We start from the raw sequence: 56,533 nt of genomic DNA on the forward strand, positions 1-56,533 counted from the left end.
CCGCGAGCACGGTCACCCGTCCGCACTCGCGCCCCGCGAGCGCCCCGGCGAAGATCAGCGCGCCCAGGAACCCGAGCCCCAGCCCGGCGGGCGCCACCGCCCCACCCCCGGCGAACGCGTGCCCCGCCGCCGACACGGCGACGCACACCACCGCGAACACAACGGCTCGCACCAGGCGTAACGGCCACTCGGTGAGGGACACGCCCGCCATGCTCTCAGCCCGCCGCCCCCTTGTGAAGGACACGCCGGCCCTCGGGCGGGCCGTCGAGGAGGGCCTGGACCAGCGGGCCGAGGTGGGCGACCAGGGCGTCGTGGGTGGCCGAGGCGACGCTGTCGAAGGCGACCGAGTACCGCGCCACGGCCAGGCCGAGCAACTGGCCGCTGATCAGCGCGGCCCGCAGCTCGGCGTCGGGCCCTTCGAGGTGGCCGACGAGCTGGTCGGCGAACTCCCGGTCGATGAACTCCCGCAGCAGGTCCGGCCGGCCGGCCGAGCGGACGACGGCGAGCAGCGGGTCAGGGTCGTCGGTGGCGTCCCAGACCTCCAGGAACCGGCGGACGAGCACCGGCCCGGCGCCGTCGGTGCCGGCCGCGAGCAGGGCGGCCAGCGGCTCACGCGGGCTGCCCGGGGCCGCCAGCACGGCCGCGAAGAGCTTGTCCTTGCCGCCGAAGAAGTAGTTGATCATCGACGGGTCCACCCCGGCGTCCGCCGCGATCGAGCGCACGGTGGTCTGCTCGTACCCCTCCTGGACGAACCGCGCCCGGGCGGCGGCCAAAATCCGGCGCCTGCTCTCCTCCCCCGAACGCCATCTGCCCGCCCGACCGCTCATGACCGCGATCCTACCCATTCTTCAACGGCATTGAAGTATTTGCCTGGCTCGGCTAGATTTCTTCAACACCATTGAAGAAAGGGCGCCATGGACGTGCTCATCGTGGGTGGCGGGCTCAGCGGCCTCGCCACGGCCGCGTTCCTGGCCGCGCGCGGCATCCCCGCCACGGTCGTGGAGCGGCGGCCGGAGATCCCCCGCGCGCCGCGCAACCACCTGCTCTCCGACACGACGATGCGGTTGCTGGACGCCGCCGGGCTCGGCGCGGCGGTCCGGGGCATCGCGCTCGGCCGTCCCGGCCGGATGTTCGCGGTGGACACCCTGGCCGACCGGGACAAGACCCTGATCCACACTCCCGCCGAGGGCGTCTCCTGCAACGAGCGCGCCCTGGAGGAACTCCTGCTGGCCGAGGCCCGGCGACGGGGCGCGGAGGTGCGGATGGGCGTCGAGGTGATGGACCCCGAGGCGGAGTACGTGATCGCCGCCGACGACGGCACGATCCGCAAATGCCTGGGCATCGGCGTTCACGGCCCCGGCCGGATCGGGTTGTCGCGGGTCATCCGATTCCGCGCCGACCTGGCCGACCTGGCCGGGCGGGACGGCTATCTGGTCCGGTCCGTGCGCGGCATCCTGCTGCCCGAGGAGCCGGGGACGCCGGGGACATGGTCGCTGACCGTGCCCGAGGCCGCCGACCCCGCCCGCCAGGTCGCCGCCGCGCTCGGCGCGGGCCGGGCGGCGGAACTGCTGGGCGTCACGACCATGGAGATCGCCGGGCGAGTCGCCGACCGGTTCGTATGCGACCGGGTGATCCTCATGGCCAAGTCCGCCTACACGGCCCCGCCCGTCCCCGGGCTGCACGGTGACTCCCGCGTCCAGGACGCCCACCACGTGGCCGAGACGCTGGCCACCGGGGCGCCGCTGGACACCTACGACCAGGAACGGCGGCCGGCCGCCGAGCGGGCGATGGCCCGCGCACTCAGCGAAAGGTTCTCACTGTGAAGGTTCTCATCGCAGGGGCCGGGCTCGGCGGGCTCTGCCTGGCGCAGGGGCTGCGGCGGGCGGGGTTCGAGGTGGTCGTCTTCGAGCGGGACGCCTCGCCGTACGCCCGCGGGCAGGGGCACCGCGTCCACATCGACGACCGCGGGGAGGACGCTCTGCGGGCGTGCCTGCCCGAGCCGCTGTTCGAGCTGTTCATGCGGACGCGCGGGCAGGCCAGCGAGCGCTTCATGCTGATCTCGGCGGCGGGTGAACGGCTGGCCGAGGTACCGGTGCCCGAGTTGCCCGGCGGCGGCGCGGTGATCAGGAACGGCCGGGCGGTCAGCCGCCTCACGCTGCGGGAGATCATGTCCGCCGGGGTGGAGATCCGGTACGGCAAGGGGTTCGAGCGCCACACCGGCGAGGACGGCCGGGTGCGGGCGCACTTCGCCGATGGCACGTCGGAGGCCGGCGACCTGCTGGTCGGCGCGGACGGGATCGGCTCGGCCGTACGGCGGAGCCTGCTCCCGCACGCCGAGGTGATCGACATGGGCCTGCGCTGGATCGGCGGCAAATCCCCGATCACCGCCGAGATCGCGTCCGCCATGCCCGAGGGCCTGGCCACCGCGTTCGCCGCGGTGACCGACATGGACCCGGCGATGCTCGTGGGCTACCTGCGGTTCGAGAGCGACCCACGGGCCACGGCCGCGAAGCTGGTCCCGGGCCTGCGCCTGAGCGACCCCGGCGACTACGTCATGTGGGCGATCACCATGGACAAGGACCGCCTGGCCGGGGCCGGCGCGGATCTGCCTGGTCCCGGGCCGCACGGGGAGGGGGAGTCGGTCACCAGGGGTCGCCTGACCGGGGCTTATGGCGACTTGTCCGGTCCCGAGCTGTATCGGGAGGCGCTGAAGCTGACCGCCGGGGCGCATCCCACCATGCGGGCGATCGTCGAGCGGGCGTGGCCCGAGCACACCTTCTATCTGACGATCGGCGCGTCCGCCCCGGTCGAGCCGTGGGAGCCGGGCAACGTGACGCTGCTCGGGGACGCCCTCCACGCGATGCCCCCGGCCAGGGGCTCCGGCGCGAACACGGCGCTGGCCGACGCCGCCTCGCTCACCCGCCACCTGGTCGCCGGCCTGCCGATCGGCGGCTACGAGAGCGACCTGCGCGAGCGCGGTTTCGCCGCGGTCCGCGCCTCGGCCGAGGCGATCGAATCGATCGCCAGGGGCATCGTCCCGCGCTAGGCCAACGCGTCCGCGGGGGCTCAGGAAAGGGAGGTTCGCTTTCGTATATTGCCGTTATTTCCAATGAGCAAGCGGAAACGCAATACCCGCAGCCGTCTCCGCGCTCGCATCCGGCCCACGGCCGCACAATTGCATTCATGGCCCTCCCGCCGGGGTCGTGTTCTCTGCGAGACTCGTCCCATGAGCGGTGACGCGCACCAGAGCGAGCTGGGCGAGTTCCTGAAGGCTCGCCGGGCCCGGCTCAGCCCGCGTACGGTCGGGCTGCCCGACACCGGGGCCCGGCGGCGGGTCAAGGGGTTGCGCCGGGAGGAGGTCGCGCTGCTCGCCTCGATCAGCACCGACTACTACACCCGCCTGGAGCAGGGCCGCAGGCCCGCGTCGGCGCCGGTGCTCGACGTGCTGGCCAGGGTCTTGCACCTGAACGACGACGAGCGCGCCTACCTGTTCGAGCTGGCCGGCCGGGACGCCGCCCGCCCGCGCCGGCAGGCCGCCCAGAAGGCGCGCCCGCAGTTGCGCCGACTGCTGTCCGAACTCACCACCACTCCGGCGGTCATCCTGGGCCGCCGGATGGACATTCTCGCGTGGAATCGGATGGCCGCCGCACTCTTCACCGATTTCGCCGAAATTCCAGAAAAGAAGCGAAATTATGTGTGGCTGCTCTTCGCGGACCCGTCGATCAGAGCTTTGCACGCCGACTGGGAACGCATGGCCCGCGACACGGTGGCGCTGCTCCGGATGGAGGCCGGCCGTAATCCGGCGGACCAGCGGATGGCGAGCCTTGTGGGCGAGTTGTCGGTCCGGTACGACGACTTCCGCCGCTGGTGGGGCGAGCACCAGGTGAGCCTGCGGAGCAAGTACGCCAAGGTGCTGTGCCACCCGGTGGCCGGCGAGCTGACCCTCGACTGGGACGCGCTGGCCTGTGCCGGCGACCCCGACCAGCAGCTCGTGGTGTGGACCGCCGAGCCCGGCACGCCCTCCCACGACGGCCTGCGCATCCTCGCCTCGTGGGCGGCGGGCACCGCGCGGCCGGGCACGTCGCACCGGGGTTCGTCCAGCGGGTGCTGACGCCCCGGCCGGGCGGCGGTGGAGTGATCAGCCGGCGATGGGCGCGGTGATCTCGGCGGCCTGGGCGTGGAAGTGGTCCAGCATCAGGCGGGCCGACGGCGTCAGCGGGCGGTGGGCGGGGAAGGTGACGCCGACCAGGCGGCGTACCGAGGCCAGTGGCACGGGCAGCAGCGCGAGGTGCGGGTCGGTGCGGGCGACCAGTTCCGGCAGGGCGGCGACCATGTCGGTGTCCCGGAGCAGCGTGCGCACGGTGAGGATCGAGGTGCACTCGACGCGGTTGTGCGGGAGTTCCAGCCCTTCGTTCCGGAACACCTGCTCCAGCTCGTGCCGCAGCGAGGTCTGTTCCAGCGGCAGTACCCACGGGTAGGTGAGCAGGTCGGGCAGCGTGAGCCCGGGGAGGGGCTGCGCCGGGTGGCCGGCCCGCGCCACCAGGCGGACCGGCTCGCTGTAGAGGGTGATCTGACGCAGGGCGGGCTGGTCCTCGATGGGGTTGAGCCGGCCGAGGATCATGTCGATCTCGCCGTCCAGCAGACGGGGTACCTGGGTGTCGAAGGTGGCCTCCTGCACGATCACGGTGATGCCCGGCCGGTCGGCCTTGAGCGCCGCGATGGCCCGGGGCAGCAGCACGTTCGACCCGGCGAGCAGGGTGCCGATGGTCACCGTGCCGACGTCGCCCCGGTTCAGCTCGTCGATGCGCTCCCCGGCCCGGCGCAGCTCGGCCAGCACGGTCCTGGCGTGCTCGATGAACGCCTCGCCGAACAGCGTGGGGGTCACCCCGCGCGGCCCCCGGGTGAACAGCGCGACCCCGAGGAACTGCTCCGCCTCGCGCAGCGCCCGCGTGACGGCGGGCTGGGCGAGGCGGAGGTGCTCGGCCGCGCGGAGCACGCTGCCCTGCTCGGCGATCACCACGACCAGCACGAGGTGGCGCAGCTTGAGCCGCCCGTTCAGCAGATCTACCGGACGCATGGGCGCCTCCTATCACAAAATGGTGATACATAACGCCAAAACCGATATTAGCGTGATATAGCCCGCATGGCGCATCATCTCATCTGTCCGCTGTTGGGCGGGCTGTTGTGGAAGGGGCAGTAATGCGGCGAACAGCTCCGGGACCAGACCCGGTGGCCATGTACGTGGCCGGGTCCTTCCGGTGGGCGGACGACACCTTCCCGCTGATCGACCCCGCCGACGGGGCCGTGATCGGGGCCGTCCCCGAAGCGCCCAGGGACCTCGTCGACGAAGCGGTCCGCGCGGCGCGCGGCGCGCTGTCGGGCCCGTGGGGGAGCATGTCCGCCCAGGACCGTGCGACTGCCCTGCGCCGCATCGCCGACGGCATCGCGGCCAGGTTCGGTGAGTTCGTGGACACCGAGGTACGCGAGACCGGCAAACCCCGCGCCCTGGCCGAGACCATGGACATCCCGCGCGCGATCGACAACTTCCGGGCGTACGCCGACCTGCTCTACGCGCGCCGCGACAGCGCATTTCACACGGCCTCGCCGCACGGCCAGGCGCTCAACTACACGGTCCGGCGTCCGCTCGGCGTCGTCGCGGTCATCTCGCCGTGGAACCTCCCGCTGCTCCTGCTGTCCTGGAAGGTCGCCCCCGCCCTGGCGGCGGGCAACGCCGTGGTGGCCAAGCCGTCGGAGGAGACCCCCGGCACCGCCGCGCTGCTCGCCGAGGTGATCCACGAGACCGGCCTTCCGGCGGGCGCGTTCAACCTGGTCCACGGGCATGGGGCGGGCGCGGCCGGCGAGTTCCTGACCGGCCACCCCGGGGTGGACGCCATCGCCTTCACCGGGGAGTCGGCCACCGGATCGGCCATCATGCGGGCCGCCGCCGACCACGTCACCCCCGTGTCGTTCGAGCTGGGCGGCAAGAACGCCGCGCTGGTCTTCGCCGACGCCGACTTCGAGGCCGCCGTGGAGGGGACCGCGCGGTCCGCCTTCACCCACTCCGGCCAGATCTGCCTGTGCACCGAGCGGGTCTACGTCGAGCGGCCGATCTTCGATCGGTTCGTGGCGTTGCTGGGCGAGCGCGCCCGCGAGCTGACCGGGTACGGGCCGATGATCTCGGCCGCGCACCGGGACAAGGTGCTGTCGTACTACCGGCTCGCCGTCGAGGAGGGCGCGACCGTGGTGGCGGGCGGCGGCGTACCGGACTTCGGGGACCGCCGCGACGAAGGGTTCCACGTGGAACCAACCGTACTGACCGGCCTGCCGCCCACGGCCAGGACCGTCCGGGAGGAGATCTTCGGACCGGTCTGCCACGTGGCCCCGTTCGACGCCGAGGACGAGGCGGTCCGGCTGGCCAACGACAGCGCGTACGGGCTGGCCGCCACCGTGTGGACGAGCGACCTGTCCCGGGCGCACCGGGTGGCGCCCCGCGTCGAAGCGGGCATCGTCTGGGTGAACTGCTGGAACCTGCGCGACCTGCGGACGCCGTTCGGCGGGGTCAAGGCGTCCGGGATCGGGCGGGAGGGCGGGGAGTACTCGCTGGACTTCTTCTCCGAGCCGGTCAACGTCTGCGTGCGGATCTGAGGGGCGGAGACATGATCGGACCAAAGGCGGTCGAGGCGGCGGCCGAACGCCTGCGCGCCGCGCCACGCAGCTCCTCGGCGTTATGGAGGTGACCTCGTGATGAGCCGTCCCGACGACGAGCACCCGGCCATCGTCGTGCCCGGCGCGGCCAAGCCGCGCGGCCGGTTCCCGCATGTACGGCGGGCGGGCGACCTGGTCTTCGTGTCCGGCACGAGCTCCCGCCGCCCGGACGGTACGTTCGCCGGCGCGTCCGCCGACGAGATGGGGGTCACCTCCCTCGACATCCGCGAGCAGACCAGGGCGGTCATCGAGAACATCCGCACCCTGCTGCGCGCCGCGGGCGGCGACCTCGGCGACATCGTCAGCGTCACCACCTACCTGGTCAGCATGAACGACTTCGGCGGCTACAACGCCGTCTACGCCGAGTACTTCGACGAGACCGGCCCCAGCCGCACCACGGTGGCGGTCCACCAGCTCCCGCACCCCCATCTGCTCATCGAGATCTCGTGCGTCGCCCACATCCCGCGACCCGGAAAGGACTCGTGACGATGACGCTGCCGCGCCTCGCCCACGGCATGCCGTTCAACTTCGAGCGCTGGATCGACGAGCACCGCGACCGGCTCAAGCCCCCGGTCGGCAACGTGCGGATCTGGCAGGACACCAACCTGATCCGCACCTGCCCCGAGTGCGGTACCGAGCACCCCGGGCGCGACCGGCCCGAGCCGCTGCGCCCCGCCGTCGCCCCCCACGCCTGACGCTGTACCGGCACCGGACCAAGGAGAAGCCCGTGACCGTCATCGACGTCCACGCCCACATCTTCCCGGCCATCACCCGGGAGGAAAGCCGGATCGTCAGCGCGGACGCCGGACCGTGGCTGCGCGTCCACGGCGACGGCGGCGGCATGATGATGAGCGGCGGGGACGAGTACCGTCCGGTCACCGCCGGGCTCTGGGAGCCGGAGCGGCGGCTGGCCGACATGGACGCGCTCGGCATCGACGTGCAGGCGGTCTCCTCGACTCCGTTGCTGTTCGGCTACAGCGCGGACCCCGCCCGCGCCGCCGACTGGTGCGACCTGGTCAACGAGCGGATTCTCGCGCACTGCGCCGCCGCCCCCGACCGGCTGCTGCCGCTGTGCCAGGTGCCGCTCCAGGACGTGGACCGCGCCGTGGACACGATGACCAGGGCGATCGCGGCCGGGCACCGCGGGGTACACCTCGGCAACCACGTCGGCGAGCGGTACCTCGACCGCCCGGAGCTGGTGGAGTTCCTGGCGCACTGCGGGAACGAGGGGGTGCCGGTCCTGGTCCACCCGTGGGACATGCTCGGCGCGGACCGGATGGGCCACCACATGCTGTCCTGGCTGGTCGGCATGCCCGCCGAGGCCCAGCTCAGCATCCTGGGGCTGATCCTGACCGGGGCCTTCGAGCGGCTGCCGGAGTCGTTGAAGCTGTGCTTCTGCCATGGCGGGGGCGGCTTCGCCTACCTGCTGGGCCGGGCCGAGAACGCCTGGCACAACCGGGACCTGGTACGCGCGCACTCGCCCCGGCCGCCGTCCGAGTACGTCTCGCGCTTCTACGTGGACTCGGCCGTGTTCGACCCGCGGGCACTGCGGCTGCTCGTGGAGGTCATGGGCGCCGACCGGGTGATGCTCGGCACCGACTACCCGTTCCCACTCGGTGAGCAGCAGCCGGGCGCGGCCGTACGCGGGTGCGCCGAACTGACCGAACCCGACCGCGCCCGGATCTTCGCCGGCAACGCGCTGGAGTTCTTCGAGCCGGGCTCGCCATGACTGCCCGCGGGCGGCGGCCACTCAAGGTGTCCGAAACCTGTGGATGCGGCCCTGCGCGAGATGCCGGAAAAAACTTCGTCTAGCGTGTCGATCCGTGGGAGCACCGTTCGACCTTGGGGTGAAAGGGTCGAAAGGGCGGCCCGGTGAGAACGAGGAGAGCCACGATGGCGAAGTACATGCTGATCATGCGCGGGACGGACGAGACCATGGAGGCGATGTCCAAGGTCTCCTTCGAGGAGATGCTGGAGACCATGGGCCGCTTCAACGACGAGCTGATCCGGGCCGGCGTGCTGGTCGCCGCCGAGGGCCTGGACGACCCGGCGCAGGGCGTGGTGGTCGACTTCAGCGGCGAGACGCCGGTGGTCACCGACGGCCCGTACGGGGAGACCAAGGAGTTGTTCGGCGGCTACTACATTCTCGACGTCGCCACCAAGGAGGAGGCCGTCGAGTGGGCCAAGCGGCTCCCGCCGATCCCCGGCACCAAGTGCGAGATCCGCCGGGTGCCGAGCATCGAGGAGTTCCCGCAGGACAACAAGTGGATCATCAATGAGCGGGCGTGGCGCGAGCGGACCGGCCAGCTCTGATGTCCACGGCCGAGAACGGCCTGCCGGGCACCGCGCCGGACCCTCAGCCGGGCCCTCAGCCGGACCCGCAGCGGGGCACTGAGTCGGCGCGGCGGGCCGTCGAGGCCGTGTGGCGGATCGAGTCGGCGCGGATCGTCGCCGCGCTGGCCCGCTACACCGGCGAACTGGAACTCGCCGAGGACGTCGCCCAGGAGGCACTGGCCGAGGCGCTGGTCACCTGGGCGCGTGAGGGGGCCCCGGCGAACCCGGTGGGCTGGCTGCTCACGACCGCGCGGCGGCGCGCCATCGACGGCTTCCGCCGCAGGTCGGGGCTGGACGCCCGGTACGCCATGCTGGCCGGCCGGCTCGCCGAGGGGGAGGCCGCCGCGGGCGCGGTGGACCCGCGGGAACGGCAGGGCGACCTGCCGTGGGACCCCGACCGGGTGGACGACGACATCCTCGCGCTGATCTTCATGGCCTGTCACCCGGTGCTGTCGCCGGAGGCCCGGGTGGCCCTGACGCTGCGCGCGGTGGGCGGCCTGTCCAGCGAGGAGATCGCGCGGGCGTTCCTGGTGCCGGTGCCGACCGTCCAGGCGCGGATCACCCGGGCCAAGAAGACGATCGCCGCGGCGGGCGTGCCGTTCGAGCAGCCGCCCGCCGCCGAACGCCGTGAACGGCTCGGCGGTGTGCTGAGCGTGCTCTATGTGATCTTCACCGAGGGCTCGACGGCGACCTCCGGCGACCGCCTGCTGCGCGCCGACCTCGCCTACGAGGCGATCCGGCTGGCCCGGATGCTGGCCGCGCTGCTGCCCGGCGAGCCGGAGGTGTACGGGCTGCTCGCGCTGTTCGAGCTGACCTCCGCGCGCTTCCCGGCGCGCACCGGCCCGGACGGCGAGGCCGTACTGCTGGAGGACCAGGACCGCCGGCTGTGGGACCGCTCGGCGATCCGGCGCGGGCAGGCCGCCCTGGCCAGGGCCGCCGCCGGCCGCGGCCTCGGGCCGTACGGTCTCCAGGCGGCCATCGCCTCCTGCCACGCGTCGGCGTCCTCGGTGGCCGAGACCGACTGGGAGCGGATCGTGCTGCTGTACGAGGCGCTCGGCCGGGTGGCCCCCTCGCCCGTCGTCGAACTCAACCGCGCGGTCGCCGTGGCCATGGCGAACGGGCCGGGCCTGGCGCTGTCCATCGTGGACGAACTGGCCGCCTCCGGCCGCCTCGCGGGCTCCCACCTGCTGCCGGGCGTGCGCGGCGAACTGCTCGCCCGGCTCGGCCGCGGCGCCGAGGCCCGCGCCGAACTGGAGTTCGCCGCCCGCCTGTGCGGCAACGCCCGGGAGCGTTCGGTACTCCTGCGCAAGGCCGCCGCCCTCGACTGATCTAGGGCAGCAGGACGAGCGCGACCGCGACCACGATGTCCACGACACCGCACCACTCGGCGAACGAGCGGGCCACCACCTTGTTGGCCCGCAGGTGCGCGAAGTCCCACACGCCGTGGAAGAACCAGCCCGCCGCCACCAGGTAGCGGCCCAGGTCCGGATCGACGGCCAGCCCGGCCAGCGCCAGCCCGCCGAAGAGGAGCATCCCGAGCGCCTGCGCCCGGAACGCGCGGTCCTTGCGCACCTGCCCGTCCACCCCGGCCCAGACCAGTACGACCAGCGCGATCCCGGTGAACACGGCGGCGGCCGGGATGTCCAGCAACTGAAGGCCGAAGATCACGACCGACCCGATCCCGAGGCCCGGCCAGGTCCACTCGCGCCGATGCAGCTTGGCCATCACCAGATAGAGCAGCGGCAGCAGCGGCAGGATCTGCCCGAACCCGGCCGCCCCCTGCCCCGGCCCGCCGCCGATCATCAACGCCGACGCCACCAGCGCCAGCCCGGTCGGCCACCGGCCCGCAAGCCACGCGGTCCAGCTCGTGCTCTGGGGGGTGATGCTCGCCATTGGAGGACTCCTTCTGTGCCGGTGGGTGTCTACCGGCAATCGTCGGGGAGCCGCCCGGGCGGGCGTAGTGCCGAAACCACAGCGACCGGCGTGCCGATGTCACCCGTCCGCATGACATCTGTCATTCGGCCCTGGTGAGCCAGGTGACCTGGGCGCCGTTGTCGAAGGACTCGTGGTGGGTGGGGGTGAACAGCGTGGGCTGAAACCCTCCGGCGAACATCGGGACGCCCGCGCCCGCCACCACCGGGTAGCGCTTCAGCACGATCTCGTCGATCTCCGGGAGCAGCGCCGCGGCCAGGTTGCCGCCGCCCGCGAGGTAGACGTCCATGCCGGTGTCCTCCGCCTTGAGCCGCCGGACCAGGCCGATCGGGTCGCCGGGCACGAGTTCCACCGCCGGGTCGTCGATGGTCAGCGTGCTGGACACGACGTACTGCCGCAGGTGGGCATAGGGGCTGGTGATGGAGACGTCCAGCGCGGGCTGGTACGTGCCGCGCCCCATCACCAGCGTGTCGAAGGCCCGGTTGGGCGCGTCCGTCAGGCCGACGTGTGCGCGAATGTGGGTGGGCACGACCTCCGGGTAACGGGCGTTGATCCAGGCGGCCATCTGGTCCGACACCGGGTAGAAGTCGATTTCGCCGCCGGGGCCCGCGATGTAGCCGTCGAGCGATACGCCCACGTAGTACACAAGCTTTCGCATACTGATTAACTCCTGATGCAGTACTATGGTTGAAGTGGTTTCACCGTAGTACTACACATGGAGTGGTGTCAACATGCGCACGAACCCCGAGCGGCGGCAGGCGCTGATCGACGCGGCCATCGAGGTGCTCGCCAGGGAGGGCGCGCGGGGGCTGACCTTCCGCGCCGTTGACGCCGAGGCCGCCGTGCCCACCGGCACCGCCTCCAACTACTTCGCCAGCCGCGACGAGCTGTTCATGCAGGTCGGGGGCCGCATCTACGAGCGGCTGCTACCGGATGAGGCGGTCCTGGCCAAGAGCCGGGAGGGCGTTCAGGACCGGGCCCGCTACGCCGAGCTGATGCACGAGCTGGTCGACCGGATCTCCGCCTTCGGCTCCGGCTACCTGGCGCTGCTGGAGCTGCGGCTGGAGTCCACCCGGCGGCCCGAGCTGCGCGCCGTGCTCACCAAGCGCATCCGCGAGGACATCGACGCCAACCTCGCCCACCACGCCGCCTCCGGCCTGCCGGGTGACTCGACCTCCGTGCTGCTCCTCTACCTCGCGCTGAACTGGCTCATCGTGGAACGGCTGACGCTCCCCGACATCTTCACCGACCAGCAGCTCCACGAGCTGGTGGACATCGCCGTGCGCAGGTCACTCGGCGAATGACCCGCGCGGGGTCACCCGAGGTGGTGCCACAGGGCGGGCGACCTCGGCGGGGTGCGGCCCGGCCTGGAGGTGTGGGCCTTGCGGCAGACGTACCACTCGGTGCCGTGAACGACCACATCGTCCACTTCGTAGCCGGTCCCCGGCCGCCAGGGCACCGGGGGCACCTCGACCGTCATCTCCGTCGCCCCCGACACCGGGCCGGTGGCGCGTACGTGTATCACCCCGATCACCGGCCGGACGTCCGGCCGCGCGGTGATGGTCATCTTGGCACTCGCCCCGGGCGTGATGTCGGCCGGATCGAAGGTGACCGTGATCCAGTCGGGGGCGGTCGCCGACAGCCGTACGACGATGGGCGGACCGCCGGCCGGCTCCGTGCGCACGGTCGCCGTGCCCGTCAGGTCCTGGCCGAGCGGCAGCCGGTCCGGTTCGACCCGCATCCGAAGCCACGGTGGCCGTTCGACGACCCGTAGTTCGGAGGTGACGGCCTTGGAGTAGACGCCCGCGCCGGCGGTGAACCGGATCTTGTAGGCCCCCAGGGGCAACGTGGACCAGGTATCGATCTTCACCGGGACGATGTCGTTTCCCCTGATCAGGTCGGGGTGGCCCACGCTGACTCCGGCCGGGGCCCCTTCGGACCGCAGCCACAGCGTCGGATCGGGCTCCTCGTCGCTCTCCGTGACGAGGTGTACGTAGACCGAGTCGCCGGGATGGGTCGTGACCACGTCCGGTATCACCCGCAGGTCGAACTCCGGCCCGCATTCCACGATCAGTTCGCCCGGCTGGGTGGGCACGCCCACCGCCTCCCAGGCGTCCCTGACCACGCCCGCCTCCTTGCATGAGCCGCCGAAGAGCCCGTACGCGACCTGTACCGTCGCCACCCGGGCCGCCCCCGGGCTCCAGCGGGCGGTCTTGAGCTGGAGCGCGGTCACGAAGATCGCCGCGGCCTTCTTGACGCCGATGCCCTGCACCCCGCCGCCCCGGCAGACAGGGCTCGGCGGGTTGCCGTTGGCCGGGCTGGAGCCCTCGGCGAGCAGGTAGAACCAATGGTTCTGCGGTCCCGCGCCGGTGTGGGCGTCCGTGGGCGGCGTCTCGGTGAAGCAGCCCGGGTGGTCGTCGATCCGCGCCGGGTCGTACATGTTGCGGATCGGCCCGGTACCGAACAGGTCCATCTCCTCGCCGACCAGGTAGTCGGGCTCGTCGAGCGCGGCCGGGTGCCCGACGTAGTGCTCCAGGATCGCGCCCAGGATGTCGCCGGTGGACTCGTCCAGCGCCGCGCCCCAGCCGGGGCCGCCCGAGCCGCCGGAGCCGGAGTACTGGTAGACGGCGTGGCCGTACTCGTGGCCGACCACGTCCAGCGGCGTGGTCTGCTTGGTCCCCGCCACGTTGCGGCCCATGTTCACCTCGGAGCCGGACCAGGTGGCGTTCGGCATGTTGTAGCCGACCTTGGCGGGGAAGCCGCGGCCCTGGCCGTCGATGCCGTTCCGGCCGGTCCACTCGCGCAGCATGTCCCACTGACGCTGGACGCCGAATAGCGTGTCCACGCACGCGGTCTCGTGATCGGTGCCCGAGCCGTCGCCCCACTCGTCGTCGGAGCCCCCGAACACCGCGCTCGCGGTGCCGCACTCGATGCCGGGGCGGGACGGGTCGCGCAGCGCGTACCCGGACTCGGTGGCGGTGGTGCCGATGTCCACCGGGTCGCCGTTGTAGTGGGAGTGGCCGACGGCCTGCTTGATCGCGTCCCGGTTCTCCAGGACCTTTCCGGTGGCCGCGTCCACGAAGACGTGCGGCTCGGCAGGGAGGCCCGCCGGCGAGCGGCCTTCGGCGACGACCTCCCAGGCCAGCCGGGGGGCGGACCCGGTGACGTGGACCAGCGGCCGGGCCGATCGGACGGTGGCGTTCCGGCCCGCCTCGGCGCGGGCGATGGCGCGCGCCTGCTCCTCGCTGATCGCGGGGGTGACCGGCACGTCGATCTCGGCCTGCTGGGCCGTGGTGGTGTGGTGCAGGGTACGGCCGTCCCGGCTGATCATGAAGTTGACCTCGCCGCCGTACACCGGCAGGCCCCGGTACGTGCGCGGGAACGACAGGAACTGAAGGCCGCCCGCGCCGAAGACGGTCCGGGGGGTGCCGAACCGGTCGCCAGGCGAGCGTTCGATCACGCCCTGCCCGCCGGTCAGCGTACGTGTCGCCAGGTCAAGGGCCCTGGCCTGGGCCTCCTTGTCGGGCGGGGCGTACGTCGGCACCTCGGGTGCCGCAGATGCGGCGGATGCGGCGGGTGCCCGTGCGGCGGCGCTCGGTGGGGACGTCAGGGCCGACGCCATCGCGGCGGCCACCAGGGCGCACACGATCGCCCCGCGCGTCGTGCGTTTCATGTGCGAGATGACTCCTCTCCCGAGGTCCCTCATCGAGAGTCGAAAGGAGCCTGGCCTGGCCGGGCTGCACTCAACGTGACAGCGGGCGGGCGGACTGCCCACCCTTCGCCTTTGCATAATCCGGTGTTATGTCGGGTTTCGGCGTTTGGTGTGGACGGTGAGGTCGTCGCCACGGCCGGGAAAGGCCATGATCAGCAGGCGCTGGCCCACGAGGTCGCCGTTCTCGCGGATCCAGGAGTAGTGGACGCGGATCCGGTACCGGCCCTTGCCGCGCGCGGCCAGGTCGGGCAGGGGCGTGCCGCCCATCGCGTCGGCGAAGCGGATCTCACCGCTCAGGTTGTGGAAACCGGCCTCCGCGACGTGCTCCCAGCCCCTGGTCTCCAGCGGCGGGCGGCGGATGTAGGTCTCGGTGGTGACGCACAGCGGGGGGTCGGCGTACGTATCGATGCTGAGCACCCCGGGGCCACCGCTCAGCACGCCGCTCTGCTGCGGCGGGTCGGTGAGCAGGGGGTCCTCTGTGATCTCCGGCTCGTACGCCACCAGACTGCCGTAGTCGGTGTACACGGGCTCGCGCTGCCGGATCGCCGCCACCGGCTCGATGCGCGGCCGGTGCCGGGGCGCCCGCGCGCACACCTGCCGCCCGGCCTCCAGCAGCGCCTGCACCTCGGCTTCCGCCGTGGCCAGCTCGGCCGCGGCGACCGCCCCCGCGCTCGGGCAGATCGGGGCGAGGGTGCCGCTCAACCGGCGTACCTTGAGGCCGTCGGCCCGTTCGACGCGGGCGAGTTCGGCGGGGTCGTTCCTGGTGAAGACCCCGCACAGGGCGCGGCCGTACCGCAGGGCGACGCGGTCCGCGGCCCCCTTGAGCGTCGGCAGCGGCTGCGACCGGAGCAGGTCGCACAGGTACGCCCGCTCGCCGCTGAGCGTGCGCGTCGGGTACCCGGCCGGGCAGGACTCCTGCGTGGTCACCGGCCCGGCGGCCAGGTCGCCCACCGGGAGGAAGCACACCGCCAGCGACGCGGCGGTCGCCGAGGCGAGGACGTGGAAGCGGGTCCGGTACGCCGGGCCGCCGCCGTACTTGAAGATCAGCAACAGTGCGGAGGCCACGAACGCGGCGCTGAACCACAGCGGTGAGATGCCGAAGAAGACGCCCCCCGCCGCGTCGGGGGCGTACAGCCCGTCGGGATGGATCTGCGCGCCCGGGTTCTGGAACTCCGTGGGCGAGAGGGGCCCCCACACCGCGTTCACCGGGTCCGGCACGGTGGTGAGTGCGCTGACGACCCCGGCCCCGGCGACGGCGAACAGGACGGCCGCCGTGACGCGTACCTGCCGTACGGTCCTGCGCGCCACCGTGACCAGCACCAGGACGGCCGGCGCACCGACCCCGGCGAGCACATCGGCGGCCAGCCAGAAGCCCGGCAACGGGGTCTGATAGGCGTTGGTCCTGAGGAAGGACTCGATCGCCCCTCTTGGGCCGATCCATGTGGGCACACCGTGGGCCAGGTTGACGGCGGCGGGGATCAGCGGCAGGACGACCGCGATGAGCGCGGGCGGCCACCAGCCGAGCGGTTTGCGGGGGAGCGGGGCGGGCGCGGGCTTCGCGGGCCGGGTGCCGCCTGCGAGTTCGTGCGCGGACCGCGTGTACCAGACCGCCAGGAGCACGCTCGCCAGCACGTAGGGGACGATGTCCAGCGCCATGAAACCCTCGCCGTCGAAGACGAACGGCAGGAGGGCGGGGACGGTCGGCAGCAGCAGATGACCCACCACCGCCGAGACGGCCCCGATCCACACGACGCCCCGGCTCCACCTGCCGTCGCGCGCCTGGGCGATCAGCACGAGGACCATCCAGATGACCCACGGCACGCCGTTGAGCCTGGCGAAATGGAAGATCTGGGTCAGGGTGGCGGCGTCGAGCGCGCGGGCGATCGTCGAACCGAGGAAGAGCACCATGGACAGCGCGCCGGCCACCAGCATGACGACCCGGAAAGCGGTCGTCGCGCGGCGCAGTACCAGGAAGAACAGCACCACCAGCGCGAACCTGCTGACGCGGTCGGCGACGCCCGGCCAGGACGGCCAGGAGGTGATCACGGTGCCCAGGGTGGATGCGGCCTGAAGGTAGAGCGCCCAGCGCAGCAGGCGTACGGTCCGGTCGAGCGTGGGCCGCGCGCCGGCGGCCCGGCCGCGCAGCAGGTACCACAGCGCCCAGCCCTCTGCGGCGGCGGCGAGGACCAGCAGCGGGATCTCCCACCAGGAAAGGGCCGCTTCCCGGGGGATCGGCACATGTGTCACGGCCATGAGAAGAAGCGCGGAATCGCCGCCGGTCAGCACGATGACACCGAGCACGGCGGTCACCATCACATAACCGAGAGCGAGCAGCGCCGCCAATCTCCCGAAACGGTATCGGCGCACGAATTCCCCTGGGTAGGCCGGTAAATCGCCTCACCCTAGCGGATTTGGCATGTTGATTCGCGGCCCTGGCGTTTGTTGCCGATCCGGCGTTTATTCGTGTCATGGAATCAAGCCATCAGCATTCGGCCAGGCGTACGTTCCTCACCGCGTCCGCCGCCGCCGCGTTGTCCACGCCCTTACTGGCCGCCCCCGCCCTCGCGTCGGACAGTGCGGGTGGCGTGGACGGGCCGGGGCATCCGGTACGGCCGCAGCGGCCCGAGCGGGAACTGCGCGCGCTGCTGCGCGAGATCGACCCCCGCCGGATCGAAGCCGACATACTCCGGATGGTCGCGTTCGGCACCCGGCACACGCTGTCCACCCAGACCGACCCGGTGCGCGGCATCGGCGCGGCCGTCGAATGGGTCCACGCCAGGTTGCGGGCGGTCGCGGCGACCTCCGGCGGCCGGATGACCGTCGAGAAGCAGTCGTTCGTGCAGCCGGTCTCCCCCCGGATACCCGCGCCGACGACCATCACCAACGTCATCGCCACACTGCGCGGCGACGCCTCGCCCGCCCGCCTGTACGTGGTCACCGGCCACCTCGACTCCCGGGTCACCGACGTCATGAACGCCACCGGCGACGCCCCCGGCGCGGACGACGACGCCTCCGGCGTGGCCGTGGTACTGGAACTCGCCCGTGTCTTCGCGGCCCGGCGCACCCGGGGGACGCTGGTGTTCGCCGTGGTCAGCGGCGAGGAGCAGGGCCTTTACGGGTCGGCGCACATGGCGGCGAAGCTGAAGGAGGCGGGCGCGGACGTACAGGCGATGTTCAGCAACGACATCGTGGGGGCCAGCTCGGGGTGGGACGGCACCCGGCCGGAACCGCACACGGTCCGCCTGTTCGTGGAGGGCGTGCCGACCACCGAGACCCCGCAGGAGGCGGCCCTCCGGCAGTCGGTCGGCGGCGAGAACGACGGCCATTCGCGGCAACTCGGCCGCTTCGTGAAGGACGTGGCGGAGAACGACGCGACCGGCATGAAGGTCCGGGTCATCTGGCGACGGGACCGGTACCTGCGCGGCAGCGACCACATCTCCTTCATCCGGCAGGGCTATCCGGCGGCGCGATTCACCGAGCCACGGGAGAACTACGCCCACGAGCACCAGGATGTACGCGTGGAGGACGGCGTACGGTACGGCGACCTGCCGGAGTTCGTGGATTTCGACTACACGGCCCGGGTCGCCAAGGTGAACGCCGCGACCCTCTGGTCCCTGTCCCAGGGGCCCGGCACCCCGAAGAACGTCGTGATCGACGCGGCCACCCTGACCAACGACACCACCCTCCACTGGGACCGCGACCCCGCCCCGGGCCTCGCGGGGTACGAGGTCGTCTGGCGAGAGACCACCGCCCCGGAATGGACCCACGCCATCGACGTCGGCGACACCACCACCGCCACCATCCCCCTGGCCAAGGACAACGTCCAGTTCGGCCTCCGCGCAGTGGACCGTGACGGACGACGCAGCCCGGTGGCCTTCCCCCGCGCCGCCACGACATAGCCGGCCGGCACCTGACCAGCACCCTGCGCCACACCGTTCCGCGGCGAGGGTGGTGATGTCCGAACGGCCTTGGGCGGTCACCGTGGTTCGGTGGTGGTCGCGGGGCGAGCCGTGACGCCGCGCGAAGCCCTTCGGCGGCGGGGCGGGAACGCAGGACGGTGGTATCCCCCTTAGAGGGCGAGGCGTCGTAGGTGACGTCAAGGTGACGTCGTGGCTGGCGGCGGGCTGGCCTCCCGGGATTGTTCGAGGTGGTCATGGGCAGGCGGTGTCACACCGATTCGAGTGATGTCTTGCGGTGACGTCAAAAATGCGTCATAGTGACGTCATGGACCTCACGCCCTATGTTGAGAACCTTCGCCGCGAGCTGGCGACCGCCGCCGAGGCCAGTGGGCCCGATGCTCGTGAGCTCGCCGAACGGCTTACCGCTCCGCTTGAGTCGGCCGTCCGGCTCACCCTGCTCGAAGCGCTGTCCGCCGCCGCCGGCGAGATCACCCGGGATCTCGCGCCGGGGTCGGTCGATCTGCGGCTGCGCGGGCGCGACCCCGACTTTCTGGTGACGCCACCGCGCGCCGAGCGGCCGGCCAGGGAGACGCCCGGGAGCAGCCTGCGCAGTGCGCTGGCCGGGGCGGTGGAGGTCGCGATGGGCGTCCGCGCGCCCGTCACCGACCCGGCGGACAACGACGAGGGCGGCACCTCGCGGATCACCCTGCGCGTCCCCGATCACCTCAAGGCGCGCATCGAGGAGGCGGCCGGCCGGGAGGGGCTTTCGGTCAACGCCTGGCTCGTCCGCGCCGTGTCCGCAGCACTCCAGCCCACCAGCGGCACCCGCCCCACCGGCCCGGCCGACAAGCCATCCGGCGGCCACTACACGGGCTGGGTGCGCTAGCCCTACCGGCCACAAGCAGTGGAGTTGGCCGCGCCCGGGGTCGGTCGCGCTGGCCGCTACCAGCCATAACGACCGCGCCAACCGTACCGCCTATCTGAACCGCGTCGGTCGTACCGGTCGCGTTAACGGCCTCGGCCGTAGGCCATGAGATCCGCGCCGACCACGTCAGTCGTTCCGTCTATCCCAGTGGTGTCGGTCGGTCGGGCCTGTTGCGTCAGCCGCGCTGGCCGAACCGCCCATATGAACCGCGTTGGCCGGGGCCGTCCATAACGGTCGGCGTTGGCCGTACCGCCGAACAAGAACTGCATGGGCCGCACCGGTGAGGTCCGCGCCATGCTGCTGTACCTGCCATAACGGCCGCGCCCGCCATGACAGTGGCGTCGGCTGTATCGACCGTGCCTCCATTCATGTCGAATGCCGGTGACTTTTCAATTCCGAAAGTAGGAGAATCCTATGTCCCCCGCGATCGTGGCCGAAGGACTGATGAAGAAGTTCGGCGGCGTCAAGGCCCTGGACGGGATGGAGCTGTCCGTCCCCGAGGGCACGGTGTTCGGCCTGCTCGGGCCGAACGGTGCAGGTAAGACCACCACCGTACGCATTCTCACCACACTGCTCGCGCCCGACGCCGGATACGCCACCGTGGCCGGTTTCGATGTCGTGCGGGACGCGCGTGAGTTGCGCGGGCGCATCGGGGCGTCCGGGCAGTACGCCGCCGTCGATGACCATCTCACCGCCGCCGAGAACCTGGAAATGGTCGGCCGCCTCTACCACCTGGGTATCAAGCGCAGCCGCCGGCGGGCGCGGGAGCTGCTGGAGCGCTTCGACCTGGTGGAGGCCGGGGACCGCCCGGTACAGGGCTTTTCCGGTGGGATGCGACGGCGGCTCGACCTGGCCGGGGCGCTGGTCGCCGACCCGCCCGTGCTGTTCCTGGACGAGCCCACCACCGGCCTGGACCCGCGGGCCCGGGCGAGCTTGTGGGAGGTCGTGGCCGAGCTGGTCGCGTCCGGTACGACGGTCCTGCTCACCACCCAGTACATGGAGGAGGCCGACCGGCTGGCCGACCGCATCGCGGTGGTCGATCACGGCCGGGTGATCGCGCTCGGCACCGCCGACCAGCTCAAGGAGCAGGTCGGCGGCGACCGGATCGAGCTGTCGCTGACCAGCGCGGCCGACCTGGAGATCAGCAGGCGGATCCTCGCGCCGCTGGCCGTCGGCGAGCCGCAGGTCGATCCGGCCGCCTTCCGGGTGACCGTCCCGGTCACCGGCGGCGCCGCCGCACTGACCACGGCGCTCGGCCACCTGGCCGCCGAGCGCGTCACCGTACGCGACGCCGGCCTGCGCCGCCCGACCCTCGACGACGTGTTCCTGACCCTGACCGGTCACGAGGCCGCCACCCCCGCGGGCACCACCAAGAAGATCAAGGAGAACGCGCGATGAGCACCCTTCAGATGGTGATCGCCGACAGTGTGACGATCACCAAGCGGAACGCGTTGAAGATCAGGCGGGCGCCCGACCTGCTGGGTGGCGTCGTGATGATGCCGATCGTGTTCGTGTTGCTGTTCACCTACGTCTTCGGCAGCATGATCAGCCTGCCCGGCATGTCGTACGGCGAGTACCTGCTCCCCGGGATCTTCGTCCTCACCATCGTGACCAGCGCGCAGATCACCGGCTACACGCTCACCCAGGACCTCCAGAAGGGCATCTTCGACCGCTTCCGCACCCTGCCGATGTCACCTTCCGCAGTGCTGACCGGCCAGACCCTCAGTGACCTGATCACCAATCTGACCAGCATCGTCACCATGGCCGTGGTCGGTCTGCTGGTCGGTTGGCGGATCAACGGCTCGCTCTGGGAGGCGATCGGCGGGTTCCTGCTGCTCCTGCTGTTCGCCTATGCCTTCTCGTGGGTGACCGCGACGGTCGCGCTCGCCCTGCGTACCCCCGAGGTCTTCAACAACGTCGCCACCCTCGTGTCGTTCCCGCTGGTCTTCCTGTCCAACGCGTTCGTGGACAGCGCCCGGCTGCCCGGCCCGCTGCGGCCGATCGCCGACTGGAACCCGGTTTCCACGATGGTCCAGGCCGCCCGTGAGCTGTTCGGCAACACCAGCGCCGCGCTGCCGGTGCCGGACGCCTGGCCGCTCCAGCACGCGGTGCCGGTGTCGGTGCTGTGGTCGGTACTGCTCCTGGTGGTCTTCGTGCCGCTGGCCACCCGGCTGTACAAGAAGTCCGTCAGCCGCTGAGTCAGTGGCCGGCGGCGTAGTGGCGGGCGAGCAGGTCGCCGCCCCAGTCGTAGCGCGGGTCGCGCCAGACGGAGTGGACATGGTTGGCGTCGTCCTGGGTGTTGTCGTACTCCAGCAGGAACGTCGGACCGGCCACGCGGTAGTAGTGCCCCTCGCCGCGCCGGTCCGACCCCGCCCAGGCGAACGTCACCTTGTCCAGGCCGGCGTCGAGGACGCGTCGCCAGCTCGCCTCGGCGTACCCGGCGGGGGCACGCTGGAAGTAGCGGCGGACCAGCCGTTCCAGCAGGTCCTTCGACGACGCGGGCAGGTCTCCGTACGCCACCCCCGGAGGGAAGCCCGAAAGGTCCACCACCGGATCGACGCGGGTGAGGATGTCGTCGGGCGCGGTCTCATCGACGATCGCCGTGCGCCGCTGGTCCGGCGCGAGGTCGGCGAGCAGCGCCCGGCCCAGTTCCTCCTCCTCGGCGAGCACCCGCAGCCCGCGCTGCGGCCCGGAGAGCACCATGGCCGGTTCGGAGCCGAGAAAGCTCGGGGTGACCGTACACTCGCCGCCCGCGACCGTGACGTGGATCGCCAGGTGATGCCCGTTGACCCGCCACATCCACGGGCCGTCGCCCGCAGGGTCGCCGAAGATCCGGAACCAGTAGCGGTCGCCGTCGATCTCCTCCACGCCGGTCACCAGCCTGCGCCTGATCCGCTCCAGCGCGATGATCGCGCGGGCGACCTCCGCCCCGGCCGCGCTGCACCCGGTCTCCAGCAGGGCCAGGGCCAGTTCCTCCTGCTCGGCGGTCATCTCGACCAGCGGCAGCCCGGGGCGCGGGCCCGGCAGGTAGCTCCACTCGGTACGCTCCCCCGAACCGAACCCCGCCCGCGCCGCCTCGGCCCGCTCGCCGTCGAGCGCGCCGAGAAACCGCAGCGCCGCTTCCCGCATGGCCGTTACGTCATCACCGCTCATCTGAATCCCCCATGAAAGGCTGAACGCACCCTAATCCCTCACGAGGTGGTCGCGGCCCGCCTGCGGCGTTCGGTGCGGCCGAAGCGTACGACGATGAAGCCGATGGCCAGGGCGGCGAGCGTCCAGACGACCGCCTGCCCGATGCCCCGGACCACGTCGTTCCTGCCGGGCGGGAGCACGGCCATCTGCACGGCCGCGCCGACCGGCACGATCAGCCGCGCGAGCAGCCCGGCCACTCCGGGCCGCCTGATGAACGTCCCGGCGAGGCCGAGTACCGGCCCCAAGAGGACACCGAGCACGAACCAGTACGAACCGCCGAACTCGTACCAGCGGTAAAAGTCTCCGCTACGGACGGCGTCCGTGAGGCCGTAGGCGGCCGTGGCCGCGACCAGGGTCAGCGGGCCGGCGATGGCGGCGTGGACCGCCTCCGCCGTACGGCCGAGCCCGCTCCGGCGGGTGAGCAGCCAGCCCGCCGCGACCGCGACCCCCGCCCAGGCCCAGCCGGAGTCGAACATCAGGCTGACGATCTCCGGGCCGGACCAGCCGGTCATGGAGTAGTCCCGGCTCTCGAAGTCGTGCAGGCTGATCGAGATGCCGTTCACGATGGACGTCGCCGCCCCGAACGCCGCCCCCAGCGCCAGCGCGCCCACCAGAATCCACACGCTCTGTAACGGGCCTGGACGGCCGTACTCCTGACTGTTTGTCATGGTTTCTTCCTACCGCAAAACCGATCGGTGCAATGTGGTCAGTGCAGCGGGGAGCAGCGGGTTGGTGTTGGCCGCGCGGTGCAGGGCCAGTACATCCCGGCGGGCTGAGGGCGAGTCCAGCCGGGTGGCCTGGACGCGCTCGTCCGGGACGTGGCCGAGGGCCGGGACGATCGCCACGCCCAGCGTCGCCGCGACCAGTTGCCGCACCACGTCGTAGTTGTCGCTGCGAAAGGCCACCGTGGGCGCGAATCCGGCCGCCGCACAGAGCCGGGTCAGCGACAGCGCGCCGCCGGTGCCCTCGCGGCTGGCGATCCAGCGTTCCCCGGCGAGCGCGGACAACTCCGGCGGTTCCGGATGCGCGTGGCCGGGGCGGAGCAGGAGCAGGTCCTCGCGGAGCAGGTGGTGCGCGGTGAGCCCGTCCGGCCACTGCCGGGGAGTGAGCGCGTACTCGTAGACGAGGGCCAGGTCCAGCGTGCCGTCCTGTACCAAAGGGAGGAGTTCGTCCGGCTCGCCCTCCTCCAGCAGGATCTCCGCCCGGGGGTAGCGCCCGGCGAACGCCGACAGCGTGGCCGGGATCAGCCGTACGCTCGCCGTCGCGAAGCTGCCCAGCCGCAGCCGCCCGGTCGCGCCGCCGGCCAGTTCGCGGGTCTGGCGGCCGAGGTCGGCGAGGTCGGCGAGGACGCGTTCGCTCAGTTCGGCCAGCCGGTACGCGGCGGCGGTGGCCCGCACGCCCCGGGCCTCGCGCTCGAACAGCGCCAGCCCGGAGTCCTTCTCCAGGGCGGCCATCTGCTGGGACACCGCCGAGGCCGTGTAGCCCAGCTCGCGTCCGGCCGTCGCGAACGAACCGGTCCGGCACACCGCCCGCAAGGTGCGCAGGTGCAGGGGTTTGAGCATGCGGCCACCTCCAGGCCAAGCCCTCCTTGGCCTCAGGCCGGAAATCTATCGTTCTGCTGGGGCTTGGCTTCGTGGTGGGGCTCCCCCCAAGGTGGGACGCATGTCAGTGATACCGCAGCGGCGGCTGCGCGCGGCCTTCGCGCGGCGGCTGTCGGAGATGTACGGGCGGGAAGTGCCCGCCTACCGGACCCTCGTCGAGGTGTCGCGCGAGGTCAACGACGCGGTCCTCGGCCGGCTCGGCGGCGACGCCGAGCGGCTGGGATCCATCGACCGGGTCTCCGCCGAACGGCACGGCGCGATCCGCGTCGGCACGCCCGCCGAACTCCAGCAGGTCGCCCGGATCTTCGGGGCGCTCGGCATGCGCCCGGTGGGCTTCTACGACCTGCGCGACGCCGCCACCAGCGCGGTGCCGGTGGTCTCCACCGCGTTCCGCCCGGTCGAGGCCGGCGAGCTGGCCTTCAACCCGTTCCGGGTGTTCACCTCGATGCTCACCCCGGCCGACCGGCGGTTCTTCGACCCGGACCTCGGCGCGCGGCTGGAGGACTTCCTGGCCGCCCGCGAACTCTTCCCACCGGAACTGCTGGACCTCGCCGACCGGGCCGAACTCGACGGAGGGCTCCCGGAGCAGGCGGCCGAGCGCTTCCTGGACCTGGCCGCCCGGTCCTTCGCGCTGTCCACCGAGCCGATCGACAAGTCGTGGTACGAGACGCTGGAGCAGGTCTCGGCGGTCGCGGCCGACATCGGCGGCGTGACGAGCACGCACATCAACCACCTGACGCCGCGCGTGCTCGACATCGACGACCTCTACCGGCGGATGACCGAGCGCGGCATCACCATGATCGACAAGATCCAGGGGCCGCCCCGCTGGTCCGGCCCGGACGTACTGCTCCGGCAGACGTCGTTCCGCGCCCTGGCCGAGCCGCGCCGGTTGCGGCTGCCGGACGGGCGGGTCGAGACGGGGGCGCTGCGGGTGCGGTTCGGTGAGGTCGAGGCGCGCGGCATCGCGCTCACCCGCGCGGGCCGGGAGCGCTACGACGCCCTGATGGCCAGGACCGGCACCGGCGACCCGGCCATCGCCCGGAAGATATGGGAAGGCGACCCAGCGGGCTTCCCTGCCACCGAACGCGGCCTCGCGGTCGATGGCCTGGGCTACTTCACCTACCGGCCGGTCACCGACCGCGCCCCGGACGGGCGGCGGCCCGGTACCGACCTCGCCGGCCTCATCGACCAGGGCTGGGTGCGCCCCGAGCCGATCGTCTACGAGGACTTCCTGCCCCGCTCGGCGGCCGGGATCTTCCAGTCCAACCTCACCGGCGAGGGCCGCAAGGACGACAGCAGGGACGCCGCGGGCTACGACGCCGGCCGGCTCGCCGAGGCGATGGGCCGCCCGGTGCTCGATCCGTACGCCCTCTACCAGGAGACGCAGGACCGCTCCCTGGAAGAGGTGGCCCGCGTCTTCGACCTCCCCGCGATCAAGTAGCACGGGCCATGGAAGCAACGAAAGGCGGCTACTTATTTGTCCAAACGATCGATAGACTAATTGCATGACAGAACTTCCCGGACGCCGCGTGCGTACCGTCCTCGGAGACGTCGATCCCGCCGCGCTCGGGCACACGCAACCGCACGAGCACGTGCTGAGCGACATGTCGGCCATCGTCCGTTCCTGGGGGACGGCCCCGGTCGCCTCGCAGGCCGGGGCGCAGGCGGGGGTCCGGCAGGAGTTCCCCGCCTCGGTACGCGCGCGGGTCGCCGAGCCGGTACGCCTGGACAACTACGACTGGATCCGGCGTACCGTCCTGAACCTCGACAACCTGCAACTGCTGTCCGAGCAGGACGCCACCGAGGAACTGACCCACTATCGCCTGGCCGGAGGCGGGGCGGTGGTGGACTCCTCCCCGGTGGGGCTGGGCCGCGACCCGCTCGGGCTGGCCCGGGTCGCGCGCGGCAGCGGGGTCCACATCGTGATGGGCAGCGGCTACTACAGCCGCGACTACCACCCGGCGGGCGTGGCGGACGCGTCGATCGACGCCATCTGCGCGGAGATCGTCGCGGACGTCCAGGAAGGCGTCGGTGACACCGGAGTGCGCGCGGGCCTGATCGGCGAGATCGGCCTGAGTCACCCCGTCCACCCGGACGAGGAGAAGGTGCTGCGCGCCGCGTGCCGCGCGCAGGTGACCACCGGCGCGGTGTTGCAGATCCATCCGGGCCGCCACCCCGGAGCGCCGCTCGCGGCGATGCGGACGGTCGCGGACGCGGGCGGCGACCCCGACCGCGTGATCATGTCGCACATCGACCGCACCCTGTGGCGCGCCGAGGACCTGCTGGAACTGGCCCGCACCGGCTGCTACCTGGAGCTGGACCTGTTCGGGCAGGAGTCCACCTACTACGCGTTCAACCCCGACGCGCGCCGCCCCAACGACCGCACCCGGGTGGAGTGGGTCCAGTCGCTGATGGAGGCGGGGTTCGCCGACAGCGTGCTCATCGCGCAGGACATCTGCCAGAAGGTCTACCTGCGCCGGTACGGCGGGCCCGGGTACACCCACATCCTGGAGAACGTGATCCCGCTGATGCGCCGGATGGGTCTGTCCGAGGCCGAGATCACCGGGCTTACCGTGACCAATCCCGCGACCGCCCTGGCTATGGGATAGTCCTGAATCATGGCCACGACCAACCAGACGGGCGGGAGTCCGCGGGGCAGGGGGGGCAGGATGAAGCCCACCGCTCCCCGCCGGGCGCAGTCGGCGCGCACGCAGTTCCAGTTGCTCCGCACGGCCTGCCGGCTCTTTTCCGAGCGCGGCTTCCACGGCACGGGCATCCGCGACATCGCCGAGGCCGCCGGGGTCGCCGTCTCCGGCATGTACTACTACGCCTCCTCCAAGGACGAGCTGCTGGAGGCCGTCACCCGCCGGGTCATGGACGTGCTGGCCACCAGCAGCGCCGAGACCCTGCGCGACATCGACGACCCGGCCGGGCGGCTGGCCGCGCTGATCGCCGTTCACGTCGCCTTCCACGCCCGCAATCCGCGTGCCGCGCAGGTCGCCGACCATGAGTTCCAGGCGCTGACCGGGCAGGCCCGCGAGGAGGTCCAGCGGATGCGGGACGCCTACGAGCAGGTGTGGGCCGAGACGTTGCGCGCGGGGGTCCGCGCGGGCGTGTTCGAGGACCGCGGCAGTGTCGCGCGGCTGGCCCTGATCCAGATGGCCACGGGGGTGGCGCACTGGTATCGGCCGAACGGCGAGCTGGACATCCCGCAGTTGTGCGAGCGTTTCGCCGACATGGGCCTGGCCCTGATGGGCGCGAACCACGACGGCCACCTGCTCCGCGTCCGCGACCTGGCCCTGCCCGCCCCTGAGCTGCTGCTGGAGCGCGTCGAGCTGTCCATCGAGCCGCGCGACGAGGAGCCCGCCTCCTGAGAGGCGCATCACATCAGGGTCTTGACATGTCCAGCTATTTGAGCGATCGTTCGATCACACACAACGTCGGAAGGAGAGACGGCGTGACCCCCACGGCCAACGACCACGGCGCCGCCCCCACCCTCGCGGAGGACTCGGCGCGGGTGGCGGAGATCGTCCGGCGGCAGTACGGGCTGGACGGCCGGGTGCGGGCACTGCCCGGGGAGCGGGATCGCAACTTCCGGCTGGTCACCGAGCACGGCGACGGCTATGTGATCAAGGTCCACGCCCCCGGCGCGGACCCCGCCGAACTCGACCTCCAGGACGCCGCCCTGCTCCACCTGGCGGGACACCCGGTCCCGGGGCTGGTCGCCTCCCTCGACGGCCGCCGTTCGGTGACCGTCACCTGGGACGACGGGCCGCGGATCGTGCGGGTCCTCACCTGGCTGGCGGGCCGTCCGTGGGCCGAGGTCGAGCCCACCGAAGCGCTCCTGCGCGGCCTCGGCCGGCAGGTCGCGGGCATCGACCGGGCGCTGCGCGACTTCACCCACCCGGCGATGGGCCGCGACCTGGTATGGAACCTGACCAGCGCGCCACGGGTCGCCGAGCTGGCCGCCCTGCTCGACGACGCGCTCCTGCCGCTGGTCACCGAGGTCTTCGACCGGTACGCCGAGCACGTCGCCCCCCGCCTCGCCGCCCTGCCGCACCAGGTCGTCCACAACGACGCCAACGAGCTGAACATCCTGGTGGACGACGACGGCGGGATCGCCGGGCTGATCGACTTCGGCGACCTGGTGTGGACCCCGCGCGTCTGCGGCCTGGCGGTGGCGCTCGCGTACGCGATGCAGGGCCACGCCGACCCGCTGCGCGCGGTCCTGCCGCTGGTGCGCGGCTACGACGAGGTGGCCCCGCTGCGGACCGACGAGCTCGCGGTGCTGTTCGACCTCGCGCGGACCCGCCTGGCGATGAGCCTGTGCATGTCCGCCCACCAGCACGCCAACGACCCCGGCAACGACTACCTGCTGGTCAGCCGGCAGGGCGTGGCCGAAGTACTGCGCAAGCTGGCCGGGACGAGCCCGGACCTGGCGCACTTCGCGCTGCGCGACGCGGTCGGCTTCCCGGCGAACCCGGCGGCCCGCGCGGTGCGGCGGCACCTCACGTCGGGCGCCGCCCGCCCCTTCCCCCTGCTGGACGAGGTCCACCTGGCCGGACGCCACGGCGAGCGGACGCCCGAAGGCGTACGCCTGGGCCGTGACCTGCGCACGGACGGGCCCGCCACGGTCCGCTGCCCGCTCCCCGCCGTGGTCCACGCCGTGCGGGGCGACACCGTGACGCTCGCGCACCGCACCGAGGGCGGCGTGCCGTTCTGGACCCTCTACCGCGGTCTCGCCCCGGCCGGCCCGCCGCGCCGTGGCGGCGAACTCGCCCCCGGCGACCCGCTCGGCACCACGAGCGGCACGGACCTGCGCCTGCACCTGCTGACCCACCTCCCCGACCGGGTGCCCGACACCGTGCCCGCCGCCGAGGCGGACCTGTGGAAGAGCGTCAGCATCGACCCCAACCTGCTGCTCGGCCACCGGGGCGGCAGCGCGGCCCGCACCGGCAGGGACGCCGCCGCGCTGGCCGCGCGCCGCCGTACCAACTTCAGCCGGGCGCTGGGCCTCTCCTACGGCGAGCCGCTGCACATCGTCCGCGGCGAGGGCGCCTACCTCTACGACGAGGCCGACCGGCCGTGGCTGGACCTGGTGAACAACGTCTGCCACGTCGGCCACTGCCACCCCCGGGTGGTCGAGGCCGTCTCCCGGCAGGTCGCCCTGCTCAACACCAACACGCGCTACCTGCACGAGTCGGTCGTGGAGTACGCCCACCGGCTGGTCGAGCTGCTGCCGGACCCGCTGCGGGTCTGCTTCTTCGTCAACTCCGGCTCCGAGGCCAACGACCTGGCGCTCCGGCTGGCCACCGCGCACACCGGCGCGCGGGACGTGCTGGTCCTGGACCACGCCTACCACGGCCACCTCAGCTCCCAGGTCGCGCTGAGCCCGTACAAGTTCGACGGCCCCGGCGGGCAGGGCGGCCCCACCACCACACACGTCTGCGAGCTGCCCGACCCCTACCGGGGACGGCTGCGCGCGGGCCGCGACGACGATCTCGGCCCCCGGTACGCCGCCTCGGTCGCCGGCCACCTGACCACCCTGGCCTCCCGGGGCCTGCGACCGGCGGCGTTCTTCGCCGAGTCGTTGCAGAGCTGCGGCGGCCAGATCGTCTACCCGGACGGATACCTGCGTGCGGCCTTCGAGCACGTACGTCAGGCCGGCGGGGTCTGCGTCGCCGACGAGATCCAGGTGGGCCTGGGCCGGGTGGGCCGGCACTTCTGGGGTTTCGAGACCCAGGACGCCGTGCCCGACATCGTCACCCTCGGCAAGCCGCTCGGCAACGGGCACCCGCTGGCCGCCGTGGTGACCACTCCGGAGATCGCCCGGTCCTTCGAGACCGGGATGGAGTACTTCAACACCTTCGGCGGCAACCCCGTCTCCGCCGAAGCCGGCCTCGCGGTGCTCGACGTCATCCAGGACGAGCGCCTCCAGGCCAACGCCCGCGCCCGCGGCGATCAGCTCCTGGCCGGGCTGCGCGGGTTGCGGGAGCGACATCCCCTGATCGGGGACGTGCGCGGCGAGGGCCTGTTCATCGGCATCGAGCTGAGCCACCCCGGCCGCGCGCCCGCCACCGGGCACGCGGCGGCGGTCAAGGAGGCGGTGAAGGCCCGCGGCGTGCTCATCTCCACGGACGGGCCGGACGGCAACGTCCTGAAGATCAAACCTCCGCTCGTACTGACCGAGGCGGACTGCGATCTGTTCCTGGACGTCCTCGCCGACGCGTTGATCCAGGTAGAAGCACATATCCAGTAAAAACGCCCCTTGACGCGGGCACCTAATTGAGCGATCGTTCGACTACTTATCCCCCCGGGAGGGGCGTAAGCAGCCCCTGGCGAACTTGGCGGTACAGATGCAAGGCGTGCGGAGAAAGACCATCGCGGCCACAGTGGCCGGGCTGATGCTGACAACGGCCGGATGTTACCGGGACACCGGCGGCACGACCGGGACGGCGCCCCCGGACGCCGCGCAGCAACAGCAGGAACTCGTCACCACCACCCCGCCCGGCAAGGGCCAGGTGGACCGGATCACCTGGGCGCTCTACCGGGGCACCACCTCCATCGACCCGATCACGGCGGGCGACTATCCCGAGATCACCGTGACCAGCCTGATGTGCGAGGCGCTGTTCCGGCAGTCGCCGGACGGGACGGTGGAACCCGGCCTCGCCACCAAACTCGACTATCCCGACCCGAAGACCGCCGTCCTGACCCTCCGCGAAGGCGTCACGTTCTGGGACGGCTCGCCCATGACCAGCGCCGACGTCGCCTTCAGCATCGAGCGCAACCTCGATCCCAAGCAGGGCGGCTACTGGGGTCCCGTGGTGGACCGGATCGCCTCGGTCAAGGCCACCGGCCCGCTCGAAGTCACCCTGAAACTCAAGGAGCCGGACTACTGGCTCCGCAACGTCCTGTCCTACATGCCGGGCATCGTGGTCTCCAAGCGCTATGTCGAGGCCAAGGGCAAGGACTACGGCACCGTCAAGGGCGGCGCCATGTGCACCGGCTCCTACAAGTTCGGTCAGTGGCGCACCGGCGACGTGCTCTCCGTGGTGCGCAACGACGCCTACTGGAACGGCTCGGTCAAACCGCTGGTCCGGCAGATCGACTTCAAGGGCATCCCGGACGAGGCGACGCTCACCGCGGCCCTGGTCACCGGCGAGGTGGACGGGGGGTACATGGAACTCCCGCTGTCCACCCTGGACCAGGTCCGCGCCAGCGGCACGGTGAACATCCACCGCGGCCCGTCGTACCTGATCGACGCGATGATCATCGCCGACATGGGCAGGGGCGTGCTGTCCGACGCGCGCGTGCGCCGGGCGCTGTCGATGGCCATCGACCGCGAGGGGTACATCCGCACCCTCTACAAGGGCACCGCCCAGCCGGCCCGCGCCCTCGGCACCCCCGCCACCTGGGGATATGAGCGCGAGACCTTCCAGCGCGCCTGGGACGCGCTGCCCGAGACGAAGGTGGACCTCGAAGCCGCCCGCAAGCTCGTCCAGGAGGCCGGGGCGACCGGCAAGACCGTCAGGTTCGGCTTCAGCAACGAGCTGAACAAGCTGGTCACCGAGGCCAACCTGGTGCGGTCGGCGGCCGAGAAGATCGGCCTCAAGGCAGAGCTGAAGGCGGTCTCCGCCGACGCCTACAGCGGGTTCTTCCTGGACCCCAAGGCCCGCGCCGACGTGGACGCCTTCTTCACCACGAACTACCCCAACTGGGCCGACCCCGCCGCCCTCTACGCGTCGCTGTCCGTGCCCGGCGGCCCGCAGGACTACGGGAGCTACCGCAACAAGAAGACGGCCGACCTCCTCGAAAAGGTGCGCGGCATGGAGGACCCGGCCAAGCGCGCCGAGGCGACCGTCGAGGCACAGGCGCTGCTCGCCGAGGACCTGCCCTGGATCCCGGTCGTCGCGCCGGACACGGTCCTGGTGCTCAACAAGAAGCTCACCGGAGCGACCGTGTCCTCCCACCACCTGTTCGCGCCCTGGGCCGACCAGCTCGGAGCGGTGGGGTAGCCGGTGGTCGCCTATCTCATCCGCCGGGCCATCATGATGGTGGCGACCCTGCTGGTGTCGAGCTTCGTGGTGTTCGCCGGCCTGTGGGCCGCGCCGGGCAACCCGCTCGCGACACTGTCGGGGGGCCGGTCGCTGCCGCCGGAGGCCGTGGCCGTCCTGGTCGAGCGCTACCGCCTGGACGACCCGTTCTTCGTGCAGTACGCGAACTGGCTGGCCAACGCGGTGCGGGGCGACCTCGGCATGTCGATCACGCTGCGCCAGGACGTGTCGGACCTCATCGTCTCCCGCGCCGGGACGACCCTGTCCCTGATCGTCTACGCCGCGCTGATCGTGCTGGTCGTCGGCGTGGCGTTCGGGCTGCTGGCGGCGCTGCGGCCGGGGTTCTTCGACTCCATGGTGGTGGTCTGCACGGCGATGGTGGTGGCCGTCCCGCCGTTCGTCGCGGCGATCGTGCTGATCGGGATCTTCGCGGTGACGCTGCGCTGGCTGCCCGCGCTGGGCAACGGCACCGGCTTTTGGGACAGCGTCCGGCACCTCACGCTCCCGGCCTTCGCCCTGGCCGCGTCCGCCACGGCGGCCGTGGCCCGGGTGACCCGGACCTCGGTACGCGAGCAGATGGGCCGCGAACACGTGCAGACGGCGGTCAGCCGGGGCATCCCGTACGCGACCGTCGTACGCCGGCACGCCCTGCGCAACGCCGCCGTCCCGATCGCCACGCTGGCCGGGATGACGGTGGCCTCGATGATCGCGCTGTCGGCGGTCGTGGAGCGGGCCTTCGGCCTCAACGGGCTCGGCGCGTACCTGGTCACCTCCGCGCTGTCGAAGGACTTCAGCGTCGTGCAGGGCATCGCACTCGTGCTGGTCACCGCGTTCGTGCTGGTCAACACCCTGGTCGACGTCGGGGCGGCGATGCTCGACCCGCGCATCAAGCTAGGAGGGCGATCATGACCGTGGTATCGGCGACGCTACGGGCCGGCCGCGGCGGGCGCGGGAGACTGGGCGCGCTGGGCATGGGCGCGGCGGGCGTGATCGTCCTGGCGGTCGTGCTGGCCGCGATCGGCCCCATCCTGACCACCGCCGATCCGAACGCCAGCGACATCACCCACGCCTACGGGGCTCCGGCGGCCGGACATCCGCTGGGCTTCGACGGGCAGGGCCGTGACCTGCTCGCGCGGCTGCTCACCGGGGCCCGGACCTCGCTGCTCGGCCCGCTGTGGATCGTCACGCTGAGCATGGCCGCCGGGATCGCCGTCGCGATCACGGCGGCGTGGGTCGGCGGATGGCTGGACTCGGTGGTCTCCGCGGTGCTCGAAGTGATGTTCGCCTTCCCCGGCGTCCTGCTGGCGATGCTGGTGGCCGCCGTCTTCGGCCCCGGCCTGAACGCGGCGGTGCTCGCCCTGGCCGTGGCCTACATCCCCTACATCGCCCGGCTGGTGCGCAGCGCCGCGCTGGCCGAACGGCGCAAACCCTACATCCAGGCGCTGGAGGTCCAGGGCGCGAGCGCGCTGTCGATCTGCGTCCGCCACCTGGTGCCGAATCTGCTGCCGATCATCGCCGCCCAGGCGACCCTGTTCTTCAGCTACGCCATGGTCGATCTGGCCATCGTGTCGTTCTTCGGGCTCGGCGTGCAGCCGCCGGACGCCGACTGGGGCACCATGGTGGGCGGCGGGCAGTCCGGCGTGCTCCAGGGCTACCCGGCCGAATCCCTGCTGGCCGGCGGCTGCATCGTCGTCCTGGTGGTGGCCTTCAACCTGCTCGGCGAGCGGCTGCCTGCGGGCCGCCTGACGAGCCGCCCATGGCCCTGGCGGCGCACTCGCGCGGGAGGCGCGGCATGAGCGGCATTCTCGAAATCAGCCGTCTGACGGTGACCCTGCCCACCCCGGACCGGCCCAAGCCGGTGCTCAGCGACGTCTCGCTGAGCATCGCCGAGGGCGAGGCGGTCGGCCTGGTGGGGGAGTCCGGGTCGGGCAAGTCGATGACGGCCCGCTCGATCGTGCGGCTGCTGCCGCCGGGCGCGCGCGTGGAGGGCGCGATCCGGTACCAGGGCACCGACGTGGGCGGGCTGCGCGGCGCTGCGCTGCGCGAACTGCGCGCCGGCGTCCCGATGATCTTCCAGGACCCCCGGGCGCACATCAACCCGGTGCGCACGATCGGCGACTTCCTGACCGAGGCGCTGCGCATCCGCGGCCGGGTGGGCCGCAGGCAGGCCGAACAGCGCGCGGTGCGCGTCCTCGGCGAGGTGGGGATCGCCGACGGCGGGCGGCGGCTGCGGCAGTACCCGCACGAACTGTCCGGCGGGCTGCTGCAACGCGTCATGATCGCGGCCACCCTGCTCGCCGAGCCGAAGCTGCTGCTGGCCGACGAGCCCACCACCGCGCTGGACGTCACCACGCAGGCCGAGGTGATGGCCGTGCTGGACGAACTGCGCCGCGAGCGCGGGCTGGCCATGCTGTTCATCACCCATGACCTGGAACTGGCGGCGGCCGTCTGCGACCGCACCGCGGTGATGTACGCGGGCCGGGTGATGGAGGTACGCGCCTCGGCGTCGCTGCACGACGACCCGCTGCACCCGTACACGGCGGCGCTCACCGCCGCGCGGCCCTCCCTGGAGCGGCGGGCCGACCGGCTGGCGACCATCCCCGGCCGCCCGCTGTCGGCCTTCGAGGCCCCCGACGGCTGCGCCTTCTGCGAGCGCTGTCCCCACGTACGCGAGGGCTGCCGCACCCGGCGGCCCGAGCTGCGGCCCATGTCCGACGGCGAAGTGGCCTGCCTGCGCGCCGAGGAGTTGCAGGCGGCGTCCCATGGCTGAGCAGACCAAGGAGCCGATCCTGGAGCTGGCCGGGCTCCGCAAGACCTTCGGCGAAGCCGTCGCCGTGGACGATGTGAGCCTCACGCTGCCCCCGGCGGGCGCGGTCGCCATCGTGGGCGAGTCCGGTTCCGGCAAGACCACCGTGGCCCGCATGATCGTCGGCCTGGAACGGCCGACCGCGGGCCGGATCACCGCCTGCGGCCGGGACCGTTCCGCCCCGCCCCGCTCGGCGCGGGAACGGCGCAGGCGCGGCGGCGAGGTCCAGATCGTCTTCCAGGACCCGTACTCCAGCCTGGACCCCCGGCAGAGCCCGGGCGCCGCCGTGGAGGAGATCCTGCGGCTGCACACCTCGCTGTCCGCGCCCCGGCGGCGCGAGCGGGTCGCCGAACTCGCCGACCTGGTCGGCCTGTCCGACCGCCACATGGCCGCGCTGCCCTCCGCGCTGTCCGGCGGCCAGCGCCAGCGGGTGGCCATCGCCAGGGCCCTCGCCGCCGAGCCCCGCATCCTGATCCTGGACGAGTCCGTCGCCGCGCTCGACGTGTCCATCCAGGCGCAGGTGCTCAACGTGCTGGCCGACGTACGCGAGCGCACCGGCGTCGCGTACCTGTTCATCAGCCACGACCTGGCCGTGGTCCGCCAGATCGCCGACGACATCGTGGTCATGCGGCACGGCTCGATCGTCGAACGCGGGCCCGCCGCCCGGGTGCTCGACGAACCCGGCCACCCCTACACCCGCCTGCTGCGCGCGAGCGTGCCCCGCCCCGGCTGGCGTCCCACCCGTAAGGAACAGGAGAAGGCATGACGGAGACCGTCCCGGCCGGGGATCTGCGCGATCCCGCAGGCACCGGACCCGAGGGCTGGCCGAGCGCGACCGAGCTGGCCGCGCGCGTCGCGGCCGGCGAGATCGGCTCCCGGGAGCTCGTGGAGGGCTACCTGGCGCGCATCGACCGGGTGAACCCGGCTCTGAACGCGTTCTGCCACGTCGCCCACGACGAGGCCCGGGCCGCCGCCGACGCCGCCGACGCGAAGGTCGCCAAGGGCGAGCCGCTGCCGCCGTTCCACGGCGTGCCGATCGCGATCAAGGACCTGCACCCGGTGCTCGGCTGGCCGCTGTGCAGCGCCTCCAACGGCATCGAGCACACGGTCATGGAGTACGACGCCCCGGCGGTGCGGGCGCTGCGCGAGGCGGGCTTCGTCTTCGTGGGCGGCACGACCTCGCCGGAGTTCGGCACCGTGTCGGTCACCGAGTCGCTCCGGCACGGCGCGACCCGCAACCCGTGGGACCTGGAACTCAGCCCCGGCGGCTCCAGCGGCGGATCGGCCGCCGCGGTGGCGGCGGGCCTGCTGCCGATCGGGCACGCCTCCGACGGGGCCGGGTCCATCAGGGAGCCCGCCAGCTACTGCGGCCTGGTCGGGATGAAGCCCAGCCGTGGCCTGGTCCCCTCCGACGCCCACTACATGGAGGGCTTCGCCACCGAAGGCGTGCTCACCCGGACCGTGCTGGACACGGCCGCCGTACTGGACGTGTTCGCCACCGCCCCCCGCCCCACCTGGTACACCCCGCCCCGCCCGGAGGTGCCGTTCCGCGAGCGGGCCCAGCGCGACCCCGGACGGCTGCGCATCGGCCTCAACCTCCAGCCCGCGTTCGCCGCCCAGGTGAACCCCGCGGCCGAAGCCCTCCTCCGCCAGGCCGCCGACCTGCTCGCCGACCTCGGGCACGAGGTGGTCGAGCAGCGCGTGCCGGGCCTGGACCAGGAGTGGTTCACCACCCGCTTCGACATCCTGTACGCCACCGGCTCGGCCGACTGCGTGGTCACCGACGAGTCCGCCATCGAACCCCTCAACCGGACCCTCCGCGAGGCCGCCCGCGAGATGGACGCGATGACGTACGTCACCGCGATCCTGGACCTCCAGATCCGGTCGGCCGAGATGTACCGGGCCTGGGACGAGGTGGACGTCCTGCTCACCCCCACCAATCCGGTGCTCGCCCCGCGGATCGGCTCGCTGTGGGAGGGGCAGGAGGCCGACCCGTGGCTGCCGCTGCGCCGGGCCGAGGAGACCGCCTCGCTCACCGTGCTGGCCAACATGCTGGGCCTGCCCGCGATCTCCGTCCCGCTGGTCGAGCGGGACGTGCCGCTCGGCGTCCAGCTCATCGGGGGCCGCTGGCAGGACGGCACCGTCCTCGCCCTGGCCGGGCAGCTCGAACGCGCCCACCCCTGGCGGCACCGCAAGCCCACCGGCCTCCCCCTATGACACTCCTAACCCCGGAGGAACATTCCATGGATTCGGCACCTTCGACGATCATCGATTTCCGCGTGCGGGTGCCCAGCTCCGTCCGGCCCCCGATCGCCGCGGGCGGCGAGGTCTACACGCAGTACGAAGCCGTGCTCGACATCGGCGACGGCTGGCACAAGAGCATGGACGAACTGCTGGCCGAGATGGACCTGGCCGGCATCGGGCACGCCGTGCTGCACGCCGAGTTCGAGCACGGCGACTACGCCGACGCCCTCAACGAGGAGGTCGCCGAGCAGGTACGGCTGCGCCCTGACCGGTTCTCCGGGTTCGGTACCGTGTCGCTTGAGCCCTTGTCGGTGATGCGCGCGGTACGCCAGGTCGAGCGCGTCGCCGCGCTGGGCCTGAAAGGGATCAACGTGCAGCCGTCCTTCTTCGGCCACGCCATCGACGACCGCCCGCTCTACCCGGTCTACGCCAAGGCCACCGAGCTCGGCCTGGCGGTGGCCGTCCACACCGGTGTCAACTACTCGCGCCGCCACCCCATCGAGGCCGAACGTCCCGTCCGGCTGGACCAGGTGGCCTGCGACTTCCCCGAGGCGACCCTGATCGCCTGCCACGGGGCCTGGCCGTGGGTGCCGGAGATCGTCGCCGTGGCCCGCCGCCACCCCAACGTGCTCATCGACTTCGGCGGCCTCGCACCCAAGTACCTGGGCGTGCCGGGGTCGGGCTGGGAGATGATGCGGCACTTCATGGACCGGCTGCTGCGCGACCAGATCCTGTTCGCCACCGACTGGCCGGTCTTCCCGCACGGGCGGGCCCTCGCGGAGTGGCACGGTCTCGGCCTGCGCGCCGAGACGCTGGACGCGCTGCTGCACGACAACGCCAAGCGGCTGCTGTCGCCCCGTGAGGAGGCTGTCCTGATATGAGCGTTCCCCGGTTGCCGCGCGTCACCGACTATGTCGATCACTGGGCGCAGCGTCATCCCGGCCGGGAGGCCCTTGCCGGTGAAGGCGGGCGCTGGACGTACGCGCGGCTGCGCGACGATGTGGACCGCTGCGCGGCGGCGCTGCTGGCCGCCGGCGTACGGCGCGGCGACCGGGTCGCGCTGATCGGCGATCCGCAGCCCGAGTGCTTCGTGGTCTTCCTGGCCACCGCGAGCATCGGCGGCATCTGGGTGGGGCTGAACCCGAAGTACACCACCGCGGAGCTGACCCATGTGATCGCCGACAGCGAGCCCGCGGTGCTGTTCTCGATGATCGACCAGGGCGAGTCCCGCCTGGCGGCGCTCGCCGCCGCCCGGCCGATGCCGGTCGTCACCCAGAGCCGCGAGATCCCCGGCCTCTCGGTCTCCTACAAGTCCTTCGTGGACGCGGGGGCCGGCGTGCCCGGGGAGGATCTGGCCGCGGCCCGCCGCGAGGTCGAACCGGCGGACCCGGCGGCGATGATCTACACCTCGGGCACCACCGGGCGGCCCAAGGGCGCGCTCGTCCCGCACCACGGCCTGGCGTACTGCGGCGTGGTACAGGCCGGGCGCTGGTACGGCGAGGCCCCGCGCAAGCTGTGCGACCTGCCGCTCAACCACATCGGCGGCCTCGGCGACATCAGCACGTCGGTCCTGGTCGCCGGGGGCACGATCGTCTACCTGCCGCGCTTCGACGCGGCGGGCACGCTGCGCACGGTGGAGCGGGAACGCCTGACCCACCTCTACTGCATCCCCACCCAGTTGCTGGCGATGGTCGCCACGCCGGAGTGGCGGGAGCGGGACCTCAGCTCGCTTTCGTACATCATCTGGGGCGGGGCCGCCGCGCCGCTGAGCCTGCTGAAGATCCTGGCGGAGACCGGAGCCAAGCTGGCGACCAGCTACAGCCTCACCGAATCGACCGGCTCGGTGACCTACACCGATCCGGACGACTCGCTGGAGACGATGTCCTGGAGCGTGGGCCGGGTGGACCCGCACTACGAGGTGACGCTGCGCCGGGCCGACGGCCTGCCGTCCGCGCCGGGCGAGGCCGGCGAACTCCTCATCCGGGGCGACTTCATCACCCGCGGCTACTTCCGCGACCCGGCCGCGACCAAGGCCGCGATCGACGAGGACGGCTGGCTGCACACCGGCGACCTGGCGACGGAGGAGCAGGGCGGCCACATCCGCCTGGTGGGCCGGTTGAAGGAGATGTTCAAGTCCGGCGGTTACAACGTCTACCCGCGCGAGATCGAGATCGCGCTCGAAGAGCATCCGGCCGTGGCGCTCAGCGCCGTGGTCGGCGTGCCGGACGAGCGCTGGGGCGAGGTCGGCCACGCGTTCGTGGTCGCCCGCGCCCCGGTGACCGAGGCCGAGCTGCGTGAGCACGCCCGCACGCGGCTGGCCAACTACAAGGTCCCCAAGGTGTTCCGGCTGGAGACCGAGCTGCCCAAGCTGGCGGTCGGCAAGGTCGACAAGGTGCGACTGCGCCGGCTGGCCGCGTCCTGAAAGAGCCGGTCGAGACCTGAAAGAGAGAAGAGCAATGTCGGACATCCGCGTCCTGCGGAATTTCATCGACGGCGAGTCCATCGATCCGATCGAGGGGCAGACCATACCCGTGGACAACCCGGCGACGGGCGAGATCATCGCCCACAGCCCGGGTTCGGGGGCCGCCGACGTCGATCGGGCGGTGGCCGCCGCCAAGGCGGCCTTCCCCCGCTGGTCCGGTACCACCCCGGGCGAACGCGCGCTCGCCCTGCTCCGCCTGGCGGACATCGTCGAGGAGCACGGCGACGAACTGGCCGAGCTGGAGTCCGCGGAGACCGGCAAGCCGCTGCACGTCGCGCGGAGCGAGGAAATCGGCACCATGTCCGACAACCTGCGCTTCTTCGCCGGCGCGGCGCGCAACCTGGAGGGCAAGGCGGCGGGCGAGTACGTCGAGGGCTACACCTCCATGATCCGCCGTGAGCCGGTCGGCGTGGTCGGCCAGATCACGCCCTGGAACTACCCGATGACCACGGCGGTGTGGAAGCTCGCCCCGGCGCTGGCCGCCGGCTGCACGACCGTGCTCAAGCCCGCCCCGACCACGCCGTCCACCACGGTCCGGCTCGCCGAGCTGGCCGCGGCCGTGCTGCCGCCCGGCGTGCTCAACGTCGTGGCGGGCGGCAACGACCCGGGGGCCGCGCTGGTCGAGCACCCCGACGTCGAGCTGATCTCGCTGACCGGGTCGGTGGAGACGGGCATCTGGATCGCCGAGCACGCGGCCCGGACGCTCAAGCGCGTCCACCTGGAGCTGGGCGGCAAGGCCCCGGTGGTGGTCTTCGACGACGCCGACCTGGAGTCGATGCTGGAGATCGTCGCGGGGGCCGGTTACTACAACGCGGGCCAGGACTGCACGGCGGCCACCCGGGTACTGGTCGCCGACGCCCTGTACGACGAGGTCGTGTCCGGCCTGGCGGCTCAGGCGGGCAAGTTCGTGATGGGCGACACCCGCTCCCCGGAGACCACGCTCGGCCCGCTCAACAGCGCCGTCCAGCGCGAACGGGTGTCCGGGTTCGTGGACCGCCGTCCCGCGCACGCCGAGATCGTCACCGGTGGCCGCGCGCCCGACGGACCCGGCTACTTCTACGAGCCCACGGTCATCGCGGGCCTGCGGCAGGACGACGAGCTGATCCAGCGGGAGATCTTCGGCCCGGTCATCACGGTCCAGCGCTTCTCCACCGAGGAGGAGGCGGTGGCGATGGCCAACGGCACGCCGTACGGCCTGGCCTCGTCGGTGTGGACCCGCGACGTCGGCCGCGCCCTGCGGGTGTCGAAGGAGCTGCGGTTCGGCGGCGTCTGGATCAACGATCACGTCCCGCTCGCGTCGGAGATGCCGCACGGCGGCTACAAGCGGTCGGGGTACGGCAAGGACCTGTCCTCGTACTCGCTTGAGGACTACACGCACGTCAAGCATGTGATGGCCAGCCTGCGCTGAGCCGAGGTGCCCTCGTCGGGGGACTGGAGAGGCACGCCGCTAGATTTTATAGAACGTTCAATTTACAGGTGGGCCAATATGAGGATCAAGATCACGGCGTGCCTCCTGCTCGCGATGACCCTGGCTGCCGGCGGGTGCGGAACCGCCGAACCTCCCGCCGGCGACCCTTCGGGGCGCGGCGGGAGCCTCACCATCCTGCGTGCCGCCGACATCGACGGCTGGGACCCCGACAAGGCCATCCAACTCGCCACTTTCCAGACCCTGCCCCAGGTGATGGAGGGGCTGGTCCGCCCCTCGCCCGACGGGGCCTCGATCCAGCCCGGCCTGGCCGAGAAGTGGACGCTCGACGCCAAGGCCAAGACCATCACCTTCACCCTGCGCAAAGGGCTGACCTTCAGTGACGGGACGCCGCTGACCTCCAAGGACGCGGCGTTCTCGGTCGGCCTGTGGCGCAAGGGGCTGTCCATGGGCACCCTCTACGGGGCCATCACCGGCACCGCCACCCCCGACGACCGGACCCTCGTCATCAAGATGAAGAAGGCGAGCACGTTCACGCTCGCCTGGCTCGGCAACGGGTCCTCGATCGTGGTGCCGAAGGACTTCGGCGGCAAGAGCCGCGCGGACTTCTTCACCAAGCCCGTCGGGGCCGGGCCGTTCGTGGTGTCCTCCTACCAGCCGGGACAGCGCCTGGTACTGGAACGCAACCCCCGCTACCACGACCCCGCCCGGCCGTACCTGGACCGCCTCGTCTACGACGTGGTGGCCGACCCCAACCAGCAGCTCCTGCGCTACCAAAGCCGCCAGGCCGACGCCATCGAGGCCGTCCCGCTCGACCTGGCCGCCCAGATACCCGAAGAGGAACGGGTGCTGGTCCATCCCTCGGCCACCATCCACGGCATCTTCGTCAACGCCACCAAGGCCCCGGGCGACGACATCCACTTCCGGCGCGCGGTGAGCCTGGCCATCGACCGCGCCCGGTACGCCCAGGCGGTGTTCGGCGGGCTGGCCGCGCCCGCGACCGGCGGCCTGCCGCCCCGGGTGCAGGGGTCGGTCGGGTGCGGCTGCACCTACGAGACCGGGATCGACAAGGCCAAGGCCGAGCTGGCCAAGTCCTCCTACCGCCCGGGGACGAAGGTGGAGCTGGTGGTCGACGCGACCACCCCGTTCTCCACCCGGGCCGGCGAGACCGCGGCGGCGCAGCTCCGCGCGATCGGCATCGACGTCGATCTCCAGAAGCTGGAAGTCCAGGTGCTCGTGGACCGGCAGGCCAAGGGGGCCTACCACCTGTCGCTGGGCGAGGTCGGCAGCGTGTCCCCGACCGTGGGCGACATCTTCGGCCTGATCGTCGCCACCGGCGGGCTCTACTCCGGCCTGCCCATGAAGACCATCGAGGACGCCTTCGACCGGCTGGAGGTGGCGCGTACCGACGAGGAGCGCGGGGCCGCGGTACGGGTCGCCGAGACCTGGATCCACGACAACCTGCCCTACATCCCCACCGCCTTCCCCGACCGGCTGTTCGCCGTGTCGCCGAAGGTCAAGGGGCTCAAGGTCACGCCCTTCCTGTCCTACCCCGCCGACCTGCTCCAGGCGGGCTGAGCATGTCGGCCGGACGGCTGCGCTTCGTGGCCGCCAGGCTGGTCCAGGTACTGCCGGTGCTGACCGCGCTGCTGCTCATCGTCGTCCTGCTCCAGCAGTTGATGCCGGGGGACCCGGCCCGGGTGATGGCCGGGCCGCGGGCGACCGTTGAGCAGGTGGCGCAGGTCCGCCGGGACCTGGGCCTCGACCAGCCGATCTTCCTCCAGTTCTGGGCCTACCTGACGAACCTCGCCGAAGGCGACCTCGGCCGGTCCAACCGGACCGGAATCCCGATCTCGGCCATCGTCGGCGACCGCGCGGGCGCCACGCTGTGGCTGATGGCGGGCGGGCTCATCGTCAGCACCGCGCTGGCCGCGCCCGCCGCGCTGCTGATGGCGCTGCGCCCGCGATCGGTGGCGGCCAGGATCTGCGCGCGCTCGCTGACCATCCTGGTCAACTGCCCGCCGTTCTGGATCGGCCTGATGCTGGCCTCGGTGCTGGCGCTGCGCACCGGCTGGCTGCCGGTCGGCGGCTTCGGCGAGACCTTCGGCGAACGGCTGCGCTCGATGGTCCTGCCGTCGCTCACCATCGGGCTGGCCGCGATGCCGCTGCTGGCCCGCAGCGCGGCGGGCAGCCTGCGCCAGGTGCTCGCGGCCGACCATGTGACGACCGCGCGTTCGCTGGGGATCACCGGATGGCCGCTGGTGCGGCGGCACCTGCTGCGCAACGCGATGCCGCCGGCCGTCACGCTGCTGTCCGTCCAGGCCGCGGCGCTGCTGTTCGGCGCGGTCGTCGTGGAGCAGACCTTCGGCCTGCCCGGCCTGGGCGCCGAACTGGTCAGCGCCGCAGGTCAGCGGGACTTCCCAGTGGTCCAGGCGCTCACGCTGATCTTCGGCTGCGGCATCATCCTGATCAATCTGCTCGCCGACCTGTCGGTCGCGCTGCTCGACCCGAGGACGACCTGGCGATGACGGCGGTGACCTTCTTTCGCGCCCGCTTCCGGGCGCGCCGCGGCGGCGGCCGGGTGCGCTGGGTCGCGGTGACGCTGCTGGCCCTGGTGATCCTCGCGGCGATCTTCGCCCCCGTGCTGAGCCCGGACGACCCGGCGCGGCAGACGCTCGACCAGCTCCGGCCGCCGAGCGCCGACCACCCGCTCGGCACGGACGCGCTCGGCCGCGACGTGCTGTCCCGGATGCTGTACGCGCTGCGCACCGACCTGCTGCTGATGGTGTTCGCGGCGGGCCTGCCGATGCTGGCCGGCACGGTGATCGGCGCGCTGGCCGGATACTACGGCGGGCTGCTGGACGCGGCGGTGCGTTGGGTGGCCGACATCTTCCAGGCGCTGCCCGTGTACGTCCTGCTGATCGCGTTCGTGTTCGTGCTCGGGCCGGGGACGCCGTCCCTGCTGGTCGCGTTCGGCACGCTGGGCTGGATCGTGTACGCCCGGCTGATCCGCACCGAGGTGCGCCGGGTACGCGAGCGCGACTACGTCTCGGCCTCCTACCTGCTGGGCCTGTCGCACACCACGGTCCTGGTCAGGCACGTACTGCCGAACTCGCTGCGGCAGTCGCTGGTCTACCTGACCACGGACATGGGGCTGGCGCTCCAGGGCATCGCGGTCCTGTCGTTCTTCGGGCTGGGCGTCGAGGCCGGCACCCCGGAACTCGGCGCGATGGTGGCCGAGGCCCAGGTCCTGCTGCGCAGCCACTGGTGGCTGGCGGCGTTCCCGGGACTGATGATCATCGTGATCGGGTCGAGCGTCGCGGCGCTCGCCGATCGGTTCAACGAGGACGGGGAGGCGGGATGACGCTGCTCGCCGTGGACGAACTGCGCGTGACCGTACGCCGGCGCGGTACCGAGCTGACCGTGCTCGACGGGGTCTCCTTCGCGGTCGGGGCCGGGCAGTGCCTGGGCATCGTCGGCGAGTCGGGCTGCGGCAAGTCGCTCACCCTGCGCGCCACGATGGGACTGCTGCCGCCCGGCGCCACGCGTACCGGCGGCGACATCCGCGTGGGCCGCAGCGGGCTCGCGATGGTCTTCCAGGACTCCCACGCCTCCCTGGACCCCACCATGCGCGTCGGGACCTTCCTCGCCGACGTCGTGCGGCGGCGGCGCGGCGGCACGCGGGCCGCCGCCCGGCGGCAGGCGGCGGAACTGCTCGCGGCCGTCGGGGTGCCGGACCCGGACCTGCGACTGCGGGCCTACCCGCACGAACTCAGCGGCGGCACCCGGCAGCGGGTGTCGATCGCGCTGGCCCTGGCCACCGACCCGCGCGTACTGCTCTGCGACGAGCCGACCACGGCGCTGGACGTGACGTTGCAGGCCGAGATCCTGCGGCTGCTGGACACCGCCCGCGCCGAACGAGGGCTCGGCGTGGTGCTCGTCAGCCACGACGTGGCGGTGATCCGCCAGGTGGCCGACGTGGTGGCGGTGATGTACGCCGGGCAGATCGTCGAGGCCGGTCCGGCCGCCGACGTACTGGACCGGCCGCAGCACCCCTACACCCGGGCCTTGATCGGCGCGGTGCCCAGCCTGGACGGGCCGGTCGGCCCGTTCCGCCCGATTCCGGGCGCGCCGCCCGACCCCGCGGCCTACACCCCCGCCTGCCGGTTCCTGCCGCGCTGCGGCCACGGGGACGCGGCCTGCCGTGGCCCGGTGCCCGGCGTCCACGCGCTCGACCTGCGGCACCGCTCGTCGTGCGTCCACTCGACTCATCACAAGGAGCGCACATGAGCGAGCCGATACGCGTGGAGAACCTGACCGTGACCTACGCCGTGCGGACCGGGCTGCTGCGCTCGCGCGACGTCCTGGCGGTGGACCGGGCCGACCTGACGCTCGCCAGGGGCGAGATCCTCGGGCTGGTGGGGGAGAGCGGGTGCGGCAAGTCGACGCTCGGCCGGGCGATCGTCGGCCACGCCCGCCCGGCGTCCGGCCGGGTCCTGCTGGACGGCCTGCCCACGCCGAGGCGGCGGCCACCGGGCATGCGCCGCCGGGTCCAGATGATCTACCAGGACCCGGGGTCGTCCCTCGATCCGCGTCGCACGGTGTTCCAGACGCTGGCCGAGCCGCTGCGCGCGCACCGCGCGGTCCCCGCCGATCAGGTCGGCCCCCGGGTCCGCGAACTGCTCGGCATGGTCGGATTGGGCGAGGAGCACCTGCGGGTACGGCCGCGCGAACTGTCCGGAGGGCAGCGGCAGCGGGTCGCCATCGCGCGGGCGCTCGCCGTGGAGCCGGACGTGCTGGTCGCCGACGAGGCGGTGGCCGCGCTGGACGCGTCCGTGGCGGGGGCGGTGCTCAACCTGCTGCGCGAGCTGCGCGAACGGCTCGGCCTGACGGTGCTGTTCATCTCGCACGACCTGGCCACGGTACGCGGGCTGTGCGATCGGGTCGCGGTGATGTACCTGGGATCCATCGTGGAGGAGGGGCCGGTCGCGGAGATCTTCGCGAGCCCCGGCCACCCGTACACGCGCGTACTGCTCGACGCGGTCCCCTCGCGGGAGCGGCAGCGGCCGGGAGACGCGCCGCTGGGCGAGCCGCCGAGCCCGCTGCACCTGCCGCCCGGCTGCCGCTTCCATCCGCGCTGCCCGGCGGCGGAGGAGCGCTGCCGCACGACCGCCCCGCCGGAGGTGCGGCGGGGCGGGCGGCGGGTCGCCTGTCACCTGGCCTATGAGGGGGTCTGAGCGGTCTGCTGGGCCCAGGACGGGCCGTAGGAGCGGGACAGGGCGTCCCGCATGAACCGGGTGACATCGGCGGGGGCCTTCTCCACCGAGCCGGAGTCGTGCGGCGGCTGCGGGTCGTACTCGATGCCGAGCTGCACCGCCTGGGCGTACCAGGCGCCCTGGAGCCGGTCGCAGACCGTCAGGGCCATGTCGATGCCGGAGGAGACCCCGGCCGCCGTGATGATCTTGCCGTCCTCGACCACCCGCTCCGACACCGGCTCGGCCCCGAAGCAGCGCATGCTCTCCAGCTCGTACCAGAAGGTCGTGGCGCGGCGGCCCTGGAGCAGGCCGGCCGCGCCGAGCAGCATCGAGCCGGTGCAGACCGAGGTCGTCCAGACGGTGGTCTCGTGCACCTGGCGCAGCCAGGACAGGATCGTCTCATCGGCCAGGTAGCGCGTGGTGGTGCTGCCGCCGGAGACCACCAGCAGGTCCGGCCGCGGCATGCTGTCCAGCGGCTCGGCGACGAGCCCGAAGCCCGGCTGGTCGGCGGCGACCATCCCCGGCGTCGCGGACACGAACCGCACCTTGGGGTCCGGCAGGCGGCTCAGCACCTCGAACGGCCCTGTCACGTCCAAGGCGGTGAATCCGTCGTAGATGAAGATGGCGACGTCCACGTTCGGCACCTGCTCTTCCATTGATTTTATCGTTCGATCGATTAAACTCCCTCCATGGTAAGCGCCAGGAACGTCCCAGACCAGCTCGTGCGCGCGGATGTCGCGGTCATCGGCGGCGGCACGGCCGGGGCGGTCGTCGCCGGGCGGCTGATCGAGAACACGTCCCTGTCCGTGGTGGTCGTCGAGGCCGGGCCGGACTACGGGCCGCTGGCCGCCGGGCACTGGCCGCGCGAACTGCTGGACAGCACGACGCTGCCGGAGACGCACGACTGGGGCTACCGCGGCCCCGGCGCGGCTCCCGGTGCCGAGCTGGCGTTCGAGCGGGCCCAGGTGATCGGCGGCTGCTCCGCGCACAACGGCTGCTCGCAGACCGCCGGGCTCGCCTCCGACTACCTGGCGTGGGGGCTGTCGTGGACCGGGGAGACGCTGGCCGGGGCGTTCAAGGAGAGCGCGGCCCGGCTGCGCGTCCGGCGCGACGACGACGACCAGCTCACGCCGTTCCAGGCCGCGGCGATGGCCGCGATGGTCGAGTGCGGCCTCCCGCGCACCGACGACCTCGACGACCTGTACGGCGGCGCCGGCTGCGGCCCCTCACCGGTGAACAACCCCGGCGGCGTGCGCTGGAACACCGGGTTCGCCTACCTCGATCCGGTGCGCGGGGAGAACCGGCTGCGGGTCATCGACCGGGCGGTGGCCGACCGGCTGGAGTTCGGCGGTTCGGCGGCGCGCCGGTTGCACCTGCTGCGCGGCGGGGAGCGGCTGGTGGTCGAGGCCGATCGGTTCGTGCTGTGCGGCGGCGCGTACGGCAGCCCGGAGGTGCTGCTGCGCAGCGGCGTCGGCCCGGCCGACGAGCTGCGCGCGCTCGGCGTACGGCCCGCCCTCGACCTGCCCGGCGTCGGCCGCAACCTGCACGACCACCCCATGGCCGAACTCCGCTTCGCGGCGGGCGACGAACTCGCCCGCCGGCTCACCGGCCACGCGCGGCTGCGGCCCCTGCCGGACGAGCAGGTGATCGGCAAGGCCCGCTCGGCCGCCGGTCGCGAGCCGTACGACCTGCACCTGCTGCCCTGGACCGGCCGCACGGACGACGGTTGGATGTGCGTGCTGCCCGCCGCCTGCCTCACCCCGCGCTCGCGCGGCGCGCTCCGGCTCACCTCGCCCGACCCGCTGGCCAGGCCCGCCATCGACCACGGCTACCTGACCGACGACGCCGACCTCGCGGCGCTGCGGGCCGGCGTCGAGCTGTGCCGCGACATGGCGGCCTCGGCGGCACTGGGGCCGCTGCTCGGCGCGCCGCTGGACGAGTTCACCGCCGACCCGCGGCCGAGCACGGAGCTGCTGCGCGCGTCCGCCGCGCACTACTGGCACCCGGTGGGCACCTGCGCCCTCGGCCCCGACCCGTCGGCGGGCGCGGTGGTGGACCCGGCCGGGCGCGTACACGGCAGCGACAACCTGTGGGTCATCGACGCCTCGATCATGCCGGTCATCCCGCGGGCGACCACCAATCTGCCCGTCGTGGCCCTCGCCGAACATCTCGCCGGCGCACTGGCCGATAATGGGTGGCCGTGGAGTGGCCTATCGTAATCATCCGATACAGTGAACCGGCCTTGTCCATTACTGATCTTGGAGGAGGCGCGGACGATGACCGTGAGAACGTCCGAGGACACAGCCAGCTTCGCCGATCTGACCCTGCGGCCTGAGCTGCTCAACGCCCTGTCCACGCTGGGCTACGAGGAGCCCACCCCGATCCAGTGCGAGGCGATCCCGCCGTTGCTGGACGGGCGCGACCTGCTCGGGCAGGCGGCCACCGGCACCGGCAAGACCGCCGCGTTCGCGCTGCCGGTGCTCCAGCGCATCCCGCCGCGCGACGGCGAAGGCGACCCGGTGGCGCTGGTCCTCGTGCCCACCCGCGAGCTGGCCGTTCAGGTGTCGGAGGCGTTCCACCGCTACGGCCGCGACCTCGGCACACGCACCCTCCCGATCTACGGCGGGGCCCCGATCGGCCGCCAGTTGCAGGCGCTCAAGCGCGGCGTGGACGTCGTGATCGCGACCCCCGGGCGGGCGCTCGACCACATCGCCAGGGGCACCCTCCGGCTCGGCGGCGTGCGCACGGTCGTGCTGGACGAGGCCGACGAGATGCTCGACATGGGCTTCGCCGACGACATCGAGGAGATCCTCCAGGCGACCCCCGAAGACCGCCAGACGGTGCTCTTCTCGGCGACGGTCCCGCCCCGCATCAACGGCATCGCCCGCCGCCACCTGCGCGATCCGATCCGCATCGAGATCCGGCGCGAGCCCACCGAGCCCGGCACCGCCCCGCTGGTACGCCAGAGCGCCTACGTCGTCGCCCGCGCGTACAAGCCCGCGGCGCTCGGCCGCCTGCTCGACGTCGAGGCCCCCACGGCCGCCCTGGTCTTCTGCCGCACCCGCGAGGAGGTCGACCAGCTCACCGAGACGCTGAACGGGCGCGGCTACCGCGCCGAGGCGCTGCACGGCGGGATGAGCCAGGAGCAGCGCGACCGGGTGATGGCCCGGCTGCGCAACGGCACGGCCGACCTGCTGGTCGCCACCGACGTGGCCGCCCGCGGCCTCGACGTCGAACAGCTCACCCACGTCGTCAACTACAACGTGCCCTCCGCGCCCGAGTCGTACGTCCACCGCATCGGCCGCGTCGGCCGGGCCGGGCGCGAGGGCGTCGCGCTCACCTTGGCCGAGCCGCGCGAGCACCGCATGCTCAAGGCCATCGAGCGGGCGACCGGGCAGCGGATCACCGTCGAGAAGATGCCCACGGTCGCCGACCTGCACGCCCGCCGTCTGGAGCTGACCCGGGCCGCGCTGGAGGAGACCCTGCTCCAGGACGACCTGGAGACCTACCGGGTCGTGATCGAGTCGCTGACCGACGAGTTCGAGCTGATGGACGTGGCCCTCGCCGCGGTGAAGCTCACCCACGAGTCCGGCGGCGGCTCCCTCGACGAGGAGGAGATCCCCGAGCCTGCCCAGCGCCCCACCCAGGACAAGCGCACCCACCGCGAGCCGGGCGGCGGCCAGAAGTGGCGCGACTTCGCCCCGAGCCGCGGCATGGTCCGCCTGTTCCTCGGCCTCGGCCGCAACGCGGGCGTCCGCCCGCAAGACCTGGTCGGCGCGATCACCGGCGAGTCCCGCCTGAGCGGTCGCGACATCGGCGCCATCGAGATCTCCGACCGCTTCTCCCTGGTAGAGGTCCCCGAGAACGCGGCCGAAGACGTGATCCAGGCCCTCCGCCACACCACCATCAAGGGCCGCAAACCCACCATCCGCCGCGAACGCCACACCCCCCGCCGCCCGCCCCGCTGAACCCCCCGCTACTCCCCATCGGTCCCGGCGTACTCCTGCGGGCATTCCGGCCCCTTGGCGGGGCTGCACACCGCGATCGCGTTGACCCAGCGATCGGTGATGATCCGGCCGTCGTACCGGTAGGTGACCTCGATGTGGGTCCGGGTGGCGCGTCCGCCGGGCTGGAGGACCTGAAATCCCAGCAGCAGCTCCCACCCCTTCTTACGCGGCCGGCCGCCTTCCGCCGGGATCACGAAACCCTCGGCGCGGCTCAGCGGGCCCAGGTCGCGCTCGCGGGGTGGGAAGCCGTCGAGCGCCTGGCGGAGGGCGTATCTCCGGTCGTATCCGGCGATCAGTGTCCCGGTGTGCCGGAGGCCGGAGCCGGTGAGCCGTACTTTGACGGCGAGGACGGTCACCGGCCCGTCGCCGAAGTTCAGAAAGTGGTTCCATCCGTCGGTGAACACCGCGCCCTGGTCGCGGCGTATCGCGTAACCGGTCGGCGGCGACGACCGCAGCGGCCCCTCGCCTGGGTACAGGTCCCGCTCGTCCACCGGGGACGGGGGCGATGCTTCGGGGAGCCGGTCGGCCGGTGTGAACGAGCAGCCGACCGGCACGGGTGAGCAGGCCGCCATGATCAGCAGTCCGACGCGCCACCGGCGTTTTCGCGGTACATCGCGCAAGGTCACTTGGCGTCCTATCGCCGCCGGACAAAAGTGAGCATAGAGATGGACCGCTGGAAAAGCCGGGGCTTGCGGGAAGCGGGTGGCGGTGTGCGGCTGGGGGCACTCCTCGGCCGATGAGATGCCGAGCGTCCTACGGAACTCTGGCCGGGCGGGGAAACGGCCGTCGGCGGCATTCAGGAGGTAACGAAGTAGCGGGTGTTGCTCTGACATGTCCGCCTTCGGGGCATAAAAAGATCGATGCCTCATTGTCGGCGGTCAGACGCATGACCGCGCTCCGGCCCTCGGCTTCCCCCCGGAGCGCGGGCGTCTGTCGTCTACCGATGATCGCCGGCATCGGCGCATGGCCGTACACCGCGAAATCGGCAGTGGTCAGGCGGCCGGGTGGACCGCCGTCACCACTCCTTGCCGTCGCCGTAGGCGCGGGCCCACAGCGCGACCTGGAGCACCACGGCCTTGAACCACGCCTGGAACATCGCCTCCACCTGCTCGGCGGAGTGCCCCTTGCGCTCCAGGAACGGCCGGATGGTGGCCGTGATCGGGTAGATCAGCCCGATGACGTGGCGCAGCGCCACGTAGGACGGGGCGTTGGCCGAGTCGGTGTGGTTCTTCTTCGCGGTCGTGTGGCGCAGGCCGATCTCGTGCTGGTAGTCGAGCCAGCTCTGGTCGTACGGCCGGCGGCAGGTGTCCAGGATCCACTGGCCGAAGCGGGCCCGTACCCGGGCGAGGTACTGGTCCACCGGCTGCCCCTCGGGGGTGGAGAAGGAGGCCAGCAGGTGCGGGTTGGCGCCGACGAAGCCGTACCAGACGTCCAGGACGTCTTCGACCTGGCTCTCCAGCACAGCGCCCGCCAGGCGAAGCGCCGCTTCGTCCTCCGGGCCGAACAGCACGCTCGCCCGCAGGTCCTTCAGGTCGTCAAGCGTGACCGGGGAACTCGCGGCGCTGCCATAGGTGTACCCCTCGATGACCGTCACCGATCCTCCTCATATAGTTAGGACTCCTATGTTTATAGTTGGCATCATGGACCACACGGCACGGCAGGGTCAAGGAGGGCACGCATGACGAACTGGCTAGTGGTGCAGCACATCGACTTCGAGGGGCCGGGAAGCATCGCGACCGTCGCGGCGGAACGCGGCGTCTTACTCGAAACGCGCAAGCCGTACCTCGGCGACGCGCTTCCCTCTGTGGACGAGATCGACGGCCTCGTGGTGATGGGCGGCCCGATGGGCGCGCTCGACGATGCCGAGCACCCGCATCTCGCGATCGAGCGGGCGCTGCTCGCCGAGGCGGTCAAGCGCGGGATGCCGGTGCTCGGCGTCTGCCTGGGCGCGCAGCTCATGGCCGCCGCGCTGGGCGCGGAGATCTTCCAGGGACCGGCCCCGGAGATCGGCCTCGGCACGGTCTCGCTGACCGAGGACGGGTTCCGTGACCCGGTGTTCGGCCCGGCGGGACGGCTGCTGCCGGTGTTCCACTGGCACGGCGACACGTTCACCGCGCCGCCCGGCACAGTGCGGCTGGCCCAGTCCGCGGACTACCCCAACCAGGCGTTCCGGGCCGGGGAGCGGGCGTACGGCCTGCAGTTCCACGTGGAACTCGACGGCGGCCTGCGCGACGCCGTCACGCCGCACCTGCCGGAGGGCGTGAAGCTCGACCCCACGGAGGCCGACGTCGTCGAGTCGACCGGGCGCGCGCTCCTCGGCCGGCTGCTGGACCGGCTGCTGTCGTGAAGGCGCTCATGAAAGTGCGCGTGTGATGAAGGTGCTCGCGATTTACGTCGGCCGGGTCGGCTCCCTCCAGTGGAAGGGCCGGCCCGTGCCGTCGGGCTTCGTCAAATCCCCCGTACGGGGGCCGGTGAAGCTCAGCGTGGACGGGCTCGACGGCGACGAACAGGGCGACCTGCGCCACCACGGCGGGCCGAACAAGGCCGTGTGCATCTACCCCAGCGAGCACTACCCGCATGTGGAGGCGGCCTTCGGCGGGCGGTTCGGCCCGGCGGGCTTCGGGGAGAACTTCACCACGGAGGGGATGGTCGACTCCGAGGTGATCATCGGCGCGACGTACCGCGTCGGCACCACGATCGTCCAGGTCAGCCGGCCCCGGCGACCGTGCTACAAACTCGCCGCCCGCCACCCCGAGATGCCGAACGCCGAACGACTGCCCACCACCCTGCAAGCGATGTCCCGCACCGGCTTCTACCTGCGCGTGCTCAGCCCGGGGCAGGTGGCCGCCGGGCAGTCCTTCCACCTGCTGGACACCCCCGACCACGGCCTGACCATCGCCGAGGTGAACCGGGTCATGAACGTCGACCGGCGTGACCTCGACGGGGTGCGCCGCCTGCTCACCGCCCGCGATCACCTTCCCGGCCACTGGGTGGACACCCTCACCGCCCGCCTCACCGACCACTACGACGACGACTCCGCCCGCCTGGAGGGCACCTGATCGAATCCGGGCGGTCAGGTGGTGGGCTGGAGAAAGCGGGTCACAGCCGAGGCTTCCCTATCGATCAGGGCCTGGACCTGCGACGACAAGGGCTCGAACGCGTCCACCTCAACACGGCGTCCGGCGTCACGGCGGGTCCAGGTGGCGATGGCCAGACCGTCCGCGAGGACCGTGGGGCGGATGACGCCGCCGCCCGGCCGAGGTGAGCGGCGGGAATGGACGACGCTCTGGTGCGGTAGCCGACGAGATAGTTGTCGTAGGCAGGCAGCAGCCGCACATCAGGGGTGGCCGGAATGCCCGGAGGTTCCGCCTTCCGTCCGGTCGGTACGCTCAGCGTGCCGTACTCGGTGATCGAGCCGGTCCGCCCCACGATCTTCCAGGCTCTGCGGGCCAGGGTGATCGGCAGACCCGACCAGACCACGAAGTCGTTCACCCCGACGGGCGCGTGGGCGCGAAGGTAGCGGCGGTGCCCTCCTCCCACCCTGAGTCCCCGCCGCACGACGGCCTCGGCGGAGGTCTCCCGGACCCCGCTGGCCAGGGCTTGCGCGTGGGCGGGCCCGCATTCTGCGGATGAGTTCCTGCGTCGGCATCGGATGTGCCGTCCCCCGGCAGCGTCAGGAGACCGTCGCGTGAAGAACGTCGGCAAGCTCGCCGGGCGTGGACAGCATCGGCCAATGCCCGGTGGACAGGTCGAATCGCCGCCACGGCGGCTGGTTCAGGAACGCCAGCATCGGCACCCCGGCATCCAGCAGCGCCCGGAAGTCGTTGCAGGCGATCAGTACGCGGTCCACTCCGGGCCCCGGCTCGGTCAGGCCGGTGAGCCGCTGCTCGTAGGTGCCGAACGGCTGGGGCACGGCCTTCGCGCGCATGAGGTCGCGCTGCTCCTCGCCGAGCCCCTCCAGGCTGCCGAACGAGCCGAGAACCTCGAAGGACGGCACCGGCAGCCGCCACCCCTCCCCGTGGTCGGCGACCTGCTTGCTCAACTGCTCCGCCGCCTCCGGCGGCATGAGGTCCAGCATGCCCATACCCTCGGCGAACGGGGCGCTGTCGAGGTAGACCAGACGCTCCAGCCGCGATCCCAGACGCCCGGCGGCCCCGGCGACGGGAGCCGCCGCGTAGCTGTGCGCCACCAGCGTGACATCGTGCAGGCCATGCCGGTCGACGGCCGAGACGATGTCGTCGATGTGGGTGTCCAGGTTCGTTTCCGCGGTCGCCTGGCCGGCGCGTTCGCCGAGGCCCGTCAGCGTCACCGGCAGCACGGTGTGGCCGCGCTCCCGCAGCGCACGGGTGGTGTCTTCCCAGGCCCAGGCACCCAGCCAAGCGCCGGGAACGAGTACGAAAGTAGCCACGCGATTCTCCCTTTCGAGGTGGTAGTGCGAGCGTAGGGTCAATACAGGACAGTTTCCGCCCTGTTATTGCGAGTGATCCATGTCTCATCCCCTGACGCGCGTGCTCGCCCTGCTCGAACTCCTCCAGACGCACGCCGGACTCACCGGCACCCAACTGGCCGACCGCCTGGGCACCGACGTCCGCACCGTGCGCCGATACATGGCGCACCTGCGGGAACTCGGCATTCCCGTGGAGTCCGACCGTGGCCGCTACGGCGGCTACCGGCTGGCCCGCGGCTACCGGATGCCGCCCCTGGTGCTCACGAACGACGAGGCCCTCGCGGTCGTCCTGGGCCTGCTCGCCGGAGAACGGCTGGGCATGAGCGGCACCGCGCCGGCCGGCGCCGGCGCCCTGGCCAAGATCGAGCGAGTACTGCCGCAGGCCCTGCGGGAACCGCTCGCCGCCATGCGCGACACCCTGTCGTTCACCGCCGGCACGGTGAACGCTCAGGCCCCGGAAACCGGCGTCCTGCTGGCCCTGGCCCAGGCTTCCCGCTCCCAGCGAAGTGTCACCTTGCGCTACCGGTCCTGGCGCCAGGAACACAGCGAACGCGACCTGGACCCGTACGGCATCGTCTTCCATGGCGGGCGCTGGTACGTCATCGGCCACGACCACCTGCGCGACGGCCTGCGCACGTTCCGCATCGACCGGATCGCCTCCATCACCCCCCGCGACGCCACCTTCACCGCCCCGGCCGGCTTCGACCCGGTCACCCACCTCGCCGCCGCCCTGGCGCAGGCCCCCTACCGCTGGCAGGTCGAGGTCCTCATCGACGGCCCTCTCGGTGAGATCGCGCGACGGCTACCGAACAGCATCGCCACCCTCACCGACCAACCCAACGGTGTCCTGATGCGCGCCCGGGCGGAACGCCTGGACGGCATGGCCCACCTCCTCGCCTCCCTGGAGTGGCCCTTCACCATCCACAGCCCCGACGAACTGCGCCAAGCCCTCAAGGACCTGGCGAGCCGGCTCACCGCGGTCGCCGAACGACGACCGGAGGCCGTGTCGCGGTAAATCCCGGATTCACCGCGACAATGGCACGCTCCTGCTGGATACCGGTCAGGCGGTGGTGAAGGAGATCCACACATCCGGGGGAATATCGGGCCGGTCCGGGACCGGCCGGCGTTCCTCCGTCCACGAGTCACCGGCGATCTCGGCGGCCACGCGCCGCCAGAACGCGACCGCCGCCGCGTTGGAGTCCTGGAAGGCGACCTTCCACGGACCGGGGTGCCGGGAGATCACCTCCCGCACGACTCCCATCCCGATCCCCGCCCGGCGCTGGTCCGGACGTAGCCGGTCACTGTGATAGGTGGCGTCGGGGCTGGGCGGTCCGCCCTGGAACTCCGCCATATCGTGGCGGAACATCAGCCAGAGCCGCTCGACGATAGGACGGTCCGCAGCGTTCACCCGTCCATGCACGTGACAACGACCTGTTGTCGCGTACACGAGCGACCATCGGCCCGGCTGAACAGCCGATCCATTCTTCAGGGCGCTACGCGACTCCGGCACGT

52 protein-coding genes and 1 pseudogene (1 of these 53 cut by a window edge) are annotated in these 56,533 nt (G+C 72.0%); 37 read left to right on the forward strand and 16 right to left on the reverse strand.

Translation table 11 applies throughout. From position 1 onward, the window contains the following. On the reverse strand, positions 1-202 hold the 5' end (the start) of the coding sequence (locus tag ACH34R_RS22765) for a hypothetical protein (protein WP_397563497.1). 356 nt of this gene lie to the left of the window's left edge; 202 of the gene's 558 nt are visible here — the first part of the coding sequence; the start codon lies at positions 200-202; its stop codon lies beyond the left edge, outside the window. Between the two features lie 13 nt (positions 203-215). Then, entirely contained in the window at positions 216-827 is a 612-nt protein-coding gene (locus tag ACH34R_RS22770) for a TetR family transcriptional regulator (RefSeq protein WP_397563498.1), read from the reverse strand. 87 nt (positions 828-914) lie between these two features. On the opposite strand from ACH34R_RS22770, the gene ACH34R_RS22775 reads away from it, so the two are divergent. From ACH34R_RS22775 to ACH34R_RS22785, 3 genes are all read left to right on the forward strand, one after another. After that, positions 915-1,823, forward strand: a complete 909-nt coding sequence (locus ACH34R_RS22775) for an FAD-dependent oxidoreductase (RefSeq protein ID WP_397563499.1) — start codon at positions 915-917, stop codon at positions 1,821-1,823. Next, entirely contained in the window at positions 1,820-3,046 is a 1,227-nt protein-coding gene (locus ACH34R_RS22780) for an FAD-dependent oxidoreductase (protein WP_397563500.1), read from the forward strand. Before ACH34R_RS22775 ends, ACH34R_RS22780 begins: the two co-directional genes overlap by 4 nt. Positions 3,047-3,226: 180 nt before the next feature. Then, positions 3,227-4,111: a helix-turn-helix domain-containing protein gene (locus ACH34R_RS22785; RefSeq protein WP_397563501.1), complete on the forward strand. Its 885-nt coding sequence runs from the start codon at positions 3,227-3,229 to the stop codon at positions 4,109-4,111. Positions 4,112-4,138: 27 nt separating this feature from the next. On the opposite strand, the gene ACH34R_RS22790 is transcribed toward ACH34R_RS22785, so the two are convergent. Then, complete coding sequence (locus ACH34R_RS22790; protein WP_397563502.1) at positions 4,139-5,077, reverse strand: LysR substrate-binding domain-containing protein; 939 nt, start codon at positions 5,075-5,077, stop codon at positions 4,139-4,141. Positions 5,078-5,199: 122 nt separating this feature from the next. Between ACH34R_RS22790 and ACH34R_RS22795 the strand changes: the two genes are divergently transcribed. From ACH34R_RS22795 to ACH34R_RS22820, 6 genes are all read left to right on the forward strand, one after another. Then, entirely contained in the window at positions 5,200-6,645 is a 1,446-nt protein-coding gene (locus ACH34R_RS22795; RefSeq protein WP_397563503.1) for a 2-hydroxymuconic semialdehyde dehydrogenase, read from the forward strand. Positions 6,646-6,744: 99 nt separating this feature from the next. Next, positions 6,745-7,191 carry a RidA family protein gene (locus ACH34R_RS22800; protein WP_397563504.1) on the forward strand — a complete coding sequence of 149 codons (447 nt, stop codon included), beginning with the start codon at positions 6,745-6,747 and terminating at the stop codon, positions 7,189-7,191. Positions 7,192-7,193: 2 nt separating this feature from the next. Next, a complete protein-coding gene (locus ACH34R_RS22805; RefSeq protein ID WP_397563505.1) occupies positions 7,194-7,400 on the forward strand; it encodes a hypothetical protein in 207 nt (68 codons plus the stop codon). Between the two features lie 32 nt (positions 7,401-7,432). Continuing rightward, positions 7,433-8,434 (forward strand): amidohydrolase family protein, encoded by a 1,002-nt coding sequence (locus tag ACH34R_RS22810; RefSeq protein ID WP_397563506.1) that lies wholly within the window; start codon positions 7,433-7,435, stop codon positions 8,432-8,434. 164 nt (positions 8,435-8,598) lie between these two features. Beyond that, positions 8,599-9,018 carry a YciI family protein gene (locus tag ACH34R_RS22815; RefSeq protein ID WP_397563507.1) on the forward strand — a complete coding sequence of 140 codons (420 nt, stop codon included), beginning with the start codon at positions 8,599-8,601 and terminating at the stop codon, positions 9,016-9,018. Next, positions 8,991-10,367 carry an RNA polymerase sigma factor gene (locus tag ACH34R_RS22820; protein WP_397563508.1) on the forward strand — a complete coding sequence of 459 codons (1,377 nt, stop codon included), beginning with the start codon at positions 8,991-8,993 and terminating at the stop codon, positions 10,365-10,367. Before ACH34R_RS22815 ends, ACH34R_RS22820 begins: the two co-directional genes overlap by 28 nt. 1 nt (position 10,368) lies before the next feature. Here the strand turns inward: ACH34R_RS22820 and ACH34R_RS22825 are convergent, their stop codons facing one another. Then, positions 10,369-10,932 (reverse strand): hypothetical protein, encoded by a 564-nt coding sequence (locus ACH34R_RS22825; RefSeq protein ID WP_397563509.1) that lies wholly within the window; start codon positions 10,930-10,932, stop codon positions 10,369-10,371. A gap of 121 nt (positions 10,933-11,053) precedes the next feature. Further along, positions 11,054-11,629, reverse strand: a complete 576-nt coding sequence (locus ACH34R_RS22830) for a dihydrofolate reductase family protein (RefSeq protein ID WP_397563510.1) — start codon at positions 11,627-11,629, stop codon at positions 11,054-11,056. A 73-nt stretch (positions 11,630-11,702) separates the two neighbouring features. On the opposite strand from ACH34R_RS22830, the gene ACH34R_RS22835 reads away from it, so the two are divergent. Beyond that, positions 11,703-12,275: a TetR/AcrR family transcriptional regulator gene (locus ACH34R_RS22835; protein WP_397563511.1), complete on the forward strand. Its 573-nt coding sequence runs from the start codon at positions 11,703-11,705 to the stop codon at positions 12,273-12,275. 11 nt (positions 12,276-12,286) lie between these two features. Here ACH34R_RS22835 and ACH34R_RS22840 read toward each other — a convergent pair whose 3' ends face one another. Together ACH34R_RS22840 and ACH34R_RS22845 are read right to left on the reverse strand one after the other, a co-directional pair. Continuing rightward, positions 12,287-14,644, reverse strand: a complete 2,358-nt coding sequence (locus ACH34R_RS22840; RefSeq protein ID WP_397563512.1) for a M4 family metallopeptidase — start codon at positions 14,642-14,644, stop codon at positions 12,287-12,289. Between the two features lie 126 nt (positions 14,645-14,770). Next, positions 14,771-17,050, reverse strand: a complete 2,280-nt coding sequence (locus ACH34R_RS22845) for a hypothetical protein (RefSeq protein ID WP_397563514.1) — start codon at positions 17,048-17,050, stop codon at positions 14,771-14,773. Between the two features lie 101 nt (positions 17,051-17,151). Here ACH34R_RS22845 and ACH34R_RS22850 point away from each other — a divergent pair, with 101 nt between their 5' ends. The 4 genes from ACH34R_RS22850 to ACH34R_RS22865 all read left to right on the forward strand — a co-directional run bounded on the left by ACH34R_RS22850 (position 17,152) and on the right by ACH34R_RS22865 (position 21,705). Beyond that, positions 17,152-18,582: a M28 family metallopeptidase gene (locus ACH34R_RS22850; RefSeq protein WP_397563516.1), complete on the forward strand. Its 1,431-nt coding sequence runs from the start codon at positions 17,152-17,154 to the stop codon at positions 18,580-18,582. Between the two features lie 325 nt (positions 18,583-18,907). Continuing rightward, on the forward strand, positions 18,908-19,468 hold the full coding sequence (locus ACH34R_RS22855; RefSeq protein ID WP_397563517.1) for a toxin-antitoxin system HicB family antitoxin: 561 nt from the start codon (positions 18,908-18,910) through the stop codon (positions 19,466-19,468). A 453-nt stretch (positions 19,469-19,921) separates the two neighbouring features. Then, complete coding sequence (locus tag ACH34R_RS22860) at positions 19,922-20,905, forward strand: ATP-binding cassette domain-containing protein (protein ID WP_397563519.1); 984 nt, start codon at positions 19,922-19,924, stop codon at positions 20,903-20,905. Further along, positions 20,902-21,705: an ABC transporter permease gene (locus tag ACH34R_RS22865; protein WP_397563520.1), complete on the forward strand. Its 804-nt coding sequence runs from the start codon at positions 20,902-20,904 to the stop codon at positions 21,703-21,705. Before ACH34R_RS22860 ends, ACH34R_RS22865 begins: the two co-directional genes overlap by 4 nt. Position 21,706: 1 nt before the next feature. On the opposite strand, the gene ACH34R_RS22870 is transcribed toward ACH34R_RS22865, so the two are convergent. From ACH34R_RS22870 to ACH34R_RS22880, 3 genes are read right to left on the reverse strand one after another with little or no spacing between them, the layout of a single operon-like run. Then, positions 21,707-22,660, reverse strand: coding sequence for a DUF3500 domain-containing protein (locus ACH34R_RS22870; RefSeq protein ID WP_397563522.1), 954 nt, complete (start codon positions 22,658-22,660; stop codon positions 21,707-21,709). Positions 22,661-22,698: 38 nt separating this feature from the next. Further along, a complete protein-coding gene (locus ACH34R_RS22875; protein ID WP_397563524.1) occupies positions 22,699-23,367 on the reverse strand; it encodes a hypothetical protein in 669 nt (222 codons plus the stop codon). A 9-nt stretch (positions 23,368-23,376) separates the two neighbouring features. Further along, positions 23,377-24,261 (reverse strand): LysR family transcriptional regulator, encoded by an 885-nt coding sequence (locus tag ACH34R_RS22880; RefSeq protein ID WP_397563525.1) that lies wholly within the window; start codon positions 24,259-24,261, stop codon positions 23,377-23,379. A 100-nt stretch (positions 24,262-24,361) separates the two neighbouring features. On the opposite strand from ACH34R_RS22880, the gene ACH34R_RS22885 reads away from it, so the two are divergent. The 18 genes from ACH34R_RS22885 (at position 24,362) to ACH34R_RS22970 (ending at position 46,549) form a co-directional block, all read left to right on the forward strand. Then, on the forward strand, positions 24,362-25,741 hold the full coding sequence (locus ACH34R_RS22885) for a 2-oxoadipate dioxygenase/decarboxylase family protein (protein ID WP_397563526.1): 1,380 nt from the start codon (positions 24,362-24,364) through the stop codon (positions 25,739-25,741). 64 nt (positions 25,742-25,805) lie between these two features. Beyond that, a complete protein-coding gene (locus ACH34R_RS22890; RefSeq protein WP_397563527.1) occupies positions 25,806-26,909 on the forward strand; it encodes a phosphotriesterase in 1,104 nt (367 codons plus the stop codon). 60 nt (positions 26,910-26,969) lie between these two features. Then, a complete protein-coding gene (locus tag ACH34R_RS22895; RefSeq protein WP_397563528.1) occupies positions 26,970-27,674 on the forward strand; it encodes a TetR/AcrR family transcriptional regulator in 705 nt (234 codons plus the stop codon). A gap of 83 nt (positions 27,675-27,757) precedes the next feature. Further along, positions 27,758-30,559, forward strand: coding sequence for an aminotransferase class III-fold pyridoxal phosphate-dependent enzyme (locus ACH34R_RS22900; protein WP_397563529.1), 2,802 nt, complete (start codon positions 27,758-27,760; stop codon positions 30,557-30,559). Between the two features lie 106 nt (positions 30,560-30,665). Then, complete coding sequence (locus ACH34R_RS22905) at positions 30,666-32,315, forward strand: ABC transporter substrate-binding protein (protein WP_397563530.1); 1,650 nt, start codon at positions 30,666-30,668, stop codon at positions 32,313-32,315. A gap of 3 nt (positions 32,316-32,318) precedes the next feature. Next, positions 32,319-33,263 (forward strand): ABC transporter permease, encoded by a 945-nt coding sequence (locus ACH34R_RS22910; protein WP_397563531.1) that lies wholly within the window; start codon positions 32,319-32,321, stop codon positions 33,261-33,263. Further along, positions 33,260-34,150 (forward strand): ABC transporter permease, encoded by an 891-nt coding sequence (locus ACH34R_RS22915; RefSeq protein ID WP_397563532.1) that lies wholly within the window; start codon positions 33,260-33,262, stop codon positions 34,148-34,150. The genes ACH34R_RS22910 and ACH34R_RS22915 overlap by 4 nt, the downstream gene beginning before the upstream one ends. Beyond that, positions 34,147-35,124: an ABC transporter ATP-binding protein gene (locus tag ACH34R_RS22920; protein ID WP_397563534.1), complete on the forward strand. Its 978-nt coding sequence runs from the start codon at positions 34,147-34,149 to the stop codon at positions 35,122-35,124. The genes ACH34R_RS22915 and ACH34R_RS22920 overlap by 4 nt, the downstream gene beginning before the upstream one ends. After that, a complete protein-coding gene (locus ACH34R_RS22925) occupies positions 35,117-35,926 on the forward strand; it encodes an ABC transporter ATP-binding protein (RefSeq protein WP_397563535.1) in 810 nt (269 codons plus the stop codon). Before ACH34R_RS22920 ends, ACH34R_RS22925 begins: the two co-directional genes overlap by 8 nt. Then, the gene (locus tag ACH34R_RS22930; protein WP_397563536.1) at positions 35,923-37,377 is read left to right on the forward strand and encodes an amidase; all 1,455 of its coding nucleotides are present in this window, start codon (positions 35,923-35,925) and stop codon (positions 37,375-37,377) included. Before ACH34R_RS22925 ends, ACH34R_RS22930 begins: the two co-directional genes overlap by 4 nt. A gap of 26 nt (positions 37,378-37,403) precedes the next feature. Next, positions 37,404-38,285 (forward strand): amidohydrolase family protein, encoded by an 882-nt coding sequence (locus ACH34R_RS22935; protein ID WP_397563537.1) that lies wholly within the window; start codon positions 37,404-37,406, stop codon positions 38,283-38,285. Then, on the forward strand, positions 38,282-39,826 hold the full coding sequence (locus tag ACH34R_RS22940; protein ID WP_397563539.1) for a class I adenylate-forming enzyme family protein: 1,545 nt from the start codon (positions 38,282-38,284) through the stop codon (positions 39,824-39,826). Before ACH34R_RS22935 ends, ACH34R_RS22940 begins: the two co-directional genes overlap by 4 nt. 34 nt (positions 39,827-39,860) lie before the next feature. After that, a complete protein-coding gene (locus ACH34R_RS22945; RefSeq protein ID WP_397563540.1) occupies positions 39,861-41,294 on the forward strand; it encodes a gamma-aminobutyraldehyde dehydrogenase in 1,434 nt (477 codons plus the stop codon). Positions 41,295-41,372: 78 nt separating this feature from the next. After that, positions 41,373-42,890, forward strand: coding sequence for an ABC transporter substrate-binding protein (locus ACH34R_RS22950; RefSeq protein WP_397563541.1), 1,518 nt, complete (start codon positions 41,373-41,375; stop codon positions 42,888-42,890). 2 nt (positions 42,891-42,892) lie between these two features. Further along, entirely contained in the window at positions 42,893-43,840 is a 948-nt protein-coding gene (locus tag ACH34R_RS22955; RefSeq protein WP_111169582.1) for an ABC transporter permease, read from the forward strand. Then, positions 43,837-44,676, forward strand: a complete 840-nt coding sequence (locus tag ACH34R_RS22960) for an ABC transporter permease (protein ID WP_397563542.1) — start codon at positions 43,837-43,839, stop codon at positions 44,674-44,676. Before ACH34R_RS22955 ends, ACH34R_RS22960 begins: the two co-directional genes overlap by 4 nt. Then, complete coding sequence (locus ACH34R_RS22965; protein WP_397563543.1) at positions 44,673-45,602, forward strand: ABC transporter ATP-binding protein; 930 nt, start codon at positions 44,673-44,675, stop codon at positions 45,600-45,602. Before ACH34R_RS22960 ends, ACH34R_RS22965 begins: the two co-directional genes overlap by 4 nt. Beyond that, entirely contained in the window at positions 45,599-46,549 is a 951-nt protein-coding gene (locus tag ACH34R_RS22970; RefSeq protein WP_397563545.1) for an oligopeptide/dipeptide ABC transporter ATP-binding protein, read from the forward strand. The genes ACH34R_RS22965 and ACH34R_RS22970 overlap by 4 nt, the downstream gene beginning before the upstream one ends. Here ACH34R_RS22970 and ACH34R_RS22975 read toward each other — a convergent pair. After that, complete coding sequence (locus tag ACH34R_RS22975; RefSeq protein ID WP_397563546.1) at positions 46,534-47,223, reverse strand: DJ-1/PfpI family protein; 690 nt, start codon at positions 47,221-47,223, stop codon at positions 46,534-46,536. The genes ACH34R_RS22970 and ACH34R_RS22975 overlap by 16 nt on opposite strands. A gap of 33 nt (positions 47,224-47,256) precedes the next feature. Here ACH34R_RS22975 and ACH34R_RS22980 point away from each other — a divergent pair, with 33 nt between their 5' ends. Further along, complete coding sequence (locus ACH34R_RS22980) at positions 47,257-48,786, forward strand: GMC family oxidoreductase (RefSeq protein ID WP_397563547.1); 1,530 nt, start codon at positions 47,257-47,259, stop codon at positions 48,784-48,786. A gap of 57 nt (positions 48,787-48,843) precedes the next feature. Beyond that, a complete protein-coding gene (locus ACH34R_RS22985) occupies positions 48,844-50,535 on the forward strand; it encodes a DEAD/DEAH box helicase (protein WP_397563548.1) in 1,692 nt (563 codons plus the stop codon). 8 nt (positions 50,536-50,543) lie between these two features. Here the strand turns inward: ACH34R_RS22985 and ACH34R_RS22990 are convergent, their stop codons facing one another. Both ACH34R_RS22990 and ACH34R_RS22995 read right to left on the reverse strand, forming a co-directional pair. Further along, entirely contained in the window at positions 50,544-51,200 is a 657-nt protein-coding gene (locus ACH34R_RS22990; protein WP_397563550.1) for a hypothetical protein, read from the reverse strand. 389 nt (positions 51,201-51,589) lie between these two features. Continuing rightward, positions 51,590-52,168 carry a protoglobin domain-containing protein gene (locus ACH34R_RS22995; RefSeq protein ID WP_397563551.1) on the reverse strand — a complete coding sequence of 193 codons (579 nt, stop codon included), beginning with the start codon at positions 52,166-52,168 and terminating at the stop codon, positions 51,590-51,592. An 84-nt stretch (positions 52,169-52,252) separates the two neighbouring features. Here ACH34R_RS22995 and ACH34R_RS23000 point away from each other — a divergent pair, with 84 nt between their 5' ends. Then, complete coding sequence (locus tag ACH34R_RS23000; RefSeq protein ID WP_397563553.1) at positions 52,253-52,921, forward strand: type 1 glutamine amidotransferase; 669 nt, start codon at positions 52,253-52,255, stop codon at positions 52,919-52,921. Positions 52,922-52,946: 25 nt separating this feature from the next. Continuing rightward, positions 52,947-53,633 (forward strand): MOSC domain-containing protein, encoded by a 687-nt coding sequence (locus ACH34R_RS23005; RefSeq protein WP_397563554.1) that lies wholly within the window; start codon positions 52,947-52,949, stop codon positions 53,631-53,633. Positions 53,634-53,647: 14 nt separating this feature from the next. Here the strand turns inward: ACH34R_RS23005 and ACH34R_RS23010 are convergent. Continuing rightward, positions 53,648-54,132 (reverse strand): annotated as a pseudogene (locus ACH34R_RS23010) (DNA glycosylase AlkZ-like family protein). 115 nt (positions 54,133-54,247) lie between these two features. Continuing rightward, positions 54,248-54,982: an alpha/beta fold hydrolase gene (locus ACH34R_RS23015; protein WP_397563556.1), complete on the reverse strand. Its 735-nt coding sequence runs from the start codon at positions 54,980-54,982 to the stop codon at positions 54,248-54,250. Positions 54,983-55,061: 79 nt separating this feature from the next. Between ACH34R_RS23015 and ACH34R_RS23020 the strand changes: the two genes are divergently transcribed. Further along, positions 55,062-56,036, forward strand: a complete 975-nt coding sequence (locus ACH34R_RS23020; RefSeq protein ID WP_397563557.1) for a helix-turn-helix transcriptional regulator — start codon at positions 55,062-55,064, stop codon at positions 56,034-56,036. Between the two features lie 45 nt (positions 56,037-56,081). Here the strand turns inward: ACH34R_RS23020 and ACH34R_RS23025 are convergent, their stop codons facing one another. Then, complete coding sequence (locus ACH34R_RS23025; RefSeq protein WP_397563558.1) at positions 56,082-56,429, reverse strand: GNAT family N-acetyltransferase; 348 nt, start codon at positions 56,427-56,429, stop codon at positions 56,082-56,084. Positions 56,430-56,533: the final 104 nt, after the last annotated feature.

Origin of the sequence: Spongiactinospora sp. 9N601, assembly GCF_044326295.1 — a bacterium.
GTDB lineage: Bacteria > Actinomycetota > Actinomycetes > Streptosporangiales > Streptosporangiaceae > Spongiactinospora > Spongiactinospora gelatinilytica.

Coding starts and splice junctions, on each gene's coding strand:
- ACH34R_RS22770 (WP_397563498.1), bottom strand. CDS start 827: ATGAGCGGTCGGGCGGGCAGATGGCGTTCGGGGGAGGAGAGCAGGCGC.
- ACH34R_RS22775 (WP_397563499.1), top strand. CDS start 915: ATGGACGTGCTCATCGTGGGTGGCGGGCTCAGCGGCCTCGCCACGGCC.
- ACH34R_RS22785 (WP_397563501.1), top strand. CDS start 3,227: ATGAGCGGTGACGCGCACCAGAGCGAGCTGGGCGAGTTCCTGAAGGCT.
- ACH34R_RS22790 (WP_397563502.1), bottom strand. CDS start 5,077: ATGCGTCCGGTAGATCTGCTGAACGGGCGGCTCAAGCTGCGCCACCTC.
- ACH34R_RS22795 (WP_397563503.1), top strand. CDS start 5,200: ATGCGGCGAACAGCTCCGGGACCAGACCCGGTGGCCATGTACGTGGCC.
- ACH34R_RS22800 (WP_397563504.1), top strand. CDS start 6,745: ATGAGCCGTCCCGACGACGAGCACCCGGCCATCGTCGTGCCCGGCGCG.
- ACH34R_RS22805 (WP_397563505.1), top strand. CDS start 7,194: ATGACGCTGCCGCGCCTCGCCCACGGCATGCCGTTCAACTTCGAGCGC.
- ACH34R_RS22815 (WP_397563507.1), top strand. CDS start 8,599: ATGGCGAAGTACATGCTGATCATGCGCGGGACGGACGAGACCATGGAG.
- ACH34R_RS22825 (WP_397563509.1), bottom strand. CDS start 10,932: ATGGCGAGCATCACCCCCCAGAGCACGAGCTGGACCGCGTGGCTTGCG.
- ACH34R_RS22830 (WP_397563510.1), bottom strand. CDS start 11,629: ATGCGAAAGCTTGTGTACTACGTGGGCGTATCGCTCGACGGCTACATC.
- ACH34R_RS22835 (WP_397563511.1), top strand. CDS start 11,703: ATGCGCACGAACCCCGAGCGGCGGCAGGCGCTGATCGACGCGGCCATC.
- ACH34R_RS22840 (WP_397563512.1), bottom strand. CDS start 14,644: ATGAAACGCACGACGCGCGGGGCGATCGTGTGCGCCCTGGTGGCCGCC.
- ACH34R_RS22850 (WP_397563516.1), top strand. CDS start 17,152: ATGGAATCAAGCCATCAGCATTCGGCCAGGCGTACGTTCCTCACCGCG.
- ACH34R_RS22855 (WP_397563517.1), top strand. CDS start 18,908: ATGGACCTCACGCCCTATGTTGAGAACCTTCGCCGCGAGCTGGCGACC.
- ACH34R_RS22860 (WP_397563519.1), top strand. CDS start 19,922: ATGTCCCCCGCGATCGTGGCCGAAGGACTGATGAAGAAGTTCGGCGGC.
- ACH34R_RS22865 (WP_397563520.1), top strand. CDS start 20,902: ATGAGCACCCTTCAGATGGTGATCGCCGACAGTGTGACGATCACCAAG.
- ACH34R_RS22870 (WP_397563522.1), bottom strand. CDS start 22,660: ATGAGCGGTGATGACGTAACGGCCATGCGGGAAGCGGCGCTGCGGTTT.
- ACH34R_RS22875 (WP_397563524.1), bottom strand. CDS start 23,367: ATGACAAACAGTCAGGAGTACGGCCGTCCAGGCCCGTTACAGAGCGTG.
- ACH34R_RS22880 (WP_397563525.1), bottom strand. CDS start 24,261: ATGCTCAAACCCCTGCACCTGCGCACCTTGCGGGCGGTGTGCCGGACC.
- ACH34R_RS22885 (WP_397563526.1), top strand. CDS start 24,362: ATGTCAGTGATACCGCAGCGGCGGCTGCGCGCGGCCTTCGCGCGGCGG.
- ACH34R_RS22890 (WP_397563527.1), top strand. CDS start 25,806: ATGACAGAACTTCCCGGACGCCGCGTGCGTACCGTCCTCGGAGACGTC.
- ACH34R_RS22895 (WP_397563528.1), top strand. CDS start 26,970: ATGAAGCCCACCGCTCCCCGCCGGGCGCAGTCGGCGCGCACGCAGTTC.
- ACH34R_RS22915 (WP_397563532.1), top strand. CDS start 33,260: ATGACCGTGGTATCGGCGACGCTACGGGCCGGCCGCGGCGGGCGCGGG.
- ACH34R_RS22920 (WP_397563534.1), top strand. CDS start 34,147: ATGAGCGGCATTCTCGAAATCAGCCGTCTGACGGTGACCCTGCCCACC.
- ACH34R_RS22925 (WP_397563535.1), top strand. CDS start 35,117: ATGGCTGAGCAGACCAAGGAGCCGATCCTGGAGCTGGCCGGGCTCCGC.
- ACH34R_RS22930 (WP_397563536.1), top strand. CDS start 35,923: ATGACGGAGACCGTCCCGGCCGGGGATCTGCGCGATCCCGCAGGCACC.
- ACH34R_RS22935 (WP_397563537.1), top strand. CDS start 37,404: ATGGATTCGGCACCTTCGACGATCATCGATTTCCGCGTGCGGGTGCCC.
- ACH34R_RS22940 (WP_397563539.1), top strand. CDS start 38,282: ATGAGCGTTCCCCGGTTGCCGCGCGTCACCGACTATGTCGATCACTGG.
- ACH34R_RS22945 (WP_397563540.1), top strand. CDS start 39,861: ATGTCGGACATCCGCGTCCTGCGGAATTTCATCGACGGCGAGTCCATC.
- ACH34R_RS22950 (WP_397563541.1), top strand. CDS start 41,373: ATGAGGATCAAGATCACGGCGTGCCTCCTGCTCGCGATGACCCTGGCT.
- ACH34R_RS22955 (WP_111169582.1), top strand. CDS start 42,893: ATGTCGGCCGGACGGCTGCGCTTCGTGGCCGCCAGGCTGGTCCAGGTA.
- ACH34R_RS22960 (WP_397563542.1), top strand. CDS start 43,837: ATGACGGCGGTGACCTTCTTTCGCGCCCGCTTCCGGGCGCGCCGCGGC.
- ACH34R_RS22965 (WP_397563543.1), top strand. CDS start 44,673: ATGACGCTGCTCGCCGTGGACGAACTGCGCGTGACCGTACGCCGGCGC.
- ACH34R_RS22970 (WP_397563545.1), top strand. CDS start 45,599: ATGAGCGAGCCGATACGCGTGGAGAACCTGACCGTGACCTACGCCGTG.
- ACH34R_RS22975 (WP_397563546.1), bottom strand. CDS start 47,223: ATGGAAGAGCAGGTGCCGAACGTGGACGTCGCCATCTTCATCTACGAC.
- ACH34R_RS22980 (WP_397563547.1), top strand. CDS start 47,257: ATGGTAAGCGCCAGGAACGTCCCAGACCAGCTCGTGCGCGCGGATGTC.
- ACH34R_RS22985 (WP_397563548.1), top strand. CDS start 48,844: ATGACCGTGAGAACGTCCGAGGACACAGCCAGCTTCGCCGATCTGACC.
- ACH34R_RS23000 (WP_397563553.1), top strand. CDS start 52,253: ATGACGAACTGGCTAGTGGTGCAGCACATCGACTTCGAGGGGCCGGGA.
- ACH34R_RS23005 (WP_397563554.1), top strand. CDS start 52,947: ATGAAGGTGCTCGCGATTTACGTCGGCCGGGTCGGCTCCCTCCAGTGG.
- ACH34R_RS23020 (WP_397563557.1), top strand. CDS start 55,062: ATGTCTCATCCCCTGACGCGCGTGCTCGCCCTGCTCGAACTCCTCCAG.